Raw genomic sequence first — 56,398 nt, 5'->3', positions numbered from 1 at the left:
CGAGAGCTATGTGCTCCGGCTCAACGAGGGGCTTCAGCGCTGGCAGACGATCAAGAAGTTCCGGCTGCTGCCGCGTGATCTCGACGTGGAACACGGGGAGTTGACGCCCAGCCTGAAGCTGAAGCGGCCGGTGGTCGAGCGTGAGTACAAGGCTCTGATCGAAGACATGTACGCGGGAACGCGAGAGGTTTAACGAGCAAGGATACGACCCCGCACCTGATTTCAGGTTGACCGGCCCGCCGGACACATGAATTTTCCCCTTATCGCGGTTCACTTGCGTAACCCGGTGCATATGAGGGCGGTCCGTCTGTCACTCTGTCCGTGCCGGATACGGTTACGGATACGGCGTTATGACGGAGCTTCTTCAGGAGCCGCACAGTGGGGACGTCATCTTCTGCCACTTCTGGTGGGTCGGTTGAGGGCGGTGGGGTTGTTCTACCGGTCGGGGGTGGGGTCGGCCCCGTTCGTACCAGTGCCTCGGCACGCGTCAGCCTGCCCGGCACTCCGCTCGCGGCCTCGGCCGCCCGCCGGTTCGTCCGCGCCGCCCTCGCCGACTGGGCCGCGCTCGAGGTCCCGGCCGCCGACCGGGTCACCGACCGGGTCGCGGACGAGGCCATACTGCTGGTGAGCGAGCTGGTCACCAACGCGGTGGTGCACGCCGGCACCGCCGTCGAGGTGAGCTGTGCGCTCGATGTGTCGGACCGCGAGGGCGAACCGCCGTCCCTGGTCGTCGAGGTGACCGACCACCATCCCACCCGCGTGGTGCGCGGCGATCCGCCGGATCCGGACGAGCGGCCCGAGTACGCCGGTGGCCACGGGCTGCGGCTGGTGGCCGAGATCGCCGAGTCCTGGGGGACGACCTACCGGCGGGCGACCAAGTCGGTGTGGTTCCAGATGGCGGTGGCGCCCACGGGCGCCGCCACCGCGGGGGCGGGCGCCATGGGCTCGGGCTTCATGGACGCCGCGGCCGCCATGGACCCGGCGAGCGGCACCGTGGCCGAGCCCGAGGGCGGGTTCGGTCCGGGGGCCGTCCGCGAGGGCCCGGGCTCCGTCCCCGAGGGCGCGGGAGTCGTCTGTGAAGGCCGTAAGGAGGCCGTCGAGATCGTCGCGCCCGCGCCGGGCCGCGCCCCGGTCCGCGTCGACCCCGACTGGATCCAGCGCGGCGCGCTCTCCTTCCTCGCCGAGGCGTCCGACCTGCTGGCCGGGCAGTTCGACGAGGACATGGTGACCTCGCTGGCCGGACAGTTGCTGGTGCCCCGGCTCGCCGACTGGTGCGCGATCTGGCTCGACTCCACGAGCGGCCCGCCCCGGCTGGCCCGGGTCTGGCACGCCAGCGAGGGACGCATCGAGGGCCTGCGGCGGGTGCTGGAGAAGGAGCCGCCCCAGGTGCCCGCCGCCGTCCGCGGCAGCGCCGTGGAGTGGCCCTGGCCGGCCGACCCCGCCGCGTACGGGCCCGGCGGCGCGGCCCTCGCCTGCCGGCTGGTCGCGGGCGGCCGCGCGCTCGGCACGCTGCTGCTGGGGCGGGCCGGGCTGGTGCGGATGCCGGACGAGGCGGTCGGCCTGGTCGAGGACTTCGCCCGCCGCGTCGCCCTGGCGCTCGCCTCCGCCCGCCGCTACACCCGGCAGGCGACCATCAGCCGGGTGCTTCAGCGCGGGCTGCTGCCGTCCGTCATCCCGCGCATCCCCGGCGTCGAGTCGGCGGTCGTGTACGAGCCGACCGGCGAGATCTCGGCCGGGGGCGACTTCTACGACGTCTTCCCGGCCGGTGACGGCCGCTGGTGCTTCGTCCTCGGCGACGTCTGCGGAAACGGCCCGGAGGCGGCCGTGGTGACCGGCCTCGTCCGGCCCTGGCTGCGGCTGCTCGCCCGCGAGGGATATGGCGTGGGAGAGGTCCTGGACCGGCTCAACCAGCTCCTGGGCGAGGAGGCGGTGGAACAGGCGGTCGAGGGCGCCGCGGAGGCCGTGGCGGCCGGTGTGGAGGCCGTGGGAGGCTCCGTCGGGGTCATGGAGCTGATGGACGGCGGCCTGGTCGGCACGGGGCTCCCGGCGGGCGGCGGCGTCGCCCGGTTCCTGTCGCTGCTGTACGGGGAGCTGGAGCCGCTGGGCGAGGGCCAGGGGGTGCGCTGCACACTGGCCAGCGCGGGGCATCCGCTGCCGCTGGTGCTGCGGCCCGAAGGCGAGGTGCGGACCGTCGCGGCGCCGCAGATACTGCTGGGCGTTGTGGACGATGTGACGTACGAGAGTGAATCGTTCGATCTGGCGCCCGGGGAAACGCTGCTCTGTGTGACGGACGGGGTGACGGAGCACCGATCCGGCGACCGGCAGTTCGACGACGAGGACGGCCTGGCCGCGGCGTTCGCGCTGTGCGCGGGGCTGAGCGCGCGGGAGGTCGCGGAGCGGGTGCGGCAGGCGGTGGACGAGTTCGCGGCGGAGCCGCCGGACGACGACCTGGCGATGCTGGTCCTGAAGGTGGTCTAGGCCCGCTCCGGCGACGTTCCGCCGGACGGGTCCAGGCGGGGCCCCGGGCTCCAGGCTCCGGGGCCCGCGGCTCGTGGTCCGGGGCGGCGCGGGCCGTGACGGACAATGGGGGCATGCCTTCCGTACTGCCAGATGGTGAGCCCATGCCCGAGGACGGCGCACTGCCCGCGACCGCTTTGGCGGGGGCGGAGCGGCGGCCGCTGGGGTTCTATTTGCATGTGCCGTACTGCGCCACCCGCTGCGGCTACTGCGACTTCAACACCTACACCGCCAGTGAGCTGCGCGGCTCCGGCGGTGTGCTCGCCTCGCGGGACAACTACGCCGAGCAGGTCGTCGAGGAGGTGCGGCTGGCGCGGAAGGTGCTGGGCGACGACCCGCGGCCCGTGGAGACCGTCTTCGTCGGCGGCGGGACCCCGACCCTGCTCGCCGCGGCGGATCTCGGGCGGATGCTCGGGGCGATCCGGGAGGAGTTCGGGCTGGCCGCGGGGGTCGAGGTCACGGCCGAGGCGAATCCGGAGTCGGTCGATCCGCGCTATCTGGCGGAGCTGCGGGAGGCGGGGTTCAACCGGATCTCCTTCGGGATGCAGAGTGCCCGGCAGCACGTCCTGAAGGTGCTGGACCGTACGCATACCCCCGGGCGGCCGGAGGCGTGCGTGGCCGAGGCGCGGGCGGCCGGATTCGACCATGTGAACCTGGACCTGATCTACGGGACGCCGGGGGAGAGCGACGCGGACTGGCGGGCCTCCCTGGAGGCGGCGCTCGGGGCGGGGCCGGACCATGTGTCGGCGTATGCGCTGATCGTGGAGGAGGGCACCCAACTGGCGCGCCGGATCCGGCGCGGCGAGGTCCCGATGACCGACGACGATGTGCACGCGGACCGCTATCTGATCGCCGAGGAGACCCTGTCGGCCGCCGGGTTCGCCTGGTACGAGGTCTCCAACTGGGCCACCTCGCCCGCCGGGCGCTGCCGCCACAACGAGCTGTACTGGCGCGGCGCCGACTGGTGGGGCGCCGGCCCCGGCGCGCACAGCCATGTGGGCGGCGTGCGGTGGTGGAACGTGAAGCACCCCGGGGCGTATGCGCAGGCCCTGGGCGAGGGCAGGTCGCCCGGCGCGGGCCGGGAGCTGCTGACCGCCGAGGAGCGCCGGGTGGAGCGGATCCTGCTGGAGCTGCGGCTGGCCGAGGGCTGCCCGCTGGAGCTGCTGCGCCCGGCCGGGGCGGCGGCCGCAGCACGGGCGCTGGAGGACGGCCTGCTGGACCCGGAGCCGTACGGACGGGGGCAGGCCGTGCTCACGCTGCGCGGGCGGCTGCTGGCGGACGCGGTGGTGCGGGACCTGGTGGACTGAGACGGGAGCCGTCAGCCCTGCGGGGCCGTCACGAAGTCGATCAGTTCCTCCACCCGGCCCAGGAGCTCCGGCTGGAGGTCCTTGTAGGTGTGGACCGTGGACAGGATCCGCTGCCAGGCGGCCCCGGTGTTCTCCGGCCAGCCCAGGGCGCGGCAGACGCCCTTCTTCCAGTCCTGGCCGTGCGCCACCGTCGGCCAGGCCGGGATGCCGGCGGAGGACGGCTTCACGGCCTCCCAGATGTCGATATAGGGGTGGCCGAGGACCAGCACATGCTCGCCGGTGACCCGCGCGGCGATACGGGACTCCTTGGAGCCCGGCACCAGATGGTCGACGAGGACGCCGAGCCGGGCGTCCGGGCCGGGGGAGAAGTCATCGACGATGGCGGGCAGGTCGTCGACGCCCTCCAGGTACTCCACGACGACGCCCTCGATGCGCAGATCGTCGCCCCAGACCCGCTCCACCAGCTCCGCGTCATGGCGCCCCTCGACATAGATGCGCCCCGCACGGGCGACCCTCGCGCGCGCTCCCGGAACGGCGATCGACCCCGAGGCCGTGCGCTGGGGCGCGCTGGGGGCCGCCGCACGCGGGCGTACGAGGGTGACGACACGCCCCTCCAGCAGAAAACCGCGCGGCTCCATGGGGAAGACGCGATGTTTACCGAAGCGGTCCTCCAGAGTGACCGTGGGGCCCTCGGCGGTCTTCTCGCAGCGGATCACGGCGCCGCAGAAGCCGGTGGTGACCTCCTCCACGACGAGGTCCGGCTCGGCGGGGACCTCGGGGGCGGGCCGCTGCCGCTTCCAGGGCGGGGTCAGGTCCGGGTCGTACTGTCGCATCCGGATGACGATAGCGCGCGACGACCGCCCGCTCCTGTAGTGCGGACAACTAGGTGGACGCCTAGAGAGACGCCTGGAGGGACGCCTGGTTGGGCGACCAGGGGAACGACTGGAGGGGCGGCTGGGCGGACGCCTAGAGAGACACGCCGAAGCGGGCCGCCAGTTCGTCGCGTTGGGCCCGGACGAACCCGGCGTCCACGACCGAGCCGTGCCCCGGGACGTAGTGCGCGTCCGGGCCGCCGAGGGCGAGCAGCCGGTCGAGGGCGGCGGGCCAGCGGCCGGGGATCGCGTCGGGCCCGGCCTGGGGCGGGCCGGACTCCTCCACCAGATCGCCGCAGAAGACCACCTCGGGTTGGCCGGGCACCAGAACGGCCAGGTCATGGGCGGTGTGGCCGGGTCCCACATTGGCCAGCAGCACCGGCCGGTCGCCCAGGTCCAGGGTGAGCTCCCCGGAGACCAGATGGTGCGGGCCGACCAGATGGTCCACGGCCTCGGTGGCGGCGTTCCGGTCCACCCCGTGGCGGATCGCGTCCTCGCGCAGCGTCTCCCGCTCACGGCGCAGCAGCTCGTCCACGCCCGTGGCCCCGTACACCTCGCAGCCCGCGAAGGCGGCCGAGCCCAGGACGTGGTCGAAGTGCGGATGGGTGAGCGCGATCCGGGTGGGGCGGCGGCCGGTCAGCCGGGTGATCAGGGCGCGCAGCTCGGCCCCGGCGCGCAGGGTCGCGCCGGTGTCCACGACGAGGATGTCGGTCCGGCCGACGACCACGCCGACCGTCTCGTCCCACTCCGGCAGCCGACGGCGGGCCACACCGGGCGCGAGCCGCTCCCAGCCCGCCTCTTCCCAACACGTCTCCATACCGCGACGCTAGCTCAACGGGGATGGGGGAGAGTTGCTGCCGTGCGGCGGCTCTTGCCCATGCCACCGCACCCCGCCGTACACTGGCAGGGGGGTTCTGGCACTCGTGCCCGGTGAGTGCCAGGCGGACGACCTGATGAGACCGCTGGACTGGAGGTGCGCGGGGTGCTCAGCGAACGCAGACTCGAGGTGCTGCGTGCCATTGTCCAGGACTATGTGGGGACGGAGGAGCCGGTCGGCTCCAAGGCGCTCACCGAGCGGCACCGGCTGGGGGTCTCCCCGGCCACGGTGCGTAACGACATGGCCGCTCTGGAGGACGAGGGATTCATCGCCCAGCCGCATACGAGCGCCGGGCGGATCCCCACGGACAAGGGCTATCGCCTCTTCGTGGACAAGCTGGCCGGTGTGAAGCCGCTGTCCAGCCCGGAGCGGCGGGCCATTCAGAACTTCCTGGACGGCGCGGTCGACCTCGATGACGTGGTGGGCCGCACGGTCCGGCTGCTGGCGCAGCTCACCCGGCAGGTGGCGGTGGTGCAGTATCCGTCGCTGACCCGTTCGACGGTGCGCCATGTGGAGCTGCTGCCGCTGGCCACGGCCCGGGTGATGCTGGTGCTGATCACGGACACCGGCCGGGTGGAGCAGCGCATGGTGGACTGCCCCACCCCGATCACCGAGGACTCGCTGGCCGATCTGCGCGCCCGGCTCAACAGCCGGGTCGTGGGGCGGCGTTTCGCGGATGTGCCGCAGTTGGTGCAGGATCTTCCGGAGTCCTTCGAACAGGAGGACCGGGGGACCGTCTCGATCGTGCTGTCGACCTTGCTCGAGACGCTTGTGGAGGAGACCGAGGAGCGGCTGATGATCGGCGGCACCGCGAACCTCACGCGTTTCGTGCATGATTTCCCCCTGACGATCCGGCCCGTCCTGGAGGCACTCGAGGAGCATGTCGTCCTCCTCAAGTTGCTGGGCGAGGCCAAGGACTCGGGTATGACCGTGCGGATCGGGCATGAGAATGCTCACGAGGGGCTCAACGCCACCTCGGTCGTCGCGGTCGGCTACGGTTCCGGCGACGAGGCGGTCGCCAAACTCGGCGTGGTCGGACCGACCCGCATGGACTACCCCGGAACGATGGGAGCGGTACGCGCAGTGGCACGTTACGTCGGACAGATCCTGGCGGAGTCGTAAGTGGCGACGGACTACTACGCAGTCCTGGGCGTGCCGCGTGATGCCTCGCAGGACCAGATCAAGAAGGCATTCCGCCGGCTCGCACGCGAGCTGCATCCGGATGTGAACCCGGATCCGAAGACCCAGGAGCGGTTCAAGGAGATCAACGCCGCTTACGAGGTCTTGTCGGACCCACAGAAGAAGCAGGTCTACGACCTGGGCGGGGACCCGATGTCCGGGGCGGGCGGCGGTGGCGCCGGCGGCTTCGGAGGGGGCTTCGGCAACTTCTCCGACATCATGGACGCGTTCTTCGGGACCGCCTCGCAGCGCGGTCCGCGCTCCAGGACCCGGCGCGGTCAGGACGCGATGATCCGGCTGGACGTGGAGCTCAGCGAGGCCGCGTTCGGGACCACCAAGGACATCCAGGTCGACACCGCGGTCGTCTGCACGACGTGCAGCGGCGAGGGCGCGGCGCCGGGCACCTCGGCGCAGACCTGTGACATGTGCCGTGGCCGCGGTGAGGTCTCGCAGGTGACGCGGTCCTTCCTGGGCCAGGTCATGACCTCGCGGCCGTGCCCCCAGTGCCAGGGCTTCGGCACCGTGGTGCCGACCCCGTGCCCGGAGTGCGCGGGCGACGGCCGGATCCGCTCGCGGCGCACCCTGACCGTGAAGATCCCCGCCGGTGTGGACAACGGCACCAGGATCCAGTTGGCCGGTGAGGGCGAGGTCGGACCGGGCGGCGGCCCGGCGGGCGACCTGTATGTGGAGATCCACGAGGTCCCGCACCCGGTCTTCCAGCGGCGCGGCGACGATATGCACTGCACGGTGACGATCCCGATGACGGCGGCGTCGCTGGGCACCAAGGTCCCGCTGGAGACGCTGGACGGTCTGGAGGAGGTCGACATCCGGCCCGGCACCCAGTCCGGCCAGTCGATCCCGCTCCACCAGCGCGGCGTCACCCATCTGCGGGGCGGCGGGCGGGGCGATCTGATCGTGCATGTCGAGGTGACCACCCCGACCAAGCTCGACCCGGAGCAGGAGGAGCTGCTGCGGCGGCTCTCCAAGCTGCGCGGCGAGGAGCGCCCGGTCGGCGAATTCAAGCCGGGGCAGCAGGGGCTGTTCTCGCGCTTGAAGGACGCGTTCAACGGGCGGTAGGCGCGCTCCGGCCGGGGGTACGGGGGTTGTCCCCCGGGGGAGTGCGGTAAGCCGGGGCAGCAGGGGCTGTTCTCGCGCTTGAAGGACGCGTTCAACGGGCGGTAGGCGCGCTCCGGCCGGGGGTACGGGGGTTGTCCCCCGGGGGAGTGCGGTAAGCCGGGGCAGCAGGGGCTGTTCTCGCGGCTGAAGGACGCGTTCAACGGACGGTAGGCGCTTCCGGGCCGCGATACGGCCCGTGAAGGGCGCCGCTGATCCGGTGGTGAGCCCCTACGGAGGGCATGGCACGATGTGGCCATGTCCTCCGCGCTGACCGATCTCTACCGGTACCCGATCGTGCAGGCGCCGATGGCGGGTGGAGCCTCCTGCCCGCAGCTCGCCGCCACTGTCTCCGAGGCCGGTGGCCTCGGTTTCCTCGCTGCCGGCTACAAGACGCCGGAAGCGATGTATGAGGAGATCAAACAGCTCCGAGGACTGACCGGCCGGCACTTCGGTGTCAACCTGTTCATGCCGCAGCCGGCCAACGCCGACACGGCCGCCGTCGGGGCCTACCGGGCGCGGCTCACGGGCGAGGCGGCCTGGTACGAGACTCCGCTGGGCGACCCGGACGCGGGCACGGACGACGCGTACGACGCCAAGCTCGCGGTGCTCCTCGACAACCCGGTTCCGGTCGTCTCGTTCACCTTCGGCTGCCCGACCCGCGCGGTCCTCGACGCCTTCGCCAAGGCGGGCACCCGCACGATCGTGACCGTGACCTCGCCCGTCGAGGCGCAGACCGCCCAGTGGGCGGGCGCCGACGCCGTCTGTGTGCAGGGCGTGGAGGCCGGTGGCCACCAGGGCACATACAGCAATGACCCGGCCGTCGACGGGATGGGCGCCGGGCTCGGTCTGCTGTCGCTGATCACGCTGGTCCGTGAGTACGTCCAGATCCCGATCATCGCGGCGGGCGGGATCATGCGCGGTTCGCAGATCGCCGCGGCGCTGGCCGCGGGCGCGGTCGCGGCCCAGATGGGGACCGCGTTCCTGGTGTGCCCCGAGTCCGGGGCGAACGCCCTGCACAAGCAGGCGATGACGGATCCGCTGTTCGGCCGGACCGAGCTGACCCGCGCCTTCTCCGGCCGCCCGGCCCGGGGCCTGGTCAACCGCTTCATGCGCGAGCACGGCCCGCACGCGCCCGCCGCCTACCCCCAGTTGCACCATATGACGTCCGGCCTCCGTAAGGCGGCCGCCAAGGCGGGCGATCCGCAGGGGATGGCACTGTGGGCCGGGCAGGGGCACCGGCTGGCGCGCGAACTGCCCGCCGCGCGGCTGGTGGAGACGCTCGTGGTGGAACTCGACGCCGCGCGGGCCGAGTTGGGCCTTCAGGCCCAGCGGGGTGCGGTGTCGTGACCGCCCCGGTGTTCGTGGCCGACTCCCTGGCGGGTGCGGCCGCGGGGGCCCGGGTCTGGCTGGAGGGCCCGGAGGGGCGCCACGCGGTGTCCGTAAGGCGGCTGCGCGTCGGTGAGCCCGTGGTGCTGACGGACGGCCACGGTACGGGCGTCCAGGGCACCGTGGCGGCCGTCGAGGGCAAGGACCGGCTCCAGATCGCGGTGGACGAGGTGCGCCAGGAGGCGGCCCCGGACCCGAGGATCACCGTCGTCCAGGCGCTGCCCAAGGGCGACCGGGGCGAACTGGCGGTGGAGACCATGACGGAGACCGGTGTGGACGCCGTCGTTCCGTGGTCGGCGTCCCGCTGCATCACCCAGTGGAAGGGCGAGCGCGGCCTCAAGGCGCTCGGCAAGTGGCGGTCGACCGCACGCGAGGCGGGCAAGCAGTCCCGTCGGCTGACCTTCCCCGAGGTCCCGGACGCGATGACGACCAAGCAGGTTGCCCTGCTTCTCGCCGAAGCCGCGTTCGCGGCCGTGCTCCACGAGGAGGGCGGTGAACCGCTGGCGAGCGCCCAACTGCCCGCGAACGGCGAGATCGTGCTGGTCGTCGGGCCCGAAGGGGGCGTATCCCCCGAGGAGTTGGCGGCCTTCGCCGAGGCGGGCGCGCGGCCGTACCGGCTGGGCCCGAGCGTGCTGCGCACCTCCACGGCCGGAACGGCGGCCGCCGCGCTGCTGCTCGGCCGCACCGGCCGCTGGGGATGAGAGAGGCCCCTCTGGGATGAGGGCCCCTTCCGGGATGAGAGGGCCCTTCGGGGGTCTCTTCGCGCTTCTGTGCGCCCGTACCTGGCCGAGGACGGCCTTCCGGTAGACGTCGGCCGATGGGAACCTTTCCCCTATGGGGGTATTGAGCCAGGCAAGGCGGAGACGGACGCTCCTGTCCGTCGCGGCGGTCGGCGCGGCGGTCGCGGTGACGGCGTGTGAGCCGACGGGCGGCGGTATCAGTTCCGTGACGGTCGCGATCACCACGGACAAGGTCGGCACGGAGGCGCTGGAGCGGGGCGGGGTCGGCGTCCGCTGGATGAGCTGCAACGCCGAGTTCAAGAACGGCCATACGGCCGGTGCTTCGCCCTCGGGGAGCGAGCGGTCCGGGGAGACCGACGCAACGGTGGACTGCCACGGCAGGACCGACAACGACAAGGACATCAGGATCAAGGGCCGGGTGACCTATGTACGGGCGGATCACTGCGTCCGGGGCGATGTGACCGGCCAGGTGGACGGCCATAAGGTCTTCGAGGCGCAGGTGATCGGGGAGTGCCAGGGCGGCGGCCCGGACACCGACAGCCCCCGGCCGACCTTCAGCCACTCGTGGAACCGCCCGACCACGGAGAGCCCTCAGCCGACCCGCAGCCACCCGTGGGACCACCGGACCACCGACGCCCCCCAGCCGACCCGCAGCCACCCGTGGGACGGCCCGACCACGGAGAGCCCCCAACCGACTCGCAGCCACCCCTGGGACCATCCGACCACCGAGGGCGGCGCCGGTCAGGCCGGTACCGGGGACGGCGCCGGTAAGGACGGTACCGAGGGCGGCAGTCAGGGCCAATAGGCCGCGATCTCTCCCGCCGGCAGGGGCTCCCGGTACCATCCGGACCGTATGTGCCGACGATCCGTAAGGAGCCACCGGTGGCGGGAGAACCGCAGGCCGACTGCCTGTTCTGCAAGATTGTCTCGGGGGAGGTGCCGGCCACCGTCGTCCGCGAGACGGACACCACCGTCGCATTCCGCGACATAAACCCCCAGGCACCCACCCATATCCTGGTGATCCCCAAGGTGCACTACCCGGACGCGGCCTCCCTCGCGACGGCCGAACCGCGGGTCGCCGCGGATGTGCTGCGCGAGGCGGGCGTGGTCGCCGTCGATGAGAAGCTCGTCGAGACGGGCTACCGCGTGGTGTTCAACACCGGCTCCGGCGCCGGTCAGACCGTCTTCCACGCCCATGCCCACGTCCTGGGCGGCCGCGGGCTCAACTGGCCCCCCGGATAACCCTTGTCCGCACGGGAACTGATCGTCCTCGGCACCGCCAGCCAGGTGCCGACCCGGCACCGCAACCACAACGGCTATCTGCTGCGCTGGGACGGCGAGGGGCTGCTGTTCGACCCCGGTGAGGGCACCCAGCGCCAGATGCTGCGGGCCGGGGTCGCCGCCCATGACATCGACCGGATCTGTGTCACGCACTTCCACGGGGACCACTCGCTGGGCCTGGCCGGGGTGATCCAGCGGATCAACCTCGACCGGGTGCCGCACCGGGTGACCGCCCACTACCCGGCGAGCGGACAGCGGTTCTTCGAGCGGCTGCGGTACGCGACCGCCTACCGCGAGACGGTGGCGCTGACCGAGGAGCCGGTCGCCGGTGACGGCGCGGTGCTGGCCCGCACGCCCGCGTACACGCTGGAGGCGGCCCGGCTCTCGCACCCCGTCGAGTCGTACGGCTATCGCCTGACCGAACCGGACGGCCGCAGGATGCTGCCCGAGCGGCTCGCCGCGTCCGGCGTCCGCGGGCCGGACATCGGCCGGTTGCAGCGGGAGCGGGCGCTGGAGATCGAGGGGCGTACGGTCACGCTCGAAGAGGTCAGCGAGGTGCGCCGGGGGCAGCGTTTCGCGTTCATCATGGACACCCGGCTGTGCGAGGGCGTCTCCGCGCTGGCTCAGGGGTGCGATCTGCTGGTCATCGAGTCGACCTTCCTGGACGAGGAGGAGGCGCTGGCCGTCGAGTACGGGCATCTGACCGCCGGGCAGGCGGCCCGGGTCGCGGCCGGGGCGGGGGTGCGGCATCTGGTGCTGACGCACTTCTCGCAGCGCTACGGCGATCCGTCCGACTTCGAGCGCCAGGCGCGGGCCGCCGGGTTCGAGGGGGAGCTCACGGTCGCCGAGGACCTGATGACGGTGGCGCTGCCCAAACGGCGCTGAGGGGGCGTACGGGGACCGAAGGGGCGGCGCACCGCGCCGGGGCGCGCCGGCCCGGCAAACGCCCCGAGGGGGTGACGCTTGCCGGTCCCCGGCCCGTTGTCCGTGCCATCGTGCACACTGTCCGCACCCGCATCCGACGATGGAGGCGGACCGGTCAGACCTGGGAGAGCGCGGTGACGACACACAACGGCGACATGCTCACAGCGGGTTACCCCCTGCTCGACCCGCTCGAGGCGGTTCGCCGGCCCGGTGACCCGGCGTGCGACGTCTATCTCACCGGCACCGTCTTCCTCGACATCATCTTCACCGGTCTGGACACCGCCCCCGTCCGCGGCACCGAGTCCTGGGCCCGCGGCATGGGGTCGAGCCCCGGCGGCGTCGCCAATATGGCCACCGCCCTGGCCCGGCTCGGCCTGCGTACCTCGCTCGCCGCCGCCTTCGGCGACGACCACTACGGGGACTACTGCCAGGACGCCCTGGACCGCGGCGAGGGCATCGATCTCTCGCTCTCCCGCACGATCCCCGGCTGGCACTCCCCGGTGACCGTCTCGATGGCCTACGAGGGCGAGCGGACCATGGTCTCCCACGGCCATGAGGCCCCGCCGCCCGAGGAGCCCGCGCCCAGTTGCCCGCCCCCGGCCCGGGCCGCCGTGGCCTCCCTGGTGCCCGGCCGCGGCCAGGAGTGGGTCGCCGAGGCGGCCCGCCGCGGCAGCAGGGTCTTCGCGGACGTCGGCTGGGACGACACCGGCCGCTGGGATCCGGCCGACCTCGCCGAGCTGGAGCACTGCGAGGCGTTCCTGCCCAATGCCGAGGAGGCGATGCGCTACACCCGCACCGACTGCCCGCGCGCCGCCGCCCGGGCCCTCGCCGATCTGGTCCCGCTCGCCGTCGTCACGCTCGGCTCCGAGGGGGCGTACGCGGTCGACGGCCGCACCGGCGAGACCGCCGAGGTGCCCGCGATCTCCGTGGAGGCCCTGGACCCGACCGGCGCCGGGGATGTGTTCGTCGCCGGTTTCGTCACCGGCACGCTCGCCGACTGGCCGCTCGCCGACCGGCTGGCCTTCGCCGGGCTGACCGCCGCGCTGTCGGTGCAGGAGTTCGGCGGCTCGCTCTCCGCGCCCGGCTGGGTCGAGATCGCCGCCTGGTGGCAGCACGCCCGCTCATACGACGACCAGCCCGGCCGCGCGCTGCGCCGCTACGCCTTCCTCGACCGGCTGCTCCCGGCCGCCGCCCGCCCCTGGCCGCTGCGCCGGGCCGTTCCGACGATCGGTTTCCGCCAGGCGTAGCGCCGGGGTCCCGGCCGAGGCCCCGGCCCCCGGGACGGCCGGGCGCGGGAGCCCCAGGTGGGTGAGGTGATGAGTGGCTGAGGAGGAAAAGTGCTCGGGTCTTGTCGGTGCTCCGTCGTACCCTTGTAGCCAAGGTTGTCGAGCGGCGAGAACCCTTGTGCCAGGAGGTAGAAGCAGGCCAGAGAGCCGGCCCATGACGCAACCAACCACAGCACCGCAGGCGCATGCGCAGTTCACGGTCCCGAACAAGCACCCCATGGTCATGGTCCTGGGATCTGGTGACTCGCTGCTGCGTGTGATCGAGAACGCGTTCCCGGCGACCGATATCCACGTACGGGGCAACCAAGTCAGCGCCACCGGGGATCCGAAGGAAGTCGCCCTGGTCCAGCGTCTGTTCGATGAGATGATGCTGGTGCTCCGCACCGGTCAACCGATGACGGAGGATGCGGTGGAGCGCTCGATCTCCATGTTGCGCGCGGCCGAAAATGGAGAGGGCACAGGGCAGGAGACGCCTGCCGAGGTGCTCACCCAGAACATCCTCTCCAACCGCGGCCGCACCATCCGTCCCAAGACGCTCAACCAGAAGCGCTATGTCGACGCCATCGACAAGCACACGGTCGTCTTCGGCATCGGCCCCGCGGGCACCGGCAAGACCTATCTGGCCATGGCCAAGGCGGTCCAGGCGCTACAGTCCAAGCAGGTCACCCGGATCATCCTCACCCGGCCGGCGGTCGAGGCGGGGGAGCGGCTCGGCTTCCTGCCCGGCACCCTCTACGAGAAGATCGACCCGTATCTGCGACCGCTCTACGACGCGCTGCACGACATGCTCGACCCCGACTCCATCCCGCGCCTGATGGCCGCGGGCACGATCGAGGTCGCGCCGCTGGCGTATATGCGCGGCCGGACGCTCAATGACGCGTTCATCATCCTCGACGAGGCCCAGAACACGAACCCCGAGCAGATGAAGATGTTCCTCACCCGGCTCGGCTTCGACTCCAAGATAGTGATCACGGGCGACATCACCCAGATCGACCTCCCGGGCGGGACCAAGAGCGGTCTGCGCCAGGTGCGGGAGATCCTGGACGGTGTCGAGGACGTTCACTTCTCGATGCTCACCAGCACCGACGTGGTCCGTCACAAGCTGGTCGGCCGTATCGTCGACGCATACGACCAGTACGACAGCCGCAACGGAAAGTAATCACGAACCCCCATGGCGATCGACGTCAACAACGAGTCCGGTACCGATATCGACGAGCGGGCTGTGCTCGACGTCGCCCGCTACGCGCTGGCCCGGATGCGTATTCACCCGCTCTCCGAGCTCTCGATGATCGTCGTCGACGCCGACGCCATGGAGCAGCTTCACATCCAGTGGATGGACCTGCCGGGGCCGACCGATGTCATGTCCTTCCCGATGGACGAGCTGCGCCCGCCGGCCAAGGACGACGAGGAGCCCCCGCAGGGCCTCCTCGGGGACATCGTGCTCTGCCCCGAAGTGGCCAAGAAGCAGGGGGAGGAGGCGCCGACCGGGCACTCCATGGACGAGGAGCTCCAGCTCCTCACCGTCCACGGCGTCCTCCATCTCCTCGGCTATGACCACGAGGAGGCGGACGAGCGCGCCGAGATGTTCGGCCTCCAGGCCGCCATCATCGACGGCTGGCGCGCGGAGCAGGGCCTGACCGGCCCCTCCCCGGCCCCCACCGTCCGATGAGCGCCCAACTCGTCACCGCGACCGTCCTGCTGGTCGTGGTGGCCTGGCTGGCGGCCTGCGCGGAGGCCGGTCTCGCCCGCACCACCCGGTTCCGGGCCGCGGAGGCCGTGCGCTCCGGGCGGCGCGGCAGCGCCAAGCTGATGCTCGTCGCCGAGGATCCCACCCGCTATCTCAATGTGGCGCTGCTGGTCAGGGTCGCCTGCGAGGTCGCGGCGGGCGCGGTCGTCACGTTCGCGAGTCTGCGCGAGTTCGACGAGACCTGGAAGGCGCTGACCGTCGCGATCGGCGTGATGGTCCTGGTGTCGTATGTGGCCGTCGGCGTCTCCCCGCGCACCATCGGCGCCCAGCATCCGCTCAACACCGCGACCGTCGCCGCCTATGTGCTGATCCCCCTGGCCCGGGTCATGGGCCCCATCCCGCCGCTGCTGATCCTCCTCGGTAACGCGCTCACGCCCGGCAAAGGCTTCCGTAAGGGCCCGTTCGCCTCCGAGGCCGAGCTGCGCGCCCTGGTGGACCTCGCCGAGCAGGAGTCGCTGATCGAGGACGAGGAGCGGCGCATGGTCCACTCCGTCTTCGAGCTGGGCGACACCCTGGTGCGCGAGGTGATGGTGCCGCGCACCGACCTGGTGGTCATCGAGCGCTTCAAGACCATCCGGCAGGCCCTCACCCTGGCGCTGCGCTCCGGCTTCTCCCGGATCCCGGTCACCGGGGAGAACGAGGACGACATCGTCGGGGTGGTCTACCTCAAGGATCTTGTCCGTAAGACGCATATCAACCGCGAGGCCGAGGCCGAGCTGGTCTCCACCGCGATGCGGCCCGCCACCTTCGTCCCGGACACCAAGAACGCGGGCGATCTGCTGCGCGAGATGCAGCAGGAGCGCAATCACGTCGCCGTCGTGATCGACGAGTACGGCGGCACGGCCGGCATCGTCACCATCGAGGACATCCTCGAGGAGATCGTCGGCGAGATCACCGATGAGTACGACCGTGAGCTGCCGCCCATCGAGGACCTGGGCGACGGCACCCACCGGGTGACCGCCCGGCTCGCCCTGGGCGACCTGGGCGAGCTGTACGGCACGGACCTGGAGGACGAGGACGTCGAGACGGTGGGCGGGTTGCTCGCCAAGGCGCTGGGCCGGGTGCCGATCGCGGGCGCCACGGCCGAGGTCGACGTCCCCGAGGGTGGCGTCGACCCCGCGCTCAAGGCGCTGCGGCTGACCGCCGAATCCCCGGCGGGCCGCCGCAACCGCATTGTCACGGTGCTGGTCGAGCCGGTCCGCGAGACCGCCGCGGCCGAGCCGGAGTAGCCCTGTAACAGCCCCCACACACCCGCGACGCGGCCCCGCCCACACCCCGTGGGCGGGGCCGCGCCGTCATGCCGCGAAACCGGGGCCGCACATGCCGTGAAACCCGGGCCGCGCCGTCATGCCCAGAAACCGGGGCCGTACCGTCATGCCGCGAAACCCCGCCCCGCCGCGCGCCCGTGGCACGCGCCGGGGCGCGGCATCCGCCCGCGCGACAGCGGCTGTCGCGCCAGCGCATCGGCAACGCGCGGCCCGCGCTGCGCCATACGAGTGGAATAGCCGTCCGCTCCCTGGCCCATCTGGCGTAGGCACCCGCTTACTTGCAGATACCGACTGGTGGGTCGCCCATACCTCTGTCGGGGGACAGTCGGCTTGTCTTGCTTGACGTAGACAGGTCGGCCGTATGGGCACCCCCGCGCAGAGGCCATGGCTCCGCGCGGCATGTGCCGCGCGGAGCCGGGCGGCTCATCTCCCTGAGATCAGGAAAGGGCGGCCGCTCCATGTCCACCACTGTGGTGACCTCCACGCCGAATCCCTCCGTCTTCGGCCAGACCGTCACCTACACCGCCACCGTCACCGGCATCACCTCCGGGACTCCTCCGTGGGGCGACGTGACCTTCACCATCGCCGGTGGCCCGACCCTCGGACCCGTAACGCTCACCCAAACCGGGGTCGACTCCGGCACGGCCAGTGTGACCGATTCCACCCTCGCCGTCGGCTCCCACCTGGTCACGGCGAACTTCGTCAACTCCAGCGATCCGGTCGACAATTCGTCCGGCACGACCATCCAGCAGGTCAATCAGTCGGCGACCACCACCACCGTCACCTTCGTGCCGCCCGCGCCCGTCTGCGGGGAGACCGTGACGCTGACCGCCAACGTGGCGGCGGTGCCCCCGGGCACCGGCACACCCACCGGTACGGTCACCTTCATCATCAGCGCGGACGGGCCCGCGGTGACCGGGGCCCTGGACGCCGCGGGGAACGCCTCCGTCACCGTCCCCGCCCTGAGCGTGGGCACACACCAGGTCGCCGCGTTCTACAACGGCGACACCAACTTCGCCGCTTCCAACTCGCCCTTGACGCCGCTCACCATCAACCCGGCGGCCTCGACCACGACCCTCACCGTGTCCCCCGCCGCGCCGGTCTGCGGTGAGGAGGTGACCCTGTGCGCCCAGGTGGCGGTCGTCGCGCCCGGCACCTGTACCCCGACGGGCACGGTGACGTTCGCCATCGACGGTGTTCCGTTCGTCGTCGGCGCGCTCGACGCGAGTGGCCAGGTGTGCGTGACGGCCGACATTCCGGTGGGGACACACACCGTGACCGCCACCTACAACGGCAACGGGAATGTCGCGGGCTCGACCGACACCGAAGCGGTCACGGTCGGCCAGGGAGCCTCGACCACCACGGTCACGGTGTCCCCGGCCGCACCGGTCTGCGGTGAGACGGTCACCATCTGCGCCCAGGTGACGGTGTCGCCGCCGAGCACCTGTGCGCCCTCGGGCACGGTGACCTTCGTGATCACCGGCGGTCCGACCCTGACGGGCACGCTGGACGCGACCGGCCAGGCATGCGTGATCACCAATGCCATCCCGGTCGGCAGCCACACCGTGACCGCCACCTACGAGGGCGACACGGGCGTCATGTCCTCGACCGGAACCGGCTCCGTCACGGTGAACCAGGCGTCCTCGACGACCGCCTTGACCATCACGCCCAGCACGGTGTCATGCGGCGAAACGGTCCTTCTGTGCGCGCAGGTGACCACGACGCCGCCCGGCACCTGCCTTCCGACCGGAACGGTCACCTTCGCGATCGCGGGCGGTCCGACCCTGACCGCGGTCGTCGACGCGACCGGCCAGGCATGCGTGACCACCAGCGCCATCCCGCCCGGCACCCACGCGGTGACGGCCACCTACTCCGGTAACACCGGCGTCGCCGGTTCGTCCGCCACCGGGTCCGTCACGGTCAACCAGGGCGTCTCGACCACCGCGCTGACCATCACGCCCGCCTCTCCGGTGTGCGGCCAGCCGGTGACCCTGTGCGCGCAGGTGACGACGAATCCGCCCGGTACCTGTACTCCGACCGGAACCGTGACGTTCACGATCGCGGGTGGTCCGACGCTGACCGGGACGTTGAACGCCAGTGGTCAGGCGTGCGTGACGACCAGTGCGATTCCGGTGGGCACGCATGCGGTGACGGCCACGTACGGGGGGAACACCGGCGTCGCGGGCTCGTCGGTCTCCGGCTCCGTGACCATCGGCCAGGCCGCGTCCACGACCGCGCTGACCATCGCGCCCGCCTCTCCGGTGTGCGGCCAGTCGGTGACCCTGTGCGCGCAGGTGACGACGAATCCGCCCGGTACCTGTACTCCGACCGGAACCGTGACGTTCACGATCGCGGGTGGTCCGACGCTGACCGGGACGTTGAACGCCAGTGGTCAGGCGTGCGTGACGACCAGTGCGATTCCGGTGGGCACGCATGCGGTGACGGCCACGTACGGGGGGAACACCGGCGTCGCGGGCTCGTCGGTCTCCGGCTCCGTGACCATCGGCCAGGCCGCGTCCACGACCGCGCTGACCATCGCGCCCGCCTCTCCGGTGTGCGGCCAGTCGGTGACCCTGTGCGCGCAGGTGACGACGAATCCGCCCGGTACCTGTACTCCGACCGGAACCGTGACGTTCACGATCGCGGGCGGTCCGACCCTGACCGGAACGCTCAACGCCAGCGGCCAGGCATGCGTGACGACCAGTGCCATTCCGACCGGCACGCATGCGGTGACGGCCACCTACGGGGGGAACACCGGCGTCGCGGGCTCCTCGGCCTCCGGATCCGTCACCATCGGCCAGGCGACCACCACGACCGCGCTCACCTCCTCGCCGAACCCGTCCGCGCCCGGCCAGAACGTGACCTTCACGGCCACCGTGAGCCCGGTGCCGCCGGCCACGGGCACGCCGACCGGGACCGTCACCTTCGTGATCAGCGGCGGGCCCACCCTCACCGGCACGCTCAACGCCTCCGGCGTGGCGACGGCCAGCACCAACACCCTCACCACCGGAGCGCACACGGTCACCGCCACCTACAACGGCGACACCTGCTTCGGCTCCTCGACCTCACCGACGATCACCCAGAACGTGGTCGCGGCGCCGGTCGGGACCACCGTGACCGCCACCCCGGCCACCATCCGGCTGCGGTTCAACGGCACGCTGATCATCCCGACCCTGAGCGCGACGCTGAGGGACGCGTCGAACAACCCGGTCCCCGGCCAGACCCTCACCTTCGTCGCCAACTCCCTGGTGGGCCCGATCGCGCTGGGCAGCGCGATCACCAACGCCAGCGGTACGGCGACGCTCAGCAGTGTGACGGTCCCGCCGACCATCCTCACCGCCTCGACCTACACCGCCTCCTTCGCCGGTGCCCCGGGCCTGAGCCCGTCGTCGGGCTCGGCCTCGCTGACCTTCCAGCCGACGCCGATCCTCCCGTAAGGGCCGACCGCAAGGCCCTGACCGCAAGGCCCTGACCGCAAGGCCCCGACCGTAAGGGCCTGAGCACACCCGCACAGGGCGAGTCGCCCGCGCCGGGCCGCCGCACAGCGGCCCGGCGCGGGCCGCGGTGTGCCCGGGGACGGTCCCGGGACCGGCTCCCCGGCCACCCACCGGCGGCAGCGCCGGTCAACGCCCCGCATATGCTCGTCCGCATGAGCGAAGCAGCGCAGTTGGACCCCGAAGACCGCAAGATCATCACGCTGGCCCGCTCCGCGCGGGCCCGTAACTCCGTGGCGGAGGGCGCCGCCGTCCGCGATGAGACGGGGCGTACGTATGTCGCCGGGACCGTGGCCCTCGACTCGCTGAAGCTGAGCGCCCTGCGGACCGCCGTCGCCATGGCCGTGGCGAGCGGTGCCACGTCCCTGGAGGCCGCGGCCGTGGTGACCGAGGCGGAGAGCGCGTCGGACGAGGACCGCGCGGCCGTACGGGACCTCGGCGGGCCCGGGACGCCGGTGCTGCTGGCGGGCCTGGACGGCACCCTGCGGGCCACGCTGTCAGCCTGACCCACCGGCGGTCGTACGGGGCCGGGACGACTGGTCGTACGGGGCCCGGGACGACCGGTCGTACAAGTCGCGGGACGACTGGTCCGAGCGGGCCGGGGCATCGGGGAGAATGGGGTCCATGACTGCCGGTACCTCCCCGTCCCCGACCGAGCTGCGGGAGACCCCGCACCGCTCGGGCTTCGCCTGCTTCGTCGGCCGCCCCAACGCGGGCAAGTCGACCCTGACCAATGCGCTGGTGGGGACGAAGGTCGCGATCACCTCGAACCGTCCGCAGACCACCCGCCACACCGTCCGCGGCATCGTGCACCGCCCCGAGGCCCAGCTCGTGCTCGTCGACACCCCCGGTCTGCACAAGCCGCGCACCCTGCTCGGCGAGCGGCTCAACGATGTCGTGCGCACCACCTGGGCCGAGGTCGACGTCATCGGCTTCTGCCTGCCCGCCGACCAGAAGCTGGGCCCCGGCGACCGCTATATCGCCACCGAGCTCGCGGGGATCAAGAAGACCCCCAAGGTCGCGATCGTCACCAAGACCGATCTGGTCGAGTCCGAGCAACTGGCCCAGCAACTGATCGCCATCGACCGGCTCGGCACGGAGCTGGGCATCGAATGGGCCGAGATCATCCCGGTGTCGGCTGTCGGCGACAAGCAGGTGGGCCTGCTGGCGGATCTGCTGGTCCCGCTGCTGCCCGAGGGCCCGGCGCTCTACCCCGAGGGCGACCTCACCGATGAGCCCGAGCAGGTCATGGTGGCCGAGCTGATCCGGGAGGCCGCCCTGGAGGGCGTACGGGACGAACTGCCGCACTCCATCGCGGTGGTCGTGGAGGAGATGCTGCCCCGCGAGGACCGCCCCGCGGACCGGCCGCTCCTGGACATTCACGCCAACCTCTACATCGAGCGGCCCAGCCAGAAGGGCATCATCATCGGCCCCAAGGGACGCCGCCTCAAGGAGGTCGGCACCAAGTCCCGCAAGCACATCGAGGCGCTACTGGGTACGCCGGTTTTCCTCGACCTTCATGTGAAGGTCGCCAAGGATTGGCAGCGCGATCCGAAGCAACTGCGGAAGCTGGGCTTCTGAGCCGGGCCCACGCCGCTACGGAAGCTGGGGTTCCGAGCCGGGCCCACGCTGCTACCGAAGCCGGGCTTCTGAGCCCCCGTTGAGCGCCCCTACGCGCCTTCCTTCAGCACCGTGCGGATCAGTTCCCGCTGGGCGTCGCTCAGATGGGGGTCCGCGGCGTGGACGGTGCGGCCGTCGACGGTGATCTCGTACTGGAAGCCGTCGGGGACGCCGCGGGCCGCCGTGATCTGGTCGGTCTCGACGGCCTGGTGGGCCAGGGCGTCCAGATGCGTGGCGTCGGGCCGGCCGGTGGTGTCCAGCTCGGCCCGGCGCTCGATTCCGGCGAAACCGCCGGTGCGGATGACGGAGATGCGCATGGCTCCATCACTACCCGATGGTGTGCCCTATCGCGCGCCCACGCGGGCCCGCAGATCGGTGATGCCCACCCCGGCCCACGCCTCCTGCACCGCCGTCTGCTCCTCGCCCTCGCCGTAGCGGGCGTGCGCCGCGGCGACCGTAAGGTGCGCGAAGTCGGCGAACTCCGCGTCGGAGGCCAGATCGCCGCCGGTCAGCACGTCGAACCAGATCTGACCGGCGCGCTCCCAGGCATTGCCGCCCAGGGCGGTGGCGGCGAGGTAGAAGGCGTGGTTGGGGATGCCGGAGTTGATGTGGACGCCGCCGTTGTCACGTGAGGTGCGGACGTAGTCGTCCATCGTGCCCGGCTGCGGGTCCTTGCCCAGCACATCGTCGTCGTACGCCGTGCCCGGGGCCTTCATGGAGCGCAGGGCCACTCCGGTGACCCGGTCCGTCAGCAGCCCCGCGCCGATCAGCCAGTCGGCCTGCTCGGCGGTGTGGCCGAGCACATGCTGCTTGACCAGTGAGCCGAAGACGTCGGACAGCGACTCGTTGAGCGCCCCGGACTGGCCGAAGTACTCGAGGTTGGCGGTGTACTGCGTGACGCCGTGGGTCAGCTCGTGGGCCATGACGTCGACCGGGATGGTGAAGTCCAGGAAGACCTCGCCGTCCCCGTCGCCGAAGACCATCTGCTCGCCGTCCCAGAAGGCGTTGTTGTAGTCCTCGCTGTAGTGGACGCTCGCGTTCAGCGGCAGGCCGGAGTCGTCGATCGAGCGCCGGCCGTACGCCTTGAGGAAGAGCTCGAAGGTCGCGCCGAGCCCGTCATAGGCGCGGTTCACCGAGTCGTCGCCGCTCGCCTGGCCGCCCTCGCCGCGCACCTTCTTCCCCGGCAGCGAGGTCTTGCGGTCGGCGTCGTAGATGGTGCGCTCGGGCTTGTCGGCGGGCGCGGCGGCCCGCGCGGCGGGGACCCCGCGCACGGTGGTGATCCGGCGGCGGGTGCGCTGGAGGGCGTCGTGCTCCAGGGTGCGGCGGGCGAGAGTGGCCAGCGAGGGGTCCTCGGCATGGGACAGCTTGTCGAGGACATGCGGCGGCACGATCGTGCAGAAGGTGCCGCGGCGGTGACTGCGGGCCTGCGCGGAGGCATTGGCGTTGGCGTCCATGGCTGGCAATGTCGCACCGTGTGAGGTGGGTGTCACGCCTTGCGGTCGTGATTGCTGAAATCGAGTGGAAGATGTGTATTCCTCCGCGGACCATGTTTCGGTCCGCATGGTGATACGGGTTCCGCCGCGCCGGTGGGTCTCGGTTAGGCTGCTCGGCATCATGCGTTTCGGGCTGCTTCTTCTTAGCTGCCGCGGCGAGGGCCTGTAGTCGTAGGCCGACCCCCTCCCCGCGGAGTTCGGCGTTGCAGTGATCACGCCCTGTCGGCCGCCCCGGGACTACCGCGACAGCGGATTCGTCCCGTGGACAGCGGATTACCCAAGGAGCCCCGCGCACCATGACGACTCACTCCGATACGCCCGGCCATTCCCAGACCTCCCGTAGCGCCGTCGGGCGTCCCACGCCCCTCACGGCCGCGACCGTCACCCAGCGCCCCTCCGGTATGCCGATCCATAAGTACGGCCAGTACGAGGCCGTCGACATCCCGGACCGCACCTGGCCGGACAACCGGATCACCGTCGCCCCGCGCTGGCTGTCCACCGATCTGCGGGACGGCAACCAGGCGCTGATCGACCCGATGTCCCCGGCCCGTAAGCGCGAGATGTTCGACCTGCTGGTGCGCATGGGCTACAAGGAGATCGAGGTCGGTTTCCCCTCCTCCGGCCAGACCGACTTCGACTTCGTACGGTCGATCATCGAGGAGGGCGCGATCCCGGAGGATGTGACGATCTCCGTCCTCACCCAGGCGCGCGAGGAGCTGATCGAGCGCACCGTGGAGTCGCTGCGCGGGGCGCACAAGGCCACCGTGCACCTGTACAACGCCACCGCGCCCACCTTCCGCCGCGTCGTCTTCCGCGGCACCCGGGAGCAGGTCAAGCAGATCGCGGTGGACGGCACCCGGCTGGTGGTGGAGTACGCCGACAAGATCCTCGGCGATGAGACGGTCTTCGGCTACCAGTACAGCCCGGAGATCTTCACCGACACCGAGCTGGACTTCGCGCTGGAGGTCTGCGAGGGCGTCATGGACGTCTGGCAGCCCGAGGAGGGCCGCGAGATCATCCTCAATCTGCCGGCCACCGTCGAGCGCTCGACCCCGTCCACCCACGCCGACCGCTTCGAGTGGATGTCGCGCCATCTGTCCCGGCGTGAGCACATCTGCCTGTCGGTGCATCCGCACAACGACCGCGGCACCGCCGTCGCCGCCGCCGAGCTGGCGATCATGGCCGGGGCGGACCGGATCGAGGGCTGTCTGTTCGGGCAGGGCGAGCGCACCGGCAATGTCGACCTGGTGACGCTGGGCATGAACCTGTTCTCCCAGGGCGTCGACCCGCAGATCGACTTCTCGCAGATCGACGAGATCCGCCGCACCGCCGAGTACTGCAACCAGATGGAGATCCACCCGCGCCACCCCTACGCGGGCGATCTGGTCTACACCGCCTTCTCCGGCTCCCACCAGGACGCCATCAAGAAGGGTTTCGAGGCGCTGGAGGCGAGCGCCGCCGAGCAGGGCAAGACGGTGGACGAGGTCGAGTGGGCGGTCCCGTACCTGCCCATCGACCCCAAGGACGTCGGCCGCTCCTACGAGGCCGTGATCCGGGTGAACTCCCAGTCCGGCAAGGGCGGCATCGCCTATGTCCTGAAGAACGACCACAACCTGGACCTGCCGCGCAGGATGCAGATCGAGTTCTCCAAGACGATTCAGGCCAAGACCGATGCCGAGGGCGGCGAGGTCACCCCGGCCCAGATCTGGGCGGCCTTCCAGGACGAGTATCTGCCGACCGACGACAACCGGTGGGGCCGGATCGCGCTGAGCAGCGCGCAGACGTCCACCACCAGTGAGGGCACCGACGCGCTCACCGTCGAGGCGGTCGTGGACGGTGCCGAGACGGTGCTGACCGGCACCGGCAACGGCCCGCTGGCGGCCTTCTTCGACGCTCTGGCCTCGATCGATGTGGACGTACGGCTGCTGGACTACTCCGAGCACACGCTGAGCGAGGGCGCCGCGTCCCAGGCCGCCGCGTACATCGAATGCGCGATCGACGGGCAGGTGCTGTGGGGTGTCGGGATCGACGCCAACATCGTGCGGGCCTCGCTCAAGGCGGTCGTCTCCGCGGTGAACCGGGCGCGCCGATGATTTTTCAGATGCGTGGATGATCTCTCATCCGGCGGATCCGGCGGGTCCAACACCCCGTTGACCTTGTCACCCACACGGGCCCCGTTCACCAAGCGAGGTGGGCGGGGCCTCGGGTTTGGCCTGTTGTCTCCGTTCGGGGTACTGACGTCACATCATGGATGTGGCTAGCATCACGTCAACGCGGCAACGTGGCCGAAGCGTTATGGAGGTGTGACGTGGTGCACCGGCGAGCCCGCCGTGACCGGGACCTGTGTGTGGTAGGCGTGCGCACTCTGTGGCGGACCGTCGGCGATGGTGAGTTCTTCTGCCCGGAATGCGGAGGTGACCGCAACTTCCGCCGCCGTACCGGCCGCCGTCGCATCGTGGTGCTCGGCCTGCCCGTGCTGCCGCGCGGACCGGTCGCGCCCATCGTGGAATGCGCGGCCTGCGGCAGCCGCTACGGCACGGAGGTCCTCGACCACCCCACGACCATCCGCTTCTCCGCGATGCTCCGCGACGCGGTGCACACCGTGGCCCTCGCGGTCCTCGCCGCGGGCGGCACCGAGGCGACGGCGGTCCGGCAGGTCGCGGTCGGCGCGGTGCGCGCCGCCGGGTTCGCCGATTGCAGCGAGGACCAGCTCCTCGCGCTCATCGAGGCCCTCGCCGCCGACACCGGGCGGCTCCCGGGCGCGTGCGGCGAGCGCGACGGCCTGGACCCGTGCGGTACGGCGCTGGCCATCGAGCTGCATGAGGCCCTGGAGCCGCTGGCCCCGCATCTGGCCCCCACCGGCCGGGAGGCCATCCTCCTCCAGGGCGCCCGGATCGCCGTGGCCGACGGCCCGTACCGCCCGGCCGAGCGCGCGGTGCTGGAGACCGTCGGCCGGGCCCTGATGATCTGCCCGGACGACACGGCCCGGCTGCTGGCCGCGACGCGGGCGGCGTTCTGAAGTAGGCAGCGGCGTTCTGGAGTAGTTACAAGGGCGGCGTTCTGAACCGGAGATTCCGGTTCGCCTCCCTACTCCCCAGGGAGTAACCGGCCCCCTCCCGCCCCCGGCGCAGTAGCCGCCATCTCCGCCGCCGGCGCGACGTATCGGCGCCCCCGCGCCGGAAGCCTGGGGGCATGCAGACGACATCGTCAGGGATCCCGAGCGATCCCCAACCATCGGACGCGCCGCCGCCCGCCGCGGCCGGGCCGCCCTCCGGACCCGCGCCCGGCGGCAAGCGGCGCCGCTCACTGCCCTGGGCGCTCATCGCGGGCTGGGTGCTGCTGCTCCTCGTCGCCGTCCCCTTCGCGGGCAAGCTCGAGGGCGTCAAGCGGGACACCGCCGTCGACTACCTCCCGGCGGGCGCCGACTCCACCCAGGTGGCCCGGCTCCAGGAGCGGCTGCCCGGTGGCGACACCATCGACCTCGTCCTCGTCTACCACCGCGACGGCGGGCTGACCGACGCCGACCGTAAGGCGGCCGGCGGGAAGGTCGCCGAGGTGGCGGGGCGCCACGACATCGTCGGTGGGCAGGCCCCGCGCGCCATACCGTCCAAGGACGGCACGACCCTGATGTACCCCATGGCGCTCACCGGCGTGACGGACGAGAAGGAGCGGGCGGACGCCGTCAAGGACGTCCGCGCCGAGCTGGCTTCCCACCCCGAGGGCCTGAGCGTCCAGGTCGGCGGTCCAGGGGCGCTCAGCGCCGACTCCCAGGAGGTCTTCGCCTCCACCGACGGCACGCTGATGTTCGCCACCGCCGGAGTGGTCGCCCTGTTGCTGATCATCACCTACCGCAGCCCCCTGCTGTGGCTGGTTCCGCTGGGGGTGGTCGGCGTCGCCGCCATGGCCGCCATGGCGATCGTCTACGGCCTCATCCAGGGCTTCGGCCTCGTCGTCACCAGCATGAGCTCCTCGATCATGACCGTGCTGGTCTTCGGCGCGGGCACCGACTACGCCCTGCTGATCGTCTCCCGCTACCGCGAGGAGCTCCGCCGCCATCGCGCCCCTTACGACGCGATGCGTGAGGCCCTGCGCGGCTGCGGTCCGGCCGTGCTCGCCTCCAGCGGCACCGTCGCCGCCGGGCTGCTGTGCCTGCTCGCCGCCGACCTCAACAGCAGCAGCGGACTGGGCCCGGTCGGCGCGGTCGGGGTCGTCTGCGCCCTCGCGGCCATGATGACGCTGCTGCCCGCGGTGCTGGTGCTGCTCGGGCGGCGGGTGTTCTGGCCGCTGATCCCGGCCTACGGCAGTGAGCCGCGGGCGACCCGGCGCGGGTTCTTCGAGGCGATGGGCGGCTCGGCCCGCCGCCGGCCCGGAGCCGTCCTCCTCGGCGGTGCCGCGCTGCTGGGCGCCCTCGCCATCGGCGTGCTCAGCCTGCCCGGCGACCTCAAGCAGGAGGACACCTTCACCGACAAGCCCGAGTCGGTGGCCGCGACCCAGACCCTCGCCCACGCCTATCCGGACAGCAGCAGCCAGCCCATCAGCGTGATGGCGCGCACCGCGGGGGCGGACGAGGTGCTGCGGCGGGCGCGCGACACGGAGGGGGTCGCTCGGGCGGACCGCGGGCGCAGCGGCGGCGGCTGGACGGAGATCGACGTCTTCCCCCAGGGCGCCCCGCAGTCGGCCGGGGAGACGGCCACCCTGCACGCCCTGCGCTCCGGTCTCGTACGGGTCGAGAACGCCGACGCGGTCGTCGGCGGGCCCAGCGCCCAGCAGCTCGATCTGAAGGACACCAACGCCCGCGACCGGATGCTGGTCATCCCGCTGGTGCTGATCGCCGTGCTGCTGATCCTCGCGGCCCTGCTGCGCAGCCTCGTCGCGCCGCTGGTCCTGGTCGTCGCCGTGGTCGCCGTATGGGGCGCCGCGATGGGAGTCGGCGGGCTCGTCTTCGACCCGGTCTTCGGCTTCGCCGGGGTCGATGCCGGGCTGCCGCTGCTCTCCTTCGTCTTCCTGGTCGCCCTCGGCGTCGACTACGGCATCTTCCTGATGCACCGGATGCGGGAGGAGTCGCTGCGCGGGGCGGATGTCGCGGACGCGGCCGTGACCGCGCTGCGCACGACGGGCGGGGTGATCGCCTCGGCCGGTCTGGTGCTGGCGGCGACCTTCGCGGTGCTGGCCACGCTGCCGATGGTGATGCTGGTCGAGATGGGGTTCGTGGTGGCGGTCGGCGTGCTGCTCGACACGTTCCTCGTGCGGACGTATCTGGTGACGTCGGCGAGCCTGCTGCTGAAGCGGTGGGTGTGGTGGCCGGGTGCCCTCTTCCGCCGTACGCCCGCCTCGTCCGTCTCGCACGCCTCCTCGGCCTCGGCCGACCAGGCCGGCGCCTCCGGCCCCGAGGCCCCTCCCGAACCGGCCGTACGCGGCGGCTGAGGCCGCCTCTGAGCCCGGACCGGCCGCACAGGGGACGGCCGGTCCGGAACCCCCTTCGTACCGCCCGTACGTACCGCCCTCCCGCGCACCGCCCGTTCGTACCGCTCGTTCATACCGCCCTATGGATCGGCCCGAGGCGGATCCCCGAGGATGGAGCCCGTGCCCGCACCTCCCGCGACCCACCCCGCGACCGCCCCACCGGCGCACCCCGGCGCGCGCTCCGCCGCGCACTTCACCGCCCACCGTGCGCTCGCCTCCGTGCTGCGCGCCCTGCACAGCGGCCCCCGCCCCGCCGAGACCCGGGACGAGGCCCGCAGGCGGCGGCGGGTGGACGCCGCGATCGCCGGTGCGGTGCTGGTCCTACAGATCACGCTGGCCCTGCTCAACCTCGACCGGAACGGCCATCGCCCCGACGCGATCGGCTGGGCGCTGCTGACCGCAAGCGCCGTGGCGCTCGTGGGGCGGCGGCACAGCCCGATGGTGGTCACCGCGGCGGTGGTGCTCATGGTCGGGCCGTACCACGCCATGGGCAACGTCCATATCGCGGTCGTCCCGGCCGGGCTCCTCGCCGTCTACACCCTCGCCGTGATCGGCCCGCCGCTGCGGTCCTTCCTTACGGTCGGCATCCTGCTCGCGGCCATGGTGACGATGATGACCGTGGGCAGCAATGTGCAGGCCGGCGCCGACATGCTGCGCAGCTCCGGCTGGGTGCTGTCGGTCGTGGTGATCGGCGAGGCGATCCGTATCCACCGTAAGTACATCGCCGCGATCCTGGAGCGGGCCGAACGCGCCGAGCGGACCCGTGAGGAGGAGGCTGCCCGGCGGGTCGCCGAGGAACGGCTGCGCATCGCACGCGATCTGCACGATCTGCTCGCGCACAGCATCACCCTCATCGGCGTTCAGACCTCCGTCGCGGCGCACGTCCTGATCGCCGACCCCGAGCGGCTGGACCGCGAGGCGATGGCCAAGGCGCTCGACGCGATGGCCGACACCTGCCGGGACGCCCGCGCCGAGCTGCGGGCCACCCTCCAGGTGCTCCGCGGGGGCGCGGGCGGCGACGCCGAAGGCGCGGACGAGGAGGACATCGGCCCGCTGCCGGGGCTCGCCGGACTCGCCGACCTGGCCGCGGCGGCGGAGGCGGCGGGCGTACGCGTGGACCTCACGGTCGGCGTGGAGGGGGCCGAGCTGTCGCCCGCCGTGGGCGCGGCCGCGTACCGGATCGTGCAGGAGGCCCTGACCAACGCCGTCCGCCACGCACCCGGCACACGGGTGCGGATCACGCTCGTACGGGACGAGGGGGAGCTGTGCGTCGCCGCCGTGGACGACGGCCCCGGCGGCGACAGTGAGCCCCTTACGGCGCCCACGGAACCGGGCTATGGCATCGTCGGCATGCGCGAGCGCGCCCGCAGCGTCGCGGGCACCTTGACCGCCGGACCGCGCGAGGACGGCCCAGGCTTCGCGATCAGGGCCGCGCTGCCGTGGGGCAGGGGCGGCGCACCCGGCGGCCGTACGGGCACCGCACAGACCGCCGCAGCGCCCAGGGAGGCCACCGCATGACGACCGCACCGGACCCGGCGTCCGGCACCACCTCACCGGACTCGGCATCCGGCGCCGCCGTGCCGATCAGGGTGCTGCTCGCCGACGACCAGAGGCTGGTCCGGTCCGCCTTCGCCATGCTGGTCTCCTCGGCCCGCGACATGGACGTGGTCGGGCAGGCGGGCACCGGCCGTGAGGCCGTCGAACTGGCTCGCACCGCCCGCGCCGACCTCGTGGTCATGGACATCCGGATGCCCGATCTCGACGGCATCGAGGCGACCCGCCGCATCGCCGCCGACGAGGACCTGGCCGGTGTCAAGGTCCTCGTCCTGACGACCTACGACACCGACGAGCACATCGTCGAGGCGCTGCGCGCGGGCGCGTCCGGCTTCCTGGTGAAGGACACCCGGCCCGCCGAACTCCTTGACGCCATACGGACCGTGGCGGCGGGGGAGTCCCTTCTCTCGCCCGGCCCCACCGCCCGCCTCATCGCCCGCGTCCTGCGGCTCCCGGACGCCCCGCCGCCCGGCGCCCCGGCCCCCGCCGCACTGGCCGCGCTCTCCGAGCGCGAACGACAGGTGCTCGCCCTCGTCGCCCGCGGCCTGAACAACGCCGAGGCCGCCCAGACCCTCGGTCTCTCACCGCTCACCACCAAGACCCATGTCAGCCGCATCATGGGCAAGCTGGGCGCCCGCGATCGCGCCCAACTGGTCATCGCGGCCTATGAGTCCGGCCTGGTCACCCCGTCCCGCTCCTGACCGGGCGCGCCCGCACCGCGGGGCGCTCGTCCCGAACGCCCCGCCCCGGTCAGTCCGCCTCGCGTCGCCCCCAGCCCTCCCGGTACGCCGCCCAGTCGTCGTCCGTCGCCGCGTAGTCCACGTACAGCGCCACCCCGAAGCGCTCACGCCGCCGGTCCTCGCGGCCGAGGCCGAGGCGGGCGCCGCGGACCGCGGCCGGGACGGTCTCGGCCCAGGCGTGACGGCCGAAGTTGTCGGTGTGGTAGCCGGGGAGCCCCATCAGCAGGTCCGTGGTCGGCGGGGTGACCTCGAGCGCGAGTTCCGTCTGCTGGGCCACATAGCCGCCGTAGAGGCTCTCCAGCGGCATCGAGGTGTCGTACGACATCACCGCGATCTGGTCGACCCGCCGTGCCACCTGCCCGAAGTACGACTGCGACCACCACTTGGGATGGCCGGTGAGGAACCCCGCGACCGAGTGCAGGGCGGGCAGCGGGTCGATCTGGTGGGCCGCGACCGACAGCGGGACGTGGCGGGGACGGGTGAGGGCGTGCAGCGCGTCGAGGAGGGCGAGATAGGCGCGGTCCTCGGAGTGCAGCGGCTCCAGGTCGAAGTGGACGCCGTCGAACCCCGCGTCCAGCACCTGCCGCGCCGAGCCCACGATCCGCGTGTGGTTGTCGCCGTCGGCGAGGCTGAGCCCGGTCGGGCCCTCGGTGTCCAGGACGTCGCCGAGCCACGCCTGGACGCGGACGCCGGGCAGTTCGCGGTGCACCGCCTTCAGCAGCCACCCCACTTTCGGGTAGCGCCCCTTGGGCAGGGTGCCGTCATGCTCCAACGGGCCCGCGTGGACGTACAGATCGCGGATCCCGGTGCCGCGCACCCGCCGCACCAGCCCCTGGAGTTCGGCCTCGCCCTTGCGGCCGTCCACCCAGGCGTGTCCGAGCCATACGGCGTCCCGGCCCCGGGTCTGCGTACCGGGCCCGGGATCGCCCGCGTACAGCAGCCGCAGGGAGATCCCGGCGGCGAGTACGGCCAGCACCAGGCAGCCGACGAGGGCGGCCGCGATCCGCTTGGGCCATCTCAGCCGCGGATGGCGCCAGCGGTGCAGGAACGCCTTGCGCAGACGCCGGAGCGAGGCGCGCCCCTTGGCCAGAGGCTTCGCTATATGAGGTTTGACCACGGAAGGGAGGGTAACCAGCGCCGTGCGAACTCGGTTGCCCGCACGAGGGCGTGGCTACCCGGCCTTCGCGCCTACATCTTGTCGCGCGGGATTTCCTTGATCTCGGCCGTCGGGGCGTTCTTCTTGACGGATTCGACGCCCTTCTGCGCGGCCGACTTGGACTCGTAGGCTTCGCCGACGGCGATGATCTCGCCGTTGCCCGCCTTCAGCCGGAAGCGGTGCTTGCCGCCCTTGTCCTCGTAGATCTCGAACTTGCCCGCCATGGATGCCACCTCCATTAGCCGCACCGGCCCCCTCAAACCACCGTAGAGCGGGCGATGCGGCCTCGCACTCTCGCATCGGGGTGCGTCAGGACGCGTCAGGACGCATCAGAGGGGCGTCGGGGCTCATTGAGGCCCATCGAGGCCATCAGGGCCCACCAGAGCCATCAGGCCCCGTCATGGAGCGCCGAACAGCGCGCGGCACGGCTCCAGTCCGGTCATCTCGACCGAGGTGGTGCGATGCTCCTCCCAGGCCGCGCGATCCAGCCGCAGCCGCTGAAGGGTGCGGGCCTCGCCCTTCACGGCGAGCACGGACAGCCCGTCGGGGCGGTAGCCGAGCCGTCGGGAGACCCCCAGCGAGCGGCCGTTCTCCACCATCGCGCCCGAGGTCAGGGACAGCGCGCCCAGGCCCTCGAACGCCAGGTGCGTCACCGCCGCCCGCATCTCCGTGCCCAGGCCCTTGCCCTGATGGGCGACGCCCAGCCAGGAACCCGTCTCGGCCTCCCGCGTGACCGCGAATTCGGTCGCGGACAGGTCCTGCCGCCCGATCACCACGCCCTCGTGCAGCACCGCGAAGCTCAGGGTCCACTTCTCCGGCCGCCACTCGGCGATCGTGCCCAGCAGATGCTGGAAGGAGCTGCGTCCGCGCTCCTCCGGGGGCGCGTCGGTCCAGGGGATGCCGAAGGGCATCTCGGCCGGGTCATGCACCCCGTCCGCCGCGACCGCGGCGAGTTCGTCGAGGAGGTGGAGGTCGGGAAGCCGCAGTTCCAGGCGCGGCGTACGAAGGCGAAGCCCGTACAGGGGCCAGTAGTGGGGGTCCATGACGGGAGGCTGCCGGATGTACGGCTGCCCCGTCGAACCAATTACGCGCTCATTCGTCAACCCATGTTGACGGCAGGCGAGGCGTCAACCTACATTGACAGCATGACCGAAGCAACGGATCTCGCCGAGCGCGCGGGCGACCGGGACCCCCGGGTCGGACTGCGTGCCGTCGCCGCGCTGCGCCGACTGCTGGAGCAACTGGAGGCCGTGCAGGTGCGCAGCGCCCGCGCCCAGGGCTGGTCGTGGCAGGAGATCGCCGCCGAACTGGGCGTCAGTAGGCAGGCGGTCCACAAGAAGCACGGGAGGCGTTGATGTTCGAGAGGTTCACCACCAGTGCCCGCGAGGTCGTACGCGGCGCTGTCCGCCACGCGGAGGACGCGGGCGCCGAAACGGTCGGCGAGGCCGAGCTGCTGCTCGCCCTCCTGGACCGTACGGGCGGCAACCGTACGGGCGGCAGCGGTGCCGACAGCAGCCGTACGGAGGGCGGCGGCGGCCGTAAGGAGGGTGGCGGCGGCCGTAAGGGCGGCGCCCGTGCCCGTAGCGACCGTAAGGGCAGCCCCGCCGCCGAGGTGCTCACCGCCCTCGGCGCGCACGGCCGCCGAGCCTCGATCGAGCGGGCCCTGGCCGATGTCCGGCGGCGCGGGGGCATCACCGGCGCCGATGTGGAGGCGCTGGCCGGGCTCGGCATCGATGTGGACGAGATCGTCGCGCGGGTGGAGGAGGCCCATGGCGTGGGCGCCCTCGCCACGGCCGGATTCACCCCCGACTCCACTCCCGAATCAGCTCCCGACTCCACCCCCGGCCCCACTCCCGGATCCGCTCCCGGAGCCGCCTCCGCACGCCCTCCCCGCCGCGGCAGGCGCCCCCTGCGCCGCCCGTTCTCCCGGGAGGCCAAGTCGGTGCTGGAGCGCTCGCTGCGGATCGCCCTCGCCCGCGGCGACAAGTACATCGGCGATGAGCATCTGCTGCTCGCCCTCACCGCCCGCCCCGGTGTCGCCGCGCATGTGCTGGCCGACCACGACGTGACGTACATCCAGGTGGAACGGGCCCTCTCCGTCCGCGCCACGAAGGGCTGACCCCGAAGCCCGTCCCGCGCGACGGCGCACAATTGGTTTGCGACCGCACCGCTTTGGGACGCATCCTGACCCGATGTTGATCCGACGAGAGACCCGCTCCGACATCGACGCCATCCGGGCCGTCACCTCGGCCGCGTTCGCGAAGTCGGACACCTCGGATACCACGGGCACCCCGGACACCCCGGTCCCGGTCGAGACCACGCTGCTGGACGAACTCCGGGTCAGTGATGACTGGTTGCCCGCCCTGTCGTTCGTCGCCACCGGCGACCGTGACGAGGTGATCGGACATGTCGTCTGCACCCGCGGCCATGTCGGCTCCGACCTGGCCCTGGCCCTCGGTCTCGGACCGCTCAGCGTGCACCCCGCCTATCAGCGCCGCGGTGTCGGCCAGGCGCTGGTCCATGCGGTGCTCGGCGCCGCGGACGCCTTCGGTGAATCTCTGGTCGCCCTGCTGGGCAGCCCCGCCTACTACGGCCGGTTCGGCTTCCGCCCGTCGACCGACTACGGCATCACGGCCCCGGATCCGGCCTGGGGCGACTACTTCCAGGTCCGGACCCTGACCGCCTATCAGCCCACCCTCAAGGGTGCCTTCGCGTACGCCGAACCGTTCAACCACGTCTGAGCCGGCAGCCCGCTCCCCGCAGCCCGCATCCCGCTGCCCGCGGCTCACTGGATCGGCGAGTCGGGCGGCGGCGGCAGCCGGACGATCTGTTCCCGGTCCACCGACTCGACGCCGTCCACCGCCGCCAGGACCGGGATCCGGTCCTCGGCGATGGTCCCGGACAGCGAGCCGAGTATCCGCTGCTCACCGGTGACCGTCAGCCCGACCCGGCGCGCGGCCTCCACGACCTGGGCGAACCGGTCCGGGGCGACCGAGAGGATGACCCCGACCGGCCCGGACCGCGCCGCCTGCCCCACAGCGTCCCCGCTCACGGGGCCTGGAGGAGACCCGAGCCGACGTCCGCGGCCGGTTGCGCCAGCGGATGGGCCCCGGACCGCAGACGGGTGCCGAGGTCGGCCGCCGATGCCTCCGGATGCGCCTGGGCCAGCAGCGTGACGACACCGGCGGCATGCGGCGCCGCCATACTCGTGCCGCTCATCGTCTGGTACGTCCCGCCGGGCGCGGCCGAGAAGATGTCGACCCCGGGCGCCGCGATATTGACCTCCCCGCCCTCGCCGTTGATGGCGCCGCAGGAGAAGAACGCGGTCCCCAGGTCCTTGCCGAGCGCCGCCACCGCCAGGATGGACGGGCAGTTGGCGGGCCGCCCCACCGGCGCCACGAAACCGGGCCGCCGGCTCTCGTTGCCCGCCGCGGCCACGATCACGGTGCCGCGCCGCAGGGCGCGCAGCGCCACGTTCTCGTAGGTCTGCGGGAACAGTTCCCCGGGCTCCACCGGAGCCCCGAGCGACATGGAGATCACCCGGGCGCCCTGGGAGACCGCCCAGGCCATCCCGGCCAGGATCTGGCCGTCGGAGCCCACGCCCTGGTCGCTGAGCACCTTGCCCACCAGCACCCCGGCCTCACCGGCCACGCCGTACCGCGGCGCGTGCCCGGGTTTGGCCGGACCGGCCACCGTGCCGACGCAGTGGGTGCCGTGGCCGTGGCCGTCCTCGACACTCGCCCCGGGCACGAAGGAGGCCGTCGCCTCGACGCATTCGGTCAGATCCGGATGGTCGGTGTCCACCCCGGTGTCGAGCACGGCCACCTTCACCCCGCTGCCGGTCAGATGTGACCAGTTGGCGCGGATCCCCTGGAGCCCCCAGGTGGCGTTCTGCTCGTCCCACGCCGGTCCCAGCGAGGTGGCGAGCTCGGCCCGGGTGTGCCGGGTCACCTCGTCCTCGTCGCTGCGGTACGTCGGGAAGAAGCCGGTCAGCGTGTGGTGCGGCTCCGTGATCACCGACGCGTACACCACGCGCTCCGGCTCCGTCGCGATGATCGTCGGCTCCGCCTCCGCCGTGGTGACCAGCGCATGGCGCTGGTCCGGCTGTACATCGACGACGGCGACGCCGAGTTCGTCGAAGATCACCGACACATCGGGCCGCGCCAGCAGCTCCGCCGCCCCGGGTTCCGCCCCGCGGACGCGTTCCACGGACGCGATCCCGACGGACGAGCGCAGCGCCTCCATCCCGCGCTCGGTTTCCTGCTGATCGAGCAGGACCACATACCGCCCGGTGTACTCCGTCGGCTGCGTCCCCAGCGGCATACCGGCCTGCGGCGGCCGCTCCCCGTTCGGGCCGTTGCCCATGGGCCCCACGGGCCCAGGTCCGTTCGTCATTGCCTTCTCCGCTCCTGTGCGCGGTCGCGTTCAGTGCGTCCCCCCGGATCGCGGACACGCGCCACCGCGCGGAAATCCAGGCCCTACGGACGACGGTCCGGTGCTTCCGTGTACCGGCGCGGTCCTGCGCGTCTTCTTCAACCCCCGCGTTCTCCCACGCCCCCGTATCCCCCTTATGTCCACCGTCACCCCGCACGTGGGGGGCCGCAACTCGGGGTCCGGGGCCCACTGGAAACCGCTTTGGCCGGTCGGCAGAGGGGTTCCCGGCGTGACACGCCACGGTCGGACACCGTTCGGTCACTCGTTCACCAGGTGCTGAGCGACGTCGACTTCACCCGGGGCCGCGTACGGGCACTCATGCCGGAGACGCTCTCGGTCATGGCGAGGGACGCGGCGGAGCTGATGCCGGGCCGAATCGGCGACAGCACCCTGTTCCGCGGCGCCCTGGAGGAGATGGCAGCCGGCCGGTGATCTGGTGAGAGAGCCCCGCCTGGCCGGCGCCTACCGGAACATCGCGGTCGGCCTCCTCGTGCTCGAACGTCGTGCGGAGGGCACGATCGTGCCCAATGACACGATCGTGCTGGTCCGCGTGTAAGCGGTGCTACGGCTGAGCCACTCCGCGCTGCTCCAATGCCCGCGAGACGGCGCGGGCGATGGTTTCGTCGATGCGTTCGCCGAACGCGGCAACCGCGAACTCGGCGAATCGGGCCACCACGTCGGGCCCGGCGCCCTCGGGGGAACCGGCGTCGAAGGGCGGCTGGGGGTCGTACTCCATGGCCAGTTGGGAGAGTTTCGCGGCGTCCTCGCCGAGGATGCGCGCGACGAGGGTGAGCCCGAAGTCGATACCCGCGGTCACACCGCCGCCGGTGGCCCGGTTCCGGTCGATGCACACGCGCTCGTTCGACACCTCGACGCCGAACCGCGCCAACTGGTCCCGCGTGGCCCAGTGGGTCGCGGCCCGGTAGCCGTCGAGCAGGCCCGCCGCGGCGAGCGCGAGCGAGCCGGTACAGACCGAGGTGATGTACGAGGCCGTACGGCCATGGTGCGCGAGGAAGTCGAGCTTGGCGCGGTCGAGCAGCACCTCGTCGATACGTCCGCCGGGTACGAACAGGATGTCCAGGTCGGCGGGGCAGTCCTGGAGGGTGACCGTCGGCAGGACGGCCAGGCCGCTGTCGGACGCCACGGGGTCGAGTGAGTGCGACACCAGGTGAACCCGCATGCCCGCACTCGCGAAGGCCAGATGCGGACCGACGAAGTCGAGCGTCGTATGCCCTCCGTACAGCAGCATGCCGACGTCCATCGGACGCGCGGCCGCGCCTGCCCGCGGACCGTGCCCCCGTGCCGTCTGCGTCGTCGTATCGCCCGCCAACTCGAACCTCCGTGGTGTGCCGAAAGCGCGTGGAATCGCGCTTTTCGGCAGGTTATGCACGGGCCGTGGCATCAACCACGAGCGTTTCTGCCGAGCCGCCACGGATTCTCGCCAGTCGGCTGTCGGAGGCACGGGCTACGGTGGATTCGTTGTCGCACACCTTGAGGGCCTGCCCCCTTTCGGCCGAGTACGAGGAGAATCCGGAGTGACCCCCGAACAACTGCGGTCCTTCTGCCTCTCCTTCAACGCCGTGCTGGAGGAGTTCCCGTTCTCCCGTCACCCGGAGGTCTCGACCTTCAAGGTGCTCGGCAAGATCTTCGCCCTGACGACGCTGGACGCCCGCCCCCTCACGGTGAATCTGAAGTGCGACCCGGCGGACGCGGGCCGGCTCCGTGAGGGGCATCCGGAGCTGATCATCCCGGGGTGGCATATGAACAAGCGCCACTGGAATACGGTGACGGTCGACGGCGGCCTCCCGGACCGGCTGGTCCGGGAGCTCATCGAGGACTCCTACGACCTGGTGGTCGCGGGGCTGCCGAAGGCCGAGCGCCTCCGGCTCGACCGCCCATGAGGGCTTCCGACGGCGGACGCCGGACCGGTCTCAGCCGAACTGGCCGGGCTGGTAGTCGCCGGCGGGCTGCTGGACGATGACGTTCAGGCGGTTGTAGGTGTTGATGATGGCGATGATGGCCACCAGCGCGGCGAGCTGTTCCTCGTCGTAGTGCTTGGCCGCGTTCGCCCACGCCTCGTCCGTGACACCACCGGCCGCGTCGGCGATGCGGGTGCCCTGCTCCGCCAGCTCCAGGGCGGCGCGCTCGGCGTCGGTGAACACCGTGGCCTCCCGCCAGACCGCGACCAGGTTGAGGCGCGTCGAGGTCTCCCCGGCCTTCGCGGCATCCTTGGTGTGCATGTCGGTGCAGAAGCCGCAGCCGTTGATCTGGCTGGCGCGGAGCTTCACCAGCTCCTGCGTCGCGGCCGGGAGCGCCGAGCCCGTGACCGCCTTGCCCGCGGAGTTGATGTGCTTCAGGAACGTGCCGAGGAGCGGGTTGCCGAAGAGGTTCAAGCGAGCATCCATGATGGGCTCTCCTATGCCGTTGCGGTTGCTGTGCTGACACCTCCCTGACGGAACGGCTCGGGGTGATGTGACAGGACCGCGTGTGACCTGCGTCTCCCACTCAGTGGCGAGGTAGGCGGCGTCAGCGGACGAGGTGGGGGAAGAGCGCCTCCGCGTTGCCGCGGTCGATGGCCTCGGCCTGGCCGGGGGCGTAGTCGGGGTAGGTCTCCAGGTAGTGGTTGTAGTAGGTCCCGGCGTCCTGGGGCGCGAAGGGCCAGTCGCTGCCGTAGACGACGTGACCGGGCTCGGCGAAGGCCAGCAGCGCGGGCAGGGCGCTGGGGCTCGCGGACAGGGCGGTGTCGAAGTAGAACCGCTTCAGGTCGCGCAGGATGTCCTCGGCCTCGCGCTCGCGGTCGACGACGGTGGAGGTCAGGCCGGAGAAGCGGTACGCGGCGTAGGGCAGGAAGCCGCCGCCGTGGGAGAGGATCACCCGCATGTTCGGGTAGCGGCTCATGACGCCGTTCAGCACCAGGTTGAGGGCGGTGCGCGTGGTGTCGAAGACGTAGTCGGCGAGCGGGGCGGGGGTGCCGGGCAGCAGCGGCATCGGCGGCTGGGCGGGGTGGACGAAGACGGTGGCGCCGCGGCGGTCGATTTCGGCCCACAGCGGTTCGAAGTCGGGGTCGCCGAGGTACTTGCCGTGGGTGTTGGACATCAGGACGACGCCGTCGGCACCCAGGGTGTCCAGCGCGTGCGCGGTCTCGGCCAGGGCGGCGTCGACGTCGGGCAGCGGGACGCTGGCGAAGTGGCCGAAGCGGCCGGGGTGGCCCCTGACGACCTCGGCGCCGTACTCGTTGACCGCGCGGGCGAGGTCGCGCGCCTGCGCGTCGCTGCCCAGATGGACGCCGGGGGAGGTGACCGACAGCACGCCGGTGGCGATGCCCTGCTGATCCATCATCGCGATGGCGTCGGTCGGGCTCCAGGCGGGGATGGCCCAGCCGCCGGAGTCGAGGCCGTGCGCGGCGAGGGTTTCGGCCCAGATGGGCGGGACGATGTGCTGGTGGACGTCGATACGGGCGGGGAAGGTCATGATGATGAGCCTCCTAGTAGTTAGCTTGCTAATCAATCTTATTTAGTAAGCTAACAATCATGCGAGAGGCAGGCAACCAAGAGGCGGGCGAACCAGCGGCCGGTCCCGCGCCGGAACCGGCCCCCGAGGCGGGCGTGGAAGACCTGGCCCAGGCCGCCGACCGGCTCTTCTACGCCATGCGTCGCTCGCGGGCCGCCACCGTCGGCCAGTCCGCGGTCGGCCTGTCCATGCCGCAGGTGGCCCTGCTCGGCCCCCTGGCGCAGGACGCCGAGGGGGACGGCCTGCCGGTCGGCCGCCTCGCGGCCGGTGCCGAGGTCAGCGTGCCCACCGCGACCCGTATGCTCCAGCAACTGGAGGCCAAGGGCGTGATCACTCGGCGTCGCTCCCCGCAGGACGAGCGCCAGGTCCTCGTCCGCCTCACCGAAGAAGGCGCCGAACGCCTCGCGGCGATGCGGGCCGAGCTAAGGGCGCGCCAGTACGAGGCGCTGTCGCAGTTCACCCCGCAGGAGCGCCACGCCCTGGCCGCGCAACTGCACCGCCTGACCGGCATGATCAGCGCAACCACCCCGGGCCCGGCGGGCGCTTGATCCATTACGGGGCCCAGGCGATATCGGCATCCTCGGACAACCGACCTTCACATCGTGAGGAGTTCTCAGTCCCGGAACGAACCGTCCGCCCTGCGCGAGTGCCGCGACAGCAGGTGCTTGCACTGCGGGCAGTGCCGCCTGAACCCCTTCTTGATCAGATAGCTGATGCCGATCGTCACCACATGCATCAGCCCCACCGCCGCGTTCTGGAGCAGCCGCCCCAGCCACGACCTCGTACATGTCTCGCAGTCCCGGCAACCGTCCGCCATGGCGCATGCCCCCCACTCGTCATCCGTTGTGCCCGTGCTGACCTGCTCCGTAGAACCAGTGTGCGCAATGGAGAACGCCGCACGGCGGCCAACTGCCGCCCCACCGCCAGGTTGTGACCGCCCCAGATCGCACCCAGCACACGGCTGTGACATCGCGGATCGCGCGGATCGCGCGGATCACTTCGTGCATGGCCCGTACATCCATGGCGCACACACCAAGTTCCGCACCATGCACGCCTCTTGACGTGAACGCGTCGCTACGCGTCACTGATAGGAACCTTTCCTATCAGTCTGTCCCGGAGGAAACCCTGTGGCGCCCATCCCCCGCAGACCGCGCCGAGCGGTCGGTGCCTTCCTGGCCGCGGCCACCGCGGCCTTGACCATCACGCTGCCGAACATCAGCGCGGCCCAGCCCTCCGACGCGAAGGCCGCCGCCGCATCCGTGCGGTACGAGGCCGAGTCCGCGGTCATCTCCGAGGGCGCGGCCGAGTCCAACCACGCCGGCTACTCCGGCACCGGCTTCGTCAACTTCGACAACGCGGCCGGGACCTACGTCGAGTTCACGGTGAACGCCCCGGCCGCGGGCAGCGCCACCCTGACCCTCGGCTACGCCAACGGCACGGCCGCCGACCGCCCCCTGGACATCGCCGTCAACGGCGACCAGGCGGTGGACAGCCTGGCGTTCCCGTCCACCGACACCTGGACCAACTGGGAGTCCGTGACCACCACGGTCACCCTCAAGGCAGGCGCCAACACCATCCGCACCACCTCGGCGGCGGCCGAGGGCGGCCCCAACCTCGACTACATCGACGTCACCGCCACCGACGGACCGGCCGGAACCGACTACGAGGCCGAATCCGCCAAGATCTCCCAAGGCGCCGTCGAGTCCAACCACGACGGCCACTCCGGCACCGGATTCGTCAACTTCGACGTCGTCACCGGCGCCTACGTCGAATTCACCGTCGACGCGGCACAGGCCGGCCCCGCCCGGCTCGACTTCCGCTACGCCAGCGCCTCCGCCGACCGCCCGCTCGATATCGCGGTCAACGGCGGCACCGTCGCCGACGACCTCTCCTTCCCGGCGACCGGCGCCTGGACCACCTGGAAGACGGTCAGCGTGAACGCCACGCTCAAGGCCGGAAGCAACACGGTCCGCGCGACCACCTCCGGCGCCGACGGCCCCAACCTCGACAAGCTGACCGTCACCCCGACCGGCCCCGCCGACACCGAGCGGCCGACCGCCCCCGCGAATCTGCGCAAGGACAAGGAGCCGACGGCCACCACCGTCTCGCTGGCCTGGGACGCGGCCACCGACAATGTGGGCGTCACCGGCTACGACATCTATCAGCACGGCCAGTTGATGAAGAAGGTCGGCGCGGACGTCCTCGCGGCGACCGTCGAGAACCTCGACCCCGAGACCTCGTACGACTGGACCGTCTTCGCGCGGGACGCGGCCGGGAACGCCTCCGAGGCGTCCAACGCCGTCACCATCGCGACCCTGCCCGCACCGCCCGACACCGAGCCGCCGACCGCCCCGGCCAACCTGACCTCCCCCTCGAAGACGGCCACGACCGTGGATCTGGGCTGGTCGGCGTCGAGCGACAACGTCAAGGTCACGGGCTACGAGATCTACCGCGACGGCGTTCTGTCCGGCACCTCGGAGACCACCTCCACCAGCGTCGCGGGGCTGACCCCGAACACCGCGTACGCCTTCAAGGTCAGGGCGTACGACCTCAAGGGCAACAAGTCCCCCTTCACGCCCGAGATCACGGTGACCACCTCCGGAACCCAGCCGGGCGGCACCCCCGACCCCGGCACGGTCAGCACCATCGCGAGCGGGGTGGACGTGGCCTGGGGCCTGGGCTTCCTGCCCGACGGCACCGGCATCTTCACCGAGCGCAACACCTTCAACGTCTACAAGCTGACCAAGTCCGGCACCAAGACCCTGGTCGGTAAGGTGCCCAACTCCCAGACCACCGGCGGCGAGGGCGGTCTGCTGGGCCTCGAGATCTCCCCGACCTTCGCCACCGACCACTACCTCTACTTCGTGCACACCTCCAGTGAGGGCAACCGCATCGCCCGGATGACGCTGGAGAACAACACCCTCAGCGGCTACAAGGTGCTGCTCCAGGGCATGGAGAAGAGCCGCTTCCACAACGGCGGACGGCTGCGCTTCGGCCCCGACGGCAAGCTGTACGCCTCCATGGGCGACGCCCAGACCGAATCGCGGGCGCAGGACCGGAACTCGCTCAACGGCAAGATCCTCAGGATCAACCCCGACGGCTCGATCCCGTCCGACAACCCCTTCGGCAACGCCGTCTGGTCCCTCGGTCACCGCAATCCGCAGGGCCTGGACTTCGACTCCAAGGGCCGCCTGTGGGAGTCCGAGTTCGGCAACAGCGTCATGGACGAGGTCAACCTCATCCAGAGGGGCGGCAACTACGGCTGGCCCAACTGCGAGGGCACCGACGGCGACTGCTCGAACGCCGGCTACATCGCGCCGAAGAAGACCTGGTCCACCTCCTCGGCCTCGCCCAGCGGCCTGACGATCATCAATGACCATGTCTTCGTCGCCACCACCGTGGGCAAGCGCGTCTACCGCATGCGCATCGACTCCTCCGCCAACCTCGTCGAGCAGAAGACGTACTTCCAGGGCACCTACGACCGGCTGCGCACGGTCGAGGTCGACCACGACGGCGACATCTGGCTCACCACCTCCACCGACAAGGACGGCACCGACGGCAACGACCGCATCCTGCGGATCGACATCGTCTACTCCGACGACGGCACCGCCGGTGACTTCAAGCTCAGCAGCAGCGCCTTCAAGGACAACGCGACCATCCCGGACCGCCACACCTGCGCCGGCGACGGCACGGCGGGCCAGGACCCCTCACCCCCGCTGGCCTGGGGCGCCGGAACCACCGGCGCACGCGGCTGGGCCATCGTCTTCGCCGACGTCGCGAACAGCGGCAACAAGCTCCACTGGGCGATCTGGGACATCCCGGCGGCCAAGCTCTCCCTGCCCGAGGCCCTGGGCTCCGGCTTCAACGTCCCAGGCCAGGACGGCGCCAAACAGAAGGCCATGGGCAGCGGCGCCAACGCCCAGCAGTACTTCGGCCCCTGCCCCGGCGGCTCGACCCATCCGTACACCTTCACGCTCTACGCCCTGAACAGCGCGACCGTCCCCGGAATCAACTCCGGTTCGTCGATGGCCCAGATCGAGACGGCGATCAAGAACGCGAGCACGGCGAACGTGAAACTGCGCGGCAACTCGGACGCGGGAACGTAATCCATCGGTCCGGAACGTGAACCGCCTCCGGCTGTGGTGCCGGAGGCGGTTCGTCATGGGACGGCGGGCTGGTCGCCGTATGCGGGTCAGCCCACGCCGATGGCGTCCAGCATTGCCGCCGAGACGTGATCGGCGGCGTTGCGGTGGCCCCTGGCGTTGGGGTGTACGAGGGCCGGCTGGTCAGGGACGCGGGTGAAGATGCCTTCCACCCACTTGCCGGTGTCGCAGACGCTGTGGTTCTGGGAGGAGTCGTAGAGGTCGACGAAACGGGCGGCGTCGTGTGTGGCGACCGACTTCTCGATCACCTTGTTGAGAGGTTCCATGACGTCCTGGCGCAGCCAGTCCAGGTCGCCCGGGGTAATCGAGGCGAACTGTTCCAGGTCGTTGTACCGGCACTTGGAGGTGTCCTTGGGGATGACCGTGGGGTAGCCAACGGCCAGGATCTTCGCGTGCGGGGCGCCCTCGTGGAGCACGGTGAGCATCTCGTCGTAGTCCCTGCTCGCTTTGTTCAGCCGGCTGGGGATGTCCCCGGCGAGGTCGTCCCGACACGGGGTGCCCACGCCGCCGCTGCCTCCGCCCAGTTGCAGACATTGGAAGAGGATGTCGGCGAAGCCGAGGGTGTTGCCGCCCGCGCCGACGGTGACCACGTCGGTGCCGGGGTCCACCGCCGCGGACTGGGGAGGCACCGCCGGGAACGGGTAGTCCGGGTCCTCGGAGAAGGGCGGCAGGTGACGGCCGATCGGCTCCTGTGCCCTGAAGGTGACGTTCTCGATCGTGGCGGCGCCGCAGCTCACGTTGGTCAGCTCGAAGAGCGAGCCGAGGTCGCGGTCGATGACCTGCGGGTAGGACTGGTCGGTGCGCTCGCAGCCGTCGCGGGGCACTTCGAAGGTGTCGCCCGCGGCGGGGATGACCCCGGCGGTGTAGGAGTCACCCAGAGCGGCCCACTGGTAGGCCGCCGCCGCGGCGGCGGGTTGCGCTCCAGCGAGTTGCGTGGGCGCGAGGGCGCATGCGACGAGAACTGCGGCCGAGCCCAACATGGCCAAACGTGTGCGGGAACGTGCCATGAATCCTCCAGGGATACGACGTTGGCGTCGCCCGGACCCTAGAGGGCTTGTCACTAAGCGCACTAGAAGATATACGCAAAGTCACTCAAGGTGCCGTTTCCTCGCCTTCATTCGGCGGCGGGTTCGCGCAGCTCGAACCAGATGTGCTTGCTGGTGGGGCGCAGCCCGTATTCCCAGGTGACGCCCCACGCGTAGGCCAACTCCTGCATCAGGAACAGCCCCCGGCCGCCCTCCTCGTCGGGGGTCGCGTCGCGGGGGTACGGGTGGCGGTCCGGGGAGCCGTCGCGTACGGCGATCGTCGCGATGCGGTCGCGGACGAGGGTGTCGATGTGGATCAGTTGGGTGTTCGTGTGCTGATTGACGTTCGTCACGGCCTCGGAGACCAGGAGTTTCGCCGTGTCCGCGAGGTCGTGCAGGTCGTTGGCCTGGAGGAGGGCGGCGATGGCGTCCCGGCAGACCCTGGGGCTCTTGGGGGAGTTGGGGGCGCTGAGGCGGTAGGCGTACGGGGGTTCGGTGACTGCGGCGACTTCGGGCATGAGGATGCTCCCAACGCGGTGCGTGACTGGTTCGATGCGCTGCGCTACCAGGACCATAAGGCATTGGTGAGCACTCGTGCTATCGCCCAATAGAATTGGTGCTCTGTTTCGATGTGTGGGAACGTCTCACGCAACACTGTGTTCGGGAGCGAAGGGGAGGGCGCATGCCGAGGACGGCCCCGACTGCGCGGCAGCGACGACTGGGCGTGGAACTGCGCAAGCTGCGTGAGCACGCCGGGATGAACGTGGCGCAAGCCGCCCAGCAACTGGGAGTGGATCGGACCCGGATCAGCAACACGGAGGCCGGTCGGTTCGGGGTAAGTGACGAACGCGTAAGGGCGCTCGCCGAGATCTACTCATGCGGCGATCAGGCGTACGTCGACGCCCTTGCGGTCATGGCGACGGAACGCGTCAAAGGCTGGTGGGAGGAATACCGCGGGAAGCTCTCCGCCAGCGCCCTGGATCTCGCCGAGTTGGAACACCACGCTGCGGGCCTGCGTCTGGTGCAGATCATGCACATCCCTGGGCTGTTGCAGACGGAGGACTACGCACGGGCCGTGTTCTCCACGGCTGAGCCGAAGCCGACGCCAGCGCAACTGCGTTGCAGGCTGTCCCACCGCCTGAGGCGCCGGGATGTGCTGGACCGCGAAGATCCGCCGCAGTGCACCTTCCTTATCCACGAGGCCGCGTTGAGACTCCAGTTCGGCGGTAGCAAGGTGGCGCTGCGGCAACTGGAGTACGTTGTGGAGGCATCGGAGCGGGACAACGTGACCGTACGGGTGGTCCCTTTCTCCGCTGGCGGGTTTCCGAACGCGGGGACTTCCACGACGTATGTCACGGGGCCGGTGTCGCAGTTGGATACGGTGCAGCTCGACTCGCCGAACGGCAGCGCCCTCCTGGACGCGGAAACGTACCTGGCCAACTACACGAGAGTTCTCGACCGGACCGAGGCGATGGCCCTGTCTCCCGACGAGACCCGTGACTTCGTTCACGGCATCGCCCATCAACTGTGAAGGTATGGAGATGTCCGACATACAGTGGCAGAAGTCCTCGTACTCGGCCGACGCCGAGGGCAACGCCTGCGTGGAGCTGGCCCACGCCCCCGACGCCGCGATCCTCCTTCGCGAGAGCGACGAGCCGCAGACCGTGATCGCCACCACGCCCGCCGCCCTCCGGGCGCTCACCCGGGCCGCCCGAGCCGGGCGGTTCGATCATCTGTCCCGCTAGGGGACAATGGGCGCCATGAGTCTGTTCCGCGACGACGGCATCGTGCTGCGCACCCAGAAGCTGGGTGAGGCGGACCGGATCATCAGCCTGCTCACCCGCAACAACGGCCGCGTCCGCGCCGTCGCGCGGGGCGTGCGGCGGACGAAGTCGAAGTTCGGGGCGCGGCTCGAACCGTTCAGCCACGTTGACGTGCAGTTCTTCTCGCGCGGTGGTGGCGAGCTGATCGGGCGCGGGCTGCCGCTGTGTACGCAGAGTGAGACGATCGCTCCGTACGGCGGGGCGATCGTCACCGATTACGCCCGCTACACCGCCGGTACGGCCATGCTGGAGACGGCCGAGCGGTTCACCGATCACGAGGGCGAGCCCGCCGTGCAGCAGTATCTGCTGCTCGTCGGCGCCCTGCGCACCCTGGCCGCCGGGGAGCACGAGCCGCATCTCGTGCTGGACGCGTTTCTGCTCCGGTCGCTCGCGGTCAACGGTTACGCACCGAGTTTCGACGACTGCGCCAAGTGCGGGATGCCCGGTCCGAACCGGTTCTTCTCGGTCGGCGCGGGCGGGGTCATCTGCGGAGAGTGCCGGGTGCCCGGAAGCGTCGTACCCTCGGCGGAGTCGCTGACGCTGCTGGGCGCGCTGCTGACGGGGGACTGGGAGACGGCGGACGCGTGTGAGCTGCGGCACGCCCGGGAGGGCAGCGGGCTCGTGGCGGCGTATTTGCACTGGCACCTGGAGCGGGGGCTTCGGTCGCTGCGGTACGTAGAGAAGTAGCAGCACAGGCAGTAGCACAGAGAGCAAGAGCTGAGGGAGACGTGGCAGGCATGGCAGGACGCGGGTTTCTGGGCCGACAGCGGCGCGAGTACCGGATCCCGGAGCCGCACCCGTCCGGCGCCCGGCCGCCGAAGATCCCCGGTGAGCTGGTGCCGCAGCATGTGGCCGTGGTGATGGACGGCAACGGCCGCTGGGCCAAGGAGCGCGGGCTGCCGCGCACCGAGGGGCACAAGGTCGGCGAGGGCGTTGTGCTGGATGTGCTCAAGGGCTGCCTCGAGATGGGCGTGAAGAACCTCTCCCTCTACGCCTTCTCGACCGAGAACTGGAAGCGCTCGCCCGACGAGGTGCGCTTCCTGATGAACTTCAACCGCGATGTCATCCGCCGCCGCCGCGACGAGATGGACGCGATGGGCGTACGGATCCGCTGGGCGGGCCGGATGCCCAAGCTGTGGAAGTCGGTGGCGCAGGAACTCCAGGTCGCTCAGGAGCAGACCAAGGACAACGACGCCATGACCATGTACTTCTGCATGAACTACGGCGGCCGGGCGGAGATCGCGGACGCGGCGAAGGCGCTGGCGGAGGACGTCCGGTCGGGTCGGCTCGATCCGTCGAAGGTGAACGAGAAGACGTTCGCGAAGTACCTCTACTACCCGGACATGCCGGATGTGGACCTCTTCCTGCGCCCGTCGGGCGAGCAGCGCACGTCCAACTACCTGATCTGGCAGAGCGCGTACGCCGAGATGGTGTACCAGGACGTGCTGTGGCCGGACTTCGACCGCCGCGATCTGTGGCGGGCGTGCCTGGAGTACGCCTCGCGGGACCGCCGCTTCGGCGGGGCGATCCCGAACGAGGAGCAGTTGAAGAAGGACGACTCGCCGTCCGAGTAAGCGCGTAGGGCGCGCAGGCGGCGTGCGCGGCGGCCGCTCGCTCCGTCGCCGCCGCGCCTATTCCGCCACCGCCACGCCTATTCCGCCGCCACGATCCGCTCCACCGCGGCCGCCACCAGCCGGTCCCGCTCCGCCTCCGTGAAGACGTCCGGCAAGGTGAGCTGCTCGACGATCAGCCAGTTCAGGGCCAGGATCAGCAGCTTGACGGCCATGGCGTCGCCAGGGAGCCCCGACGCCTCGTGGTAGGCGACGTTGGCATCGACGTCGGCCCGCACCCGCTCGGTGAGGACCTTGCGCAGCGCGGGGCGCCGGGTGGCCTCGAGGCGGAGCTCCAGCAGGGCCAGATAGCCGGTGCGGAACGAGGCGACGCGGCCGACGAGTTCACGCATCAGCTCCACGTAGGTCTCCCGGTCGCGGCCTGCCGCCCGCTGGCGGGCGATCGTGGCCTCGTCGGGCTGGAGCCGCTCATAGACCCGGGCGCCGGCCTGGGTGAGCAGATCGTCGCGGTTGGCGAAGTAGTTGGATGCCGTACCGGCGGGGACGGCGGCCTCGGTGTCCACCGCGCGGAAGGTCAGGCCGCGTGCGCCTTCCCTGGCCAGTACCTCGATCGCAGCGTCGACGAGTGCGGCGCGCCGCTCGTCGTTCCGTCTCACCATTGACACCACTCCAGGTGTAGTACTACGTTCAAACCACTTCAGTCAGAGTACTACGGATGGAGCTTCCAACGATGCGAAAGCTCGTGTACTACGTCGCCGTCACGCTCGATGGCCGCATCGCGGGCCCCGGCGGCGAGTACGACTTCTTCCCCGCAGGCGACGAACAGCAGTCCGCCGCCTACTCGGCCTGGACCAACACGCTGTACCCCGAGACGGTCCCGACCGCCCACCGCGCCATGGTCGGCCTGGCCGACGCGCCCAACCGCCACTTCGACACCGTCGTCATGGGCCTCGGCACCTACCGCCCCGCCCTCGACGCGGGGATCGGCAGCCCGTACGCGCATCTGCGCCAGTACGTGGTGTCCAGCACCCTCAAGCCCGACATCGACCCGGCCGTCACCGTCGTCCCGGGCGATCCGCTCGCCCTCGTACGCGAGCTCAAGCGGGAGGAGGGCACGGGGCTGGATGTGTGGCTCTGCGGCGGTGGCAAGCTCGCGGGTGCCCTTCTGCCCGAGGTCGACGAGCTGGTGATCAAGAACTACCCGGTCGTCGCCGGTGCCGGAATCCCGGCCTTCGACGGCGCCTTCGACCCCACCGTCTTCGACGTCGCCGAGCGCACCGCCTTCCCCGGCGGCGTCACCCTCACCCACCTCACCCGCCGCTGATGCCGCGATGCCCCATGGACGTGTCACAACAGCGGCCGACAGGAGCCGTCCTCCCGACAACATGCGGATCCACATCGGGAAATGAGCAACGGAATCCACCTGCTATGGTGCGCCGATGTCAGCGATCAAGCAGTTCCAAGTCACCTTCGACTGCACAGAGCCTGAGCGCGTCGCTCGCTTTTGGTGTGAGGCGTTGGGGTACGTCGTACCGCCGCCACCGGAGGGGTTTGCCACGTGGGACGATTTCGATCGCTCTCTGCCGCCTGAGCGGCAGGGTTCGGCGTTCGCCTGCGTTGATCCCTCGGGTGTGGGCCCGCGACTGTTCTTTCAGCGCGTTCCCGAAGGCAAGGTCGTCAAGAATCGGGTGCATCTTGACGTGCGAGTCGGCACCGGCCTCGTGGGTGAAGAGCGCCTCGCCGCGCTCGAAGCCGAGTGCGCACGACTGGTCCCGCTCGGCGCGGTACGCGTGCGAGTGCTGCTTGCCGATGACCACAATGAGTCGTGCATCGTGATGCAGGACATCGAGGGCAACGAGTTCTGTCTCGACTGAGCATCCTCCGAGACGGCGAGGTGGGGCCCTCTCCCCTGGGCCTCTCTTGAAGGTGGTCCCGTATGGGGCGAGCGGTTCTTTACTCGCTGTAGGGCCCACATTGAACGGTCCGTGATGATCGCCGCCCTAGGCTGAGAGCTTTGTACGACAAACGCTCGGCGGGGGGAGGCGTCGCATGGGCGGCAGCAGCGGCGGCGGCAAGGTCCTGGACATCAAGGTGGCGGACATCAAGTCCGTCGCGCCCACCTTCCACCACCAGTCGGTGAAGCTGAGTGAGGCGCTGACCAAGCTGATCACGACGCTGGACGGCTATGGGGAGCCGTGGGGGGACGACAAGCCCGGTAAGGACTTCGGCAAGCAGTACAAGCCGAACCAGAAGCACATCGAGTCGGCGGCCGGCATTCTCGTCCTCGGGCTGACCAGCATCTATGAGGCGATGAACGACATGGCCGACGGTCATGTCGACAACGACAAGCTCATCGAGGGCATGTTCACCAAGGCCAAGCACGGCTCGGGTCATGATCAGGGTCCGGGCGCGGGCGGCCATCGGTGAGTTTCGGCAGCGAGATCGAGGAGAAGGCCAAGGCCCTCCTCATGAAGCTCGGCATGTGGTGGCCGGACGCCAACTCCGGCACCTTGCGCCACGCGGCCGACGCCTGGCGGACGTTCGCCGACAGCGTGGACGATGTGCGGGTCGCCACCGACAAGGCGGCCACGACGCTCATCCACCACAACAAGGGCGAGGCGATCGACGCCTTCGAGACCTTCTGGGGGCGTTACGCCAAGGGCAAGGACGAGGGCTGGCTGAGCAATCTCGCCAAGTCGGCCCGGAACATGGCCAAGGCGCTGGACAAGTTCGCCGACACCGTCGATGACGCGATCGAGAAGCTGTGGACGCAGATCAGCATCGATGCCGTCGCGCTCGTCGGCGGTGGGCTGCTGACCATCGTCACCGGGGGCGCCTCGGACGGGGTGGCGGCGGAGATCATCGCCATGGCCGCCGGTCTGGGCGTCGCCGTGGAGGAAGCGGTCGCCGTCATCGCGGCGGAGATGCTGACGGGCGCGGTCTTCACCAGCGTGCTGTCGGTGACGATCGACGCGGCCGTGGCCCAGCCGGTGAAGATCGCTCTGGGGCAGCAGAAGGGCTTCAGCCTGGACGAGGTCAACCAGGCCGCCAAGGACGGCATGATCGACGGCGGGATCTTCGGCGCCGGACTGGGCGTCCTCAAGCCCGGTGTGATGCCGAAGCTGACCGGCGTCCCGGACCTGCTCAAGCCCCCGAAGGTGCCCTCGCTGCGCCCGAACCTCGTCGAGGAGGGCCCGGCCGCCCGCCCGACCAAGAAGTGCCCCTGCACGGGTGAGCCGATCGACATCGCGACCGGCGCGATGCTGATGGAGCAGACCGATCTGACGCTGCCCGGTTCGCTGCCGCTGGTCTTCGAGCGCACCCATGTGTCCTCGTACCGGGGCGGGGTGTGGTTCGGCCCGACCTGGACCAGCCTGCTGGACGAGCGGATCCAACTGGACGCGGAGGGCGTCGTGTTCGCCGCCGCGGACGGGATGCGGCTGGTGTATCCGGTGCCGGAGCCGGGGGTGCCGACGCTGCCCGCGAAGGGTGCGCGGTGGCCGCTGGAGTGGGACGGCAAACCGGACGGCGTCATGACCGTCACCGATCCGGAGGCGGGTGTGGTGCGGACCTTCGTCCGCCCCGCCGCCACGGAGGAGCCGGGCGCGGTCCATCTGCCGCTGGAGAGCGTGCAGGACCGCAACGGCGCCCGCATCGACATCGAACGCGCCCTGAGCGGCGCCCCGCTGGCCGTCCGCCACTCCGGGGGCTACTACCTGGCCATCGACACCGAGGGCCAGCGGGTCACCGCGCTGCGGCTCCTGGACGAGCCGCCGTCGGTCTACGCCCCCGAGCGGAGCCGCGAGGGCGGCACGGTGGTGATGCGCTACGGCTACGACGAAGCGGGCAACCTTACGGAGGTCACCAACTCCAGCGGCGAGCCGCTGCGCTTCACGTACGACGCCCAGGGGCGGGTGACCTCCTGGACCGACCGCAACGGCACGTCGTTCCGGTATGTGTACGGGCCGGACGGGAAGGTGGTGCGCACCGAGGGCAGCGACGGCGTCTACAACGGCGGCCTGGAGTACGACGACGAGGCGCGGACGACGGTCTACACGGACTCGCTCGGCCACCGCACGACGTACCGCTACAACGCCGACGGGCAGTTGGTCGAGGAGACCGATCCGCTGGGCCACACCACGCTGACGGAGTGGGACGCGCGTGGCGACTGTAAGGTCGCGGTGACGGATCCGCTGGGGCGTACGACGCGCTACGGGTATGACGAGGACGGCAACCTGACCGGCGTCACCCTCCCGGACGGGGCGCGGGCGGAGGCCAGGTACAACGCGCTGTGCCTGCCGCTGGAGGTCACCGAGCCGGGCGGCGGCACGTGGCGCCACACGTACGACGACACGGGGAACCTGACCGCCACCACGGACCCGACGGGGTCGACCACCACCTACGCGTACACCGACCGGGGCCACTTGGCCGAGGTGACGGACGCGCTGGGCAACACCACGCGTCTGAGCACGGACCGGGCCGGACTCCCCATCGCCGTGACGGACCCGCTGGGCCACACCACGAGCGTCCGCCGGGACACCTTCGGCCGGGTGGTCGAGGCGACGGATCCGCTGGGCCACACCACCCGGATGGGCTGGACGACGGAGGGCAAACCGGCGTGGCGCGAGGAGCCGGACGGGTCCCGGGAGAGCTGGACCTGGGACGGCGAGGGCAACCTCCTCACCCACACGGACCCGGCGGGCCACACCACCCACCAGACCTCCACCCACTTCGACGTCCCCGCCACCCGCACGGAGCCGGACGGCGCGAGGTACGCCTTCGCGTACGACACCGAGCTGCGCCTGACCGAGGTCACCAACCCGCAGGGCCTGACCTGGACCTACACCTACGACCCGGCGGGCCGCCTCACCACCGAGACCGACTTCAACGGCCGCACCCTCGCCTACACCCACGATGCGGCCGGCGACCTGCTGACCCGGACGAACGGCGCGGGCGAGACGCTGCACTTCACCCGGGACGCGCTGGGCCGCACGACGGAACAACGCGACGAGGCGGGCGCACGGACGACGTATGCCTACGACGCGCAGGGTGCCCTGACGCGAGCGGCGAATCCGGACGTTGAGCTGAGCCTGGAACGGGACGTGCTGGGCCGCGTCCTGTCAGAAACGGTCAACGGCCGCACGACGAGGTACGCGTATGACGCGGTGGGCCGCCGCACCGAACGCACGACGCCGTCCGGCCTGACGAGCGCCTGGACCTACGACGCGGCAGGCCGCCCAACGTGCCTCGGCAACGGTTCGGGGACCCTCTCCTTCACGTACGACGCGGCGGGCCGGGAGACGGAACGCCGCGTGGGCGAGGCCGTGAGCCTGACCCAGACCTGGGACCGAACGGACCGCCTCACCACACAGACCCTCACCCACGACCCGGGGGCGGCAGACCGCATCCTCCAGCACCGTTCGTACGCCTACCGCCCGGACGGCCACCTGACCGAGATCCGCGAACTCACCTCCGGAACCCGCCGCTTCGACCTGGACCCGGTCGGCCGTGTGAAGGCGGTCCACGCCCATGGCTGGACGGAAACCTACGCCTACGACCCGGCAGGCAACCTCACCCACGCCACAGCACCCGCCCACGCGTCGCCCGGCGACCGCGCATTCACCGGCACTCTGATCCACAGCGCGGGCCGCACGACGTACGAACACGACCCCCAGGGCCGCCTGACCCGCCGCACCCGCAAACTCCTCAACGGCCAGACGCGGACCTGGACCTACACCTGGAACGCCGAAGACCGCCTGACGGACGCGACAACTCCGGACGGCGACCGCTGGCACTACAGGTACGACCCCCTCGGCCGCCGCATATCGAAACAGCGCCTCGGCGAAGACGGCACGGTCACCGAATCGGTGGACTTCACATGGGAAGACACCCGCCTGGCCGAGCAATCCACCCACGAGGGCAAACACACCACCTGGGACTACGCCCCAGGCACCCACCGTCCCCTCACCCAAACCGACCACACCCCGCTGATCCGGGAGCCCGGCACATCCCTCATCGAGAAATTCACGGGCGCCGACGACGAGACGCCACCCGGCTTCCACGCGATCATCACGGACTTGGTCGGCACCCCCACAGAACTGGTCACCCCTGACGGAGACCTGTCCTGGCAACACCGCACCACCCTCTGGGGCACCCACTTCCCCTCCCGGGCGAACACCTCAAAGGTCGACTGTCCCCTCCGCTTCCCCGGCCAATACGCCGACACCGAAACGGGCCTGCACTACAACTACTTCCGCCACTACGACCCGGAAACGGCCCGCTATGTCAGTCCCGATCCTCTTGGGCTTGAAGCTGGACCTCATCACCATAGTTATGCCTTCAACCCGCTCTCGCAGATCGACCCCCTTGGTCTGAAGTGTCTTGACCCCGCTGACGCCGAGAACCACCAAGCCGCGCGTGGCACCGCTGTTGACGGGCAAGGAAATATGCTCGGGAAAGAAGACAGTCCGGGTGTGAGGATGGTGAGCGAAGACGAACTCAAGCGGGTGCGCGCTGGGCTGCACCAAGAGCTAGGAGCTCCCGAGGTAAAACATACGCCCAAGGGTGACATCGAAGTATGGCATCTATCGGATGACCCGAAAGCCACTGTGACGTATCGCCCCTTCAGTAAGTCCGGTGGACCCACCATCGATTACAATGGTGTGGATGGCTTGGGGATGAAAAGGTTTCATATACCACAGCACGGGAGCTGATCAATTGGGTACTCGTGACGACTACGAACGAGAGCTCCAGTACCTATTGGACTACGCCCGGGATGATTGGGTGGGCTTCTCTGTCATCAGCGGCACGGTCGCATCCCTTCTCGGGAAGGGCGCCACTCGTCAGGAGTTGGTGAGCTTGTCGCTCCGGGTCATTGGCGATCTCTATGACAGAGGGGTTCGTGCCGGAGACCTTACTTCATCCGAAGCGCACCCATTCTCTCCTTGGTCCACAGAAAAACAGGGGACCCTGGACAGGATCGAGTCGGAGATGCGGAAGCTCCCAGAATTGCCAGACTCGGGTGATATCTGCTGGTTCACGGTCCCTTGAGGCATGGTTTGGCAGGCGCGGAAGCAACCGTGAAACCTGAAGAGTCCAGAAGTTCGATCCTGGATCGAAAGTCTCACGGTACTCCTGGCTTTGTGGACTTTCTTACTCACAATTGCAGTGTCGGACTCCTCCGGAGAGTTGGTCGGCGAACTGCTGCTATGGGTAAGCAATGATGGTCTGTCGGCTTTGGAATATTCTTGAACACCGACGAGACGCCTGTGGAACTTCCTGATCCAAACGACGTGACCGTTGCCGTGGAACAGTAATTGGCGTGGTGGAGGCGTATGCAGCTTGACGCTTTGATCGGGCGTATCGTGCTGGGCATCAAGGGCATCTCCTACCTTCCCGCAGAAGAGGAAGGATCGGAATTGTCGCTCGAGGGTCTTGAATTTATTCTCGAGAATTCTGAGTCCCTGAGCTTCACTGCGGGGACGAACTGGGCTCTGCGTGTGGAGAAAGGGGAGTGGCCAGGACTTCCTCGATGGTGCTATCCGTCCGGATCGTGGCAGTACAGTGATGTTCACCCTCTTGCTGTGGAACTCTCTAGCAGGGTCTGCAACGTGGAGAAGCACATTAATGCGCTCGCGGAACTGACTGGAGTGGATGTCCAATTCGAGAATGGATCCCGAGTCTCTGTCGCCTCTGGACGAGTGTTCACGGTGATGTTTATTCCCGCCAGCGTGAGCTGATCCACCGGGGCAGCCCTTGCGGAAACGTCGTTTAACACAGTAGTTGCGCTATATCAAGCGTTTTCTGGAGGGGGGCACGGGAGGGGTCGCATCGAGTGCGACGTCAGGCCCAG

54 protein-coding genes (1 of these 54 running past the window's edge) are annotated in these 56,398 nt (G+C 70.5%); 38 read left to right on the top strand and 16 right to left on the bottom strand.

Annotation, left to right across the window (positions count from 1 at the left end; translation table 11 throughout):
• The 3 genes from ACK1X7_RS17420 to hemW form a co-directional block, all read left to right on the top strand.
• Positions 1 to 193, top strand: partial view of an AMP-dependent synthetase/ligase gene (locus ACK1X7_RS17420; RefSeq protein WP_385141561.1) — the 3' portion only. It extends 1,697 nt beyond the left edge of the window; only the last 193 of its 1,890 coding nucleotides appear in the window; its start codon lies off the left edge, out of view; the stop codon is at positions 191 to 193.
• Between the two features lie 185 nt (positions 194 to 378).
• Positions 379 to 2,478 (top strand): SpoIIE family protein phosphatase, encoded by a 2,100-nt coding sequence (locus ACK1X7_RS17415; RefSeq protein WP_390793294.1) that lies wholly within the window; start codon positions 379 to 381, stop codon positions 2,476 to 2,478.
• Between the two features lie 113 nt (positions 2,479 to 2,591).
• Positions 2,592 to 3,824 carry a radical SAM family heme chaperone HemW gene (gene hemW / locus ACK1X7_RS17410; protein WP_413115307.1) on the top strand — a complete coding sequence of 411 codons (1,233 nt, stop codon included), beginning with the start codon at positions 2,592 to 2,594 and terminating at the stop codon, positions 3,822 to 3,824.
• An 11-nt stretch (positions 3,825 to 3,835) separates the two neighbouring features.
• Here hemW and ACK1X7_RS17405 read toward each other — a convergent pair whose 3' ends face one another.
• Complete coding sequence (locus tag ACK1X7_RS17405) at positions 3,836 to 4,657, bottom strand: DUF3097 domain-containing protein (protein WP_385141552.1); 822 nt, start codon at positions 4,655 to 4,657, stop codon at positions 3,836 to 3,838.
• A gap of 133 nt (positions 4,658 to 4,790) precedes the next feature.
• Positions 4,791 to 5,513: an MBL fold metallo-hydrolase gene (locus ACK1X7_RS17400; protein WP_385141549.1), complete on the bottom strand. Its 723-nt coding sequence runs from the start codon at positions 5,511 to 5,513 to the stop codon at positions 4,791 to 4,793.
• A gap of 165 nt (positions 5,514 to 5,678) precedes the next feature.
• Here ACK1X7_RS17400 and hrcA point away from each other — a divergent pair, with 165 nt between their 5' ends.
• The 14 genes from hrcA (at position 5,679) to era (ending at position 21,575) form a co-directional block, all read left to right on the top strand.
• Entirely contained in the window at positions 5,679 to 6,695 is a 1,017-nt protein-coding gene (gene hrcA / locus ACK1X7_RS17395; protein WP_014060643.1) for a heat-inducible transcriptional repressor HrcA, read from the top strand.
• Positions 6,696 to 7,829: a molecular chaperone DnaJ gene (gene dnaJ, locus ACK1X7_RS17390; RefSeq protein ID WP_093461711.1), complete on the top strand. Its 1,134-nt coding sequence runs from the start codon at positions 6,696 to 6,698 to the stop codon at positions 7,827 to 7,829.
• Between the two features lie 294 nt (positions 7,830 to 8,123).
• A complete protein-coding gene (locus ACK1X7_RS17385; RefSeq protein WP_390793296.1) occupies positions 8,124 to 9,215 on the top strand; it encodes a nitronate monooxygenase in 1,092 nt (363 codons plus the stop codon).
• The gene (locus ACK1X7_RS17380) at positions 9,212 to 9,955 is read left to right on the top strand and encodes a 16S rRNA (uracil(1498)-N(3))-methyltransferase (protein ID WP_385155007.1); all 744 of its coding nucleotides are present in this window, start codon (positions 9,212 to 9,214) and stop codon (positions 9,953 to 9,955) included. Before ACK1X7_RS17385 ends, ACK1X7_RS17380 begins: the two co-directional genes overlap by 4 nt.
• 244 nt (positions 9,956 to 10,199) lie before the next feature.
• The gene (locus ACK1X7_RS17375; RefSeq protein WP_390793297.1) at positions 10,200 to 10,799 is read left to right on the top strand and encodes a hypothetical protein; all 600 of its coding nucleotides are present in this window, start codon (positions 10,200 to 10,202) and stop codon (positions 10,797 to 10,799) included.
• A gap of 77 nt (positions 10,800 to 10,876) precedes the next feature.
• Positions 10,877 to 11,236 carry a histidine triad nucleotide-binding protein gene (locus ACK1X7_RS17370; RefSeq protein WP_385155001.1) on the top strand — a complete coding sequence of 120 codons (360 nt, stop codon included), beginning with the start codon at positions 10,877 to 10,879 and terminating at the stop codon, positions 11,234 to 11,236.
• A gap of 3 nt (positions 11,237 to 11,239) precedes the next feature.
• Positions 11,240 to 12,160: a ribonuclease Z gene (locus ACK1X7_RS17365; RefSeq protein ID WP_390793298.1), complete on the top strand. Its 921-nt coding sequence runs from the start codon at positions 11,240 to 11,242 to the stop codon at positions 12,158 to 12,160.
• Between the two features lie 194 nt (positions 12,161 to 12,354).
• Positions 12,355 to 13,446, top strand: coding sequence for a PfkB family carbohydrate kinase (locus ACK1X7_RS17360; protein WP_208516553.1), 1,092 nt, complete (start codon positions 12,355 to 12,357; stop codon positions 13,444 to 13,446).
• A gap of 193 nt (positions 13,447 to 13,639) precedes the next feature.
• On the top strand, positions 13,640 to 14,644 hold the full coding sequence (locus ACK1X7_RS17355) for a PhoH family protein (RefSeq protein ID WP_385154995.1): 1,005 nt from the start codon (positions 13,640 to 13,642) through the stop codon (positions 14,642 to 14,644).
• A 12-nt stretch (positions 14,645 to 14,656) separates the two neighbouring features.
• Complete coding sequence (ybeY, locus tag ACK1X7_RS17350) at positions 14,657 to 15,154, top strand: rRNA maturation RNase YbeY (protein ID WP_385110519.1); 498 nt, start codon at positions 14,657 to 14,659, stop codon at positions 15,152 to 15,154.
• Positions 15,151 to 16,461: a hemolysin family protein gene (locus ACK1X7_RS17345; protein ID WP_385154992.1), complete on the top strand. Its 1,311-nt coding sequence runs from the start codon at positions 15,151 to 15,153 to the stop codon at positions 16,459 to 16,461. Before ybeY ends, ACK1X7_RS17345 begins: the two co-directional genes overlap by 4 nt.
• Positions 16,462 to 16,958: 497 nt before the next feature.
• Positions 16,959 to 19,937 (top strand): beta strand repeat-containing protein, encoded by a 2,979-nt coding sequence (locus ACK1X7_RS17340; protein WP_413115306.1) that lies wholly within the window; start codon positions 16,959 to 16,961, stop codon positions 19,935 to 19,937.
• Between the two features lie 212 nt (positions 19,938 to 20,149).
• Positions 20,150 to 20,500, top strand: a complete 351-nt coding sequence (locus ACK1X7_RS17335; RefSeq protein ID WP_385142265.1) for a cytidine deaminase — start codon at positions 20,150 to 20,152, stop codon at positions 20,498 to 20,500.
• 118 nt (positions 20,501 to 20,618) lie between these two features.
• Positions 20,619 to 21,575, top strand: coding sequence for a GTPase Era (era, locus tag ACK1X7_RS17330; RefSeq protein ID WP_385142262.1), 957 nt, complete (start codon positions 20,619 to 20,621; stop codon positions 21,573 to 21,575).
• A gap of 89 nt (positions 21,576 to 21,664) precedes the next feature.
• On the opposite strand, the gene ACK1X7_RS17325 is transcribed toward era, so the two are convergent.
• Both ACK1X7_RS17325 and ACK1X7_RS17320 read right to left on the bottom strand, forming a co-directional pair.
• Positions 21,665 to 21,931 (bottom strand): protealysin inhibitor emfourin, encoded by a 267-nt coding sequence (locus ACK1X7_RS17325; protein WP_385142259.1) that lies wholly within the window; start codon positions 21,929 to 21,931, stop codon positions 21,665 to 21,667.
• A 27-nt stretch (positions 21,932 to 21,958) separates the two neighbouring features.
• Positions 21,959 to 23,068 carry a M4 family metallopeptidase gene (locus ACK1X7_RS17320; RefSeq protein ID WP_413115305.1) on the bottom strand — a complete coding sequence of 370 codons (1,110 nt, stop codon included), beginning with the start codon at positions 23,066 to 23,068 and terminating at the stop codon, positions 21,959 to 21,961.
• A 335-nt stretch (positions 23,069 to 23,403) separates the two neighbouring features.
• Here ACK1X7_RS17320 and leuA point away from each other — a divergent pair, with 335 nt between their 5' ends.
• From leuA to ACK1X7_RS17295, 5 genes are all read left to right on the top strand, one after another.
• The gene (gene leuA / locus ACK1X7_RS17315) at positions 23,404 to 25,200 is read left to right on the top strand and encodes a 2-isopropylmalate synthase (RefSeq protein WP_390793301.1); all 1,797 of its coding nucleotides are present in this window, start codon (positions 23,404 to 23,406) and stop codon (positions 25,198 to 25,200) included.
• A 215-nt stretch (positions 25,201 to 25,415) separates the two neighbouring features.
• On the top strand, positions 25,416 to 26,126 hold the full coding sequence (locus ACK1X7_RS17310) for a TerB family tellurite resistance protein (protein WP_059146351.1): 711 nt from the start codon (positions 25,416 to 25,418) through the stop codon (positions 26,124 to 26,126).
• 173 nt (positions 26,127 to 26,299) lie between these two features.
• Positions 26,300 to 28,531 (top strand): MMPL family transporter, encoded by a 2,232-nt coding sequence (locus tag ACK1X7_RS17305; RefSeq protein ID WP_413115304.1) that lies wholly within the window; start codon positions 26,300 to 26,302, stop codon positions 28,529 to 28,531.
• 150 nt (positions 28,532 to 28,681) lie between these two features.
• Positions 28,682 to 30,088, top strand: a complete 1,407-nt coding sequence (locus tag ACK1X7_RS17300; protein ID WP_413115303.1) for a sensor histidine kinase — start codon at positions 28,682 to 28,684, stop codon at positions 30,086 to 30,088.
• A 59-nt stretch (positions 30,089 to 30,147) separates the two neighbouring features.
• Positions 30,148 to 30,825 carry a response regulator transcription factor gene (locus tag ACK1X7_RS17295; RefSeq protein WP_216346566.1) on the top strand — a complete coding sequence of 226 codons (678 nt, stop codon included), beginning with the start codon at positions 30,148 to 30,150 and terminating at the stop codon, positions 30,823 to 30,825.
• Positions 30,826 to 30,874: 49 nt separating this feature from the next.
• On the opposite strand, the gene ACK1X7_RS17290 is transcribed toward ACK1X7_RS17295, so the two are convergent.
• The 3 genes from ACK1X7_RS17290 to ACK1X7_RS17280 all read right to left on the bottom strand — a co-directional run bounded on the left by ACK1X7_RS17290 (position 30,875) and on the right by ACK1X7_RS17280 (position 33,063).
• Positions 30,875 to 31,981, bottom strand: coding sequence for a hypothetical protein (locus tag ACK1X7_RS17290; protein WP_413115302.1), 1,107 nt, complete (start codon positions 31,979 to 31,981; stop codon positions 30,875 to 30,877).
• Positions 31,982 to 32,052: 71 nt separating this feature from the next.
• The gene (locus ACK1X7_RS17285) at positions 32,053 to 32,244 is read right to left on the bottom strand and encodes a YegP family protein (protein WP_385142248.1); all 192 of its coding nucleotides are present in this window, start codon (positions 32,242 to 32,244) and stop codon (positions 32,053 to 32,055) included.
• 174 nt (positions 32,245 to 32,418) lie between these two features.
• Positions 32,419 to 33,063, bottom strand: coding sequence for a GNAT family N-acetyltransferase (locus tag ACK1X7_RS17280; protein ID WP_385142245.1), 645 nt, complete (start codon positions 33,061 to 33,063; stop codon positions 32,419 to 32,421).
• A gap of 102 nt (positions 33,064 to 33,165) precedes the next feature.
• On the opposite strand from ACK1X7_RS17280, the gene ACK1X7_RS17275 reads away from it, so the two are divergent.
• The 3 genes from ACK1X7_RS17275 to ACK1X7_RS17265 all read left to right on the top strand — a co-directional run bounded on the left by ACK1X7_RS17275 (position 33,166) and on the right by ACK1X7_RS17265 (position 34,761).
• A complete protein-coding gene (locus ACK1X7_RS17275) occupies positions 33,166 to 33,375 on the top strand; it encodes a helix-turn-helix domain-containing protein (RefSeq protein WP_018087470.1) in 210 nt (69 codons plus the stop codon).
• Positions 33,375 to 34,139 carry a Clp protease N-terminal domain-containing protein gene (locus ACK1X7_RS17270; protein WP_390793303.1) on the top strand — a complete coding sequence of 255 codons (765 nt, stop codon included), beginning with the start codon at positions 33,375 to 33,377 and terminating at the stop codon, positions 34,137 to 34,139. Before ACK1X7_RS17275 ends, ACK1X7_RS17270 begins: the two co-directional genes overlap by 1 nt.
• 73 nt (positions 34,140 to 34,212) lie before the next feature.
• The gene (locus ACK1X7_RS17265) at positions 34,213 to 34,761 is read left to right on the top strand and encodes a GNAT family N-acetyltransferase (RefSeq protein WP_413115301.1); all 549 of its coding nucleotides are present in this window, start codon (positions 34,213 to 34,215) and stop codon (positions 34,759 to 34,761) included.
• A 44-nt stretch (positions 34,762 to 34,805) separates the two neighbouring features.
• On the opposite strand, the gene ACK1X7_RS17260 is transcribed toward ACK1X7_RS17265, so the two are convergent.
• Positions 34,806 to 35,072 carry a hypothetical protein gene (locus ACK1X7_RS17260; RefSeq protein ID WP_385142235.1) on the bottom strand — a complete coding sequence of 89 codons (267 nt, stop codon included), beginning with the start codon at positions 35,070 to 35,072 and terminating at the stop codon, positions 34,806 to 34,808.
• Complete coding sequence (locus tag ACK1X7_RS17255; RefSeq protein ID WP_413115300.1) at positions 35,069 to 36,415, bottom strand: S8 family peptidase; 1,347 nt, start codon at positions 36,413 to 36,415, stop codon at positions 35,069 to 35,071. The genes ACK1X7_RS17260 and ACK1X7_RS17255 overlap by 4 nt, the downstream gene beginning before the upstream one ends.
• Positions 36,416 to 36,727: 312 nt before the next feature.
• On the opposite strand from ACK1X7_RS17255, the gene ACK1X7_RS17250 reads away from it, so the two are divergent.
• Positions 36,728 to 36,886 (top strand): hypothetical protein, encoded by a 159-nt coding sequence (locus tag ACK1X7_RS17250; protein ID WP_385142230.1) that lies wholly within the window; start codon positions 36,728 to 36,730, stop codon positions 36,884 to 36,886.
• Positions 36,887 to 37,016: 130 nt separating this feature from the next.
• Here the strand turns inward: ACK1X7_RS17250 and ACK1X7_RS17245 are convergent, their stop codons facing one another.
• Positions 37,017 to 37,703: a DJ-1/PfpI family protein gene (locus ACK1X7_RS17245; protein WP_385142227.1), complete on the bottom strand. Its 687-nt coding sequence runs from the start codon at positions 37,701 to 37,703 to the stop codon at positions 37,017 to 37,019.
• A 286-nt stretch (positions 37,704 to 37,989) separates the two neighbouring features.
• Here ACK1X7_RS17245 and ACK1X7_RS17240 point away from each other — a divergent pair, with 286 nt between their 5' ends.
• Positions 37,990 to 38,355 (top strand): MmcQ/YjbR family DNA-binding protein, encoded by a 366-nt coding sequence (locus ACK1X7_RS17240; RefSeq protein ID WP_385142224.1) that lies wholly within the window; start codon positions 37,990 to 37,992, stop codon positions 38,353 to 38,355.
• Positions 38,356 to 38,385: 30 nt separating this feature from the next.
• On the opposite strand, the gene ACK1X7_RS17235 is transcribed toward ACK1X7_RS17240, so the two are convergent.
• Positions 38,386 to 38,859, bottom strand: coding sequence for a carboxymuconolactone decarboxylase family protein (locus tag ACK1X7_RS17235; RefSeq protein ID WP_119988263.1), 474 nt, complete (start codon positions 38,857 to 38,859; stop codon positions 38,386 to 38,388).
• A gap of 121 nt (positions 38,860 to 38,980) precedes the next feature.
• A complete protein-coding gene (locus ACK1X7_RS17230; protein WP_385142221.1) occupies positions 38,981 to 39,925 on the bottom strand; it encodes an amidohydrolase family protein in 945 nt (314 codons plus the stop codon).
• A gap of 59 nt (positions 39,926 to 39,984) precedes the next feature.
• On the opposite strand from ACK1X7_RS17230, the gene ACK1X7_RS17225 reads away from it, so the two are divergent.
• Complete coding sequence (locus tag ACK1X7_RS17225; protein ID WP_390793305.1) at positions 39,985 to 40,512, top strand: MarR family winged helix-turn-helix transcriptional regulator; 528 nt, start codon at positions 39,985 to 39,987, stop codon at positions 40,510 to 40,512.
• Between the two features lie 65 nt (positions 40,513 to 40,577).
• Here the strand turns inward: ACK1X7_RS17225 and ACK1X7_RS17220 are convergent, their stop codons facing one another.
• A complete protein-coding gene (locus ACK1X7_RS17220; protein ID WP_216346575.1) occupies positions 40,578 to 40,781 on the bottom strand; it encodes a hypothetical protein in 204 nt (67 codons plus the stop codon).
• 310 nt (positions 40,782 to 41,091) lie between these two features.
• On the opposite strand from ACK1X7_RS17220, the gene ACK1X7_RS17215 reads away from it, so the two are divergent.
• The gene (locus ACK1X7_RS17215; protein WP_413115299.1) at positions 41,092 to 44,070 is read left to right on the top strand and encodes a PQQ-dependent sugar dehydrogenase; all 2,979 of its coding nucleotides are present in this window, start codon (positions 41,092 to 41,094) and stop codon (positions 44,068 to 44,070) included.
• 86 nt (positions 44,071 to 44,156) lie between these two features.
• Here the strand turns inward: ACK1X7_RS17215 and ACK1X7_RS17210 are convergent, their stop codons facing one another.
• Complete coding sequence (locus ACK1X7_RS17210) at positions 44,157 to 45,134, bottom strand: SGNH/GDSL hydrolase family protein (RefSeq protein ID WP_413115298.1); 978 nt, start codon at positions 45,132 to 45,134, stop codon at positions 44,157 to 44,159.
• Positions 45,135 to 45,241: 107 nt separating this feature from the next.
• Positions 45,242 to 45,670 carry an ATP-binding protein gene (locus tag ACK1X7_RS17205; RefSeq protein ID WP_390793307.1) on the bottom strand — a complete coding sequence of 143 codons (429 nt, stop codon included), beginning with the start codon at positions 45,668 to 45,670 and terminating at the stop codon, positions 45,242 to 45,244.
• A gap of 164 nt (positions 45,671 to 45,834) precedes the next feature.
• On the opposite strand from ACK1X7_RS17205, the gene ACK1X7_RS17200 reads away from it, so the two are divergent.
• From ACK1X7_RS17200 to ACK1X7_RS17185, 4 genes are read left to right on the top strand one after another with little or no spacing between them, the layout of a single operon-like run.
• On the top strand, positions 45,835 to 46,683 hold the full coding sequence (locus tag ACK1X7_RS17200; protein ID WP_385142206.1) for a Scr1 family TA system antitoxin-like transcriptional regulator: 849 nt from the start codon (positions 45,835 to 45,837) through the stop codon (positions 46,681 to 46,683).
• Positions 46,684 to 46,693: 10 nt separating this feature from the next.
• Complete coding sequence (locus ACK1X7_RS17195) at positions 46,694 to 46,897, top strand: DUF397 domain-containing protein (RefSeq protein WP_385142203.1); 204 nt, start codon at positions 46,694 to 46,696, stop codon at positions 46,895 to 46,897.
• A 15-nt stretch (positions 46,898 to 46,912) separates the two neighbouring features.
• Complete coding sequence (recO, locus tag ACK1X7_RS17190) at positions 46,913 to 47,662, top strand: DNA repair protein RecO (RefSeq protein WP_385142200.1); 750 nt, start codon at positions 46,913 to 46,915, stop codon at positions 47,660 to 47,662.
• A 50-nt stretch (positions 47,663 to 47,712) separates the two neighbouring features.
• The gene (locus ACK1X7_RS17185; protein WP_385142196.1) at positions 47,713 to 48,549 is read left to right on the top strand and encodes an isoprenyl transferase; all 837 of its coding nucleotides are present in this window, start codon (positions 47,713 to 47,715) and stop codon (positions 48,547 to 48,549) included.
• Positions 48,550 to 48,626: 77 nt separating this feature from the next.
• Here the strand turns inward: ACK1X7_RS17185 and ACK1X7_RS17180 are convergent, their stop codons facing one another.
• A complete protein-coding gene (locus ACK1X7_RS17180; RefSeq protein ID WP_364000791.1) occupies positions 48,627 to 49,205 on the bottom strand; it encodes a TetR/AcrR family transcriptional regulator in 579 nt (192 codons plus the stop codon).
• Positions 49,206 to 49,276: 71 nt separating this feature from the next.
• On the opposite strand from ACK1X7_RS17180, the gene ACK1X7_RS17175 reads away from it, so the two are divergent.
• From ACK1X7_RS17175 to ACK1X7_RS17155, 5 genes are all read left to right on the top strand, one after another.
• Positions 49,277 to 49,870, top strand: a complete 594-nt coding sequence (locus tag ACK1X7_RS17175) for a dihydrofolate reductase family protein (RefSeq protein ID WP_385142192.1) — start codon at positions 49,277 to 49,279, stop codon at positions 49,868 to 49,870.
• Between the two features lie 115 nt (positions 49,871 to 49,985).
• Positions 49,986 to 50,420 (top strand): VOC family protein, encoded by a 435-nt coding sequence (locus ACK1X7_RS17170; RefSeq protein ID WP_385142190.1) that lies wholly within the window; start codon positions 49,986 to 49,988, stop codon positions 50,418 to 50,420.
• Between the two features lie 175 nt (positions 50,421 to 50,595).
• Positions 50,596 to 50,973, top strand: coding sequence for a hypothetical protein (locus ACK1X7_RS17165; RefSeq protein WP_385142187.1), 378 nt, complete (start codon positions 50,596 to 50,598; stop codon positions 50,971 to 50,973).
• Entirely contained in the window at positions 50,970 to 55,259 is a 4,290-nt protein-coding gene (locus tag ACK1X7_RS17160; RefSeq protein ID WP_413115297.1) for a DUF6531 domain-containing protein, read from the top strand. The genes ACK1X7_RS17165 and ACK1X7_RS17160 overlap by 4 nt, the downstream gene beginning before the upstream one ends.
• Before the next feature lie 621 nt (positions 55,260 to 55,880).
• The gene (locus ACK1X7_RS17155) at positions 55,881 to 56,285 is read left to right on the top strand and encodes a hypothetical protein (RefSeq protein ID WP_413115296.1); all 405 of its coding nucleotides are present in this window, start codon (positions 55,881 to 55,883) and stop codon (positions 56,283 to 56,285) included.
• The last annotated feature ends 113 nt before the right edge of the window (positions 56,286 to 56,398 follow it).

The organism is Streptomyces sp. CY-1 (assembly GCF_047218265.1).
GTDB classification, from domain to species: domain Bacteria; phylum Actinomycetota; class Actinomycetes; order Streptomycetales; family Streptomycetaceae; genus Streptomyces; species Streptomyces niphimycinicus.
This window is presented reverse-complemented; position numbering and strand designations above follow the sequence as displayed.

Bases quoted from the DNA above. Each gene is read 5' to 3' on its own strand.
- hemW (WP_413115307.1), top strand. From the start codon at position 2,592: ATGCCTTCCGTACTGCCAGATGGTGAGCCCATGCCCGAGGACGGCGCA.
- ACK1X7_RS17405 (WP_385141552.1), bottom strand. From the start codon at position 4,657: ATGCGACAGTACGACCCGGACCTGACCCCGCCCTGGAAGCGGCAGCGG.
- ACK1X7_RS17400 (WP_385141549.1), bottom strand. From the start codon at position 5,513: ATGGAGACGTGTTGGGAAGAGGCGGGCTGGGAGCGGCTCGCGCCCGGT.
- ACK1X7_RS17385 (WP_390793296.1), top strand. From the start codon at position 8,124: ATGTCCTCCGCGCTGACCGATCTCTACCGGTACCCGATCGTGCAGGCG.
- ACK1X7_RS17360 (WP_208516553.1), top strand. From the start codon at position 12,355: ATGCTCACAGCGGGTTACCCCCTGCTCGACCCGCTCGAGGCGGTTCGC.
- ACK1X7_RS17355 (WP_385154995.1), top strand. From the start codon at position 13,640: ATGACGCAACCAACCACAGCACCGCAGGCGCATGCGCAGTTCACGGTC.
- ybeY (WP_385110519.1), top strand. From the start codon at position 14,657: ATGGCGATCGACGTCAACAACGAGTCCGGTACCGATATCGACGAGCGG.
- ACK1X7_RS17345 (WP_385154992.1), top strand. From the start codon at position 15,151: ATGAGCGCCCAACTCGTCACCGCGACCGTCCTGCTGGTCGTGGTGGCC.
- ACK1X7_RS17340 (WP_413115306.1), top strand. From the start codon at position 16,959: ATGTCCACCACTGTGGTGACCTCCACGCCGAATCCCTCCGTCTTCGGC.
- ACK1X7_RS17335 (WP_385142265.1), top strand. From the start codon at position 20,150: ATGAGCGAAGCAGCGCAGTTGGACCCCGAAGACCGCAAGATCATCACG.
- era (WP_385142262.1), top strand. From the start codon at position 20,619: ATGACTGCCGGTACCTCCCCGTCCCCGACCGAGCTGCGGGAGACCCCG.
- ACK1X7_RS17325 (WP_385142259.1), bottom strand. From the start codon at position 21,931: ATGCGCATCTCCGTCATCCGCACCGGCGGTTTCGCCGGAATCGAGCGC.
- ACK1X7_RS17320 (WP_413115305.1), bottom strand. From the start codon at position 23,068: ATGGACGCCAACGCCAATGCCTCCGCGCAGGCCCGCAGTCACCGCCGC.
- leuA (WP_390793301.1), top strand. From the start codon at position 23,404: ATGACGACTCACTCCGATACGCCCGGCCATTCCCAGACCTCCCGTAGC.
- ACK1X7_RS17305 (WP_413115304.1), top strand. From the start codon at position 26,300: ATGCAGACGACATCGTCAGGGATCCCGAGCGATCCCCAACCATCGGAC.
- ACK1X7_RS17300 (WP_413115303.1), top strand. From the start codon at position 28,682: ATGGAGCCCGTGCCCGCACCTCCCGCGACCCACCCCGCGACCGCCCCA.
- ACK1X7_RS17285 (WP_385142248.1), bottom strand. From the start codon at position 32,244: ATGGCGGGCAAGTTCGAGATCTACGAGGACAAGGGCGGCAAGCACCGC.
- ACK1X7_RS17280 (WP_385142245.1), bottom strand. From the start codon at position 33,063: ATGGACCCCCACTACTGGCCCCTGTACGGGCTTCGCCTTCGTACGCCG.
- ACK1X7_RS17275 (WP_018087470.1), top strand. From the start codon at position 33,166: ATGACCGAAGCAACGGATCTCGCCGAGCGCGCGGGCGACCGGGACCCC.
- ACK1X7_RS17270 (WP_390793303.1), top strand. From the start codon at position 33,375: ATGTTCGAGAGGTTCACCACCAGTGCCCGCGAGGTCGTACGCGGCGCT.
- ACK1X7_RS17265 (WP_413115301.1), top strand. From the start codon at position 34,213: ATGTTGATCCGACGAGAGACCCGCTCCGACATCGACGCCATCCGGGCC.
- ACK1X7_RS17255 (WP_413115300.1), bottom strand. From the start codon at position 36,415: ATGACGAACGGACCTGGGCCCGTGGGGCCCATGGGCAACGGCCCGAAC.
- ACK1X7_RS17245 (WP_385142227.1), bottom strand. From the start codon at position 37,703: ATGCTGCTGTACGGAGGGCATACGACGCTCGACTTCGTCGGTCCGCAT.
- ACK1X7_RS17235 (WP_119988263.1), bottom strand. From the start codon at position 38,859: ATGGATGCTCGCTTGAACCTCTTCGGCAACCCGCTCCTCGGCACGTTC.
- ACK1X7_RS17230 (WP_385142221.1), bottom strand. From the start codon at position 39,925: ATGACCTTCCCCGCCCGTATCGACGTCCACCAGCACATCGTCCCGCCC.
- ACK1X7_RS17225 (WP_390793305.1), top strand. From the start codon at position 39,985: ATGCGAGAGGCAGGCAACCAAGAGGCGGGCGAACCAGCGGCCGGTCCC.
- ACK1X7_RS17220 (WP_216346575.1), bottom strand. From the start codon at position 40,781: ATGGCGGACGGTTGCCGGGACTGCGAGACATGTACGAGGTCGTGGCTG.
- ACK1X7_RS17210 (WP_413115298.1), bottom strand. From the start codon at position 45,134: ATGGCACGTTCCCGCACACGTTTGGCCATGTTGGGCTCGGCCGCAGTT.
- ACK1X7_RS17205 (WP_390793307.1), bottom strand. From the start codon at position 45,670: ATGCCCGAAGTCGCCGCAGTCACCGAACCCCCGTACGCCTACCGCCTC.
- ACK1X7_RS17200 (WP_385142206.1), top strand. From the start codon at position 45,835: ATGCCGAGGACGGCCCCGACTGCGCGGCAGCGACGACTGGGCGTGGAA.
- ACK1X7_RS17195 (WP_385142203.1), top strand. From the start codon at position 46,694: ATGTCCGACATACAGTGGCAGAAGTCCTCGTACTCGGCCGACGCCGAG.
- recO (WP_385142200.1), top strand. From the start codon at position 46,913: ATGAGTCTGTTCCGCGACGACGGCATCGTGCTGCGCACCCAGAAGCTG.
- ACK1X7_RS17185 (WP_385142196.1), top strand. From the start codon at position 47,713: ATGGCAGGACGCGGGTTTCTGGGCCGACAGCGGCGCGAGTACCGGATC.
- ACK1X7_RS17180 (WP_364000791.1), bottom strand. From the start codon at position 49,205: ATGGTGAGACGGAACGACGAGCGGCGCGCCGCACTCGTCGACGCTGCG.
- ACK1X7_RS17175 (WP_385142192.1), top strand. From the start codon at position 49,277: ATGCGAAAGCTCGTGTACTACGTCGCCGTCACGCTCGATGGCCGCATC.
- ACK1X7_RS17170 (WP_385142190.1), top strand. From the start codon at position 49,986: ATGTCAGCGATCAAGCAGTTCCAAGTCACCTTCGACTGCACAGAGCCT.
- ACK1X7_RS17165 (WP_385142187.1), top strand. From the start codon at position 50,596: ATGGGCGGCAGCAGCGGCGGCGGCAAGGTCCTGGACATCAAGGTGGCG.
- ACK1X7_RS17155 (WP_413115296.1), top strand. From the start codon at position 55,881: ATGCAGCTTGACGCTTTGATCGGGCGTATCGTGCTGGGCATCAAGGGC.